At 63.5% G+C, this 57,076-nt stretch carries 53 protein-coding genes and 3 tRNA genes (2 of these 56 only partly in view); 20 read left to right on the top strand and 36 right to left on the bottom strand.

Annotation, left to right across the window (positions count from 1 at the left end):
* Positions 1 to 672 carry the 5' portion of a pyrroline-5-carboxylate reductase gene (gene proC / locus ACMT3I_RS14875; protein ID WP_414805299.1) on the bottom strand. The gene continues 177 nt to the left of window position 1, outside the view, so only the first 672 of its 849 coding nucleotides appear in the window; its start codon is at positions 670 to 672; its stop codon lies off the left edge, out of view.
* A gap of 56 nt (positions 673 to 728) precedes the next feature.
* Here proC and ACMT3I_RS14870 point away from each other — a divergent pair, with 56 nt between their 5' ends.
* Together ACMT3I_RS14870 and ACMT3I_RS14865 are read left to right on the top strand one after the other, a co-directional pair.
* Positions 729 to 1,691, top strand: a complete 963-nt coding sequence (locus ACMT3I_RS14870; protein WP_414805298.1) for a cation diffusion facilitator family transporter — start codon at positions 729 to 731, stop codon at positions 1,689 to 1,691.
* Positions 1,688 to 2,401 carry a glutamine amidotransferase gene (locus tag ACMT3I_RS14865; RefSeq protein WP_414805297.1) on the top strand — a complete coding sequence of 238 codons (714 nt, stop codon included), beginning with the start codon at positions 1,688 to 1,690 and terminating at the stop codon, positions 2,399 to 2,401. The genes ACMT3I_RS14870 and ACMT3I_RS14865 overlap by 4 nt, the downstream gene beginning before the upstream one ends.
* Here ACMT3I_RS14865 and tadA read toward each other — a convergent pair.
* On the bottom strand, positions 2,358 to 2,822 hold the full coding sequence (gene tadA, locus ACMT3I_RS14860; RefSeq protein WP_414805296.1) for a tRNA adenosine(34) deaminase TadA: 465 nt from the start codon (positions 2,820 to 2,822) through the stop codon (positions 2,358 to 2,360). The two genes, ACMT3I_RS14865 and tadA, sit on opposite strands and share 44 nt — an antisense overlap.
* A 38-nt stretch (positions 2,823 to 2,860) precedes the next feature.
* Between tadA and upp the strand changes: the two genes are divergently transcribed.
* Complete coding sequence (gene upp / locus ACMT3I_RS14855; protein ID WP_414805295.1) at positions 2,861 to 3,493, top strand: uracil phosphoribosyltransferase; 633 nt, start codon at positions 2,861 to 2,863, stop codon at positions 3,491 to 3,493.
* Positions 3,494 to 4,101: 608 nt separating this feature from the next.
* Entirely contained in the window at positions 4,102 to 4,821 is a 720-nt protein-coding gene (locus ACMT3I_RS14850) for a winged helix-turn-helix domain-containing protein (protein ID WP_414805294.1), read from the top strand.
* A 45-nt stretch (positions 4,822 to 4,866) separates the two neighbouring features.
* On the opposite strand, the gene ACMT3I_RS14845 is transcribed toward ACMT3I_RS14850, so the two are convergent.
* The gene (locus tag ACMT3I_RS14845) at positions 4,867 to 5,286 is read right to left on the bottom strand and encodes an SRPBCC family protein (protein WP_414805293.1); all 420 of its coding nucleotides are present in this window, start codon (positions 5,284 to 5,286) and stop codon (positions 4,867 to 4,869) included.
* A gap of 333 nt (positions 5,287 to 5,619) precedes the next feature.
* Here ACMT3I_RS14845 and ACMT3I_RS14840 point away from each other — a divergent pair, with 333 nt between their 5' ends.
* Positions 5,620 to 6,060 (top strand): MarR family winged helix-turn-helix transcriptional regulator, encoded by a 441-nt coding sequence (locus ACMT3I_RS14840; protein ID WP_414805292.1) that lies wholly within the window; start codon positions 5,620 to 5,622, stop codon positions 6,058 to 6,060.
* Positions 6,061 to 6,093: 33 nt separating this feature from the next.
* On the opposite strand, the gene ACMT3I_RS14835 is transcribed toward ACMT3I_RS14840, so the two are convergent.
* Positions 6,094 to 6,756: a histidine phosphatase family protein gene (locus tag ACMT3I_RS14835; protein WP_414805291.1), complete on the bottom strand. Its 663-nt coding sequence runs from the start codon at positions 6,754 to 6,756 to the stop codon at positions 6,094 to 6,096.
* Positions 6,757 to 6,859: 103 nt separating this feature from the next.
* On the opposite strand from ACMT3I_RS14835, the gene ACMT3I_RS14830 reads away from it, so the two are divergent.
* On the top strand, positions 6,860 to 7,414 hold the full coding sequence (locus tag ACMT3I_RS14830) for an MOSC domain-containing protein (RefSeq protein ID WP_414805290.1): 555 nt from the start codon (positions 6,860 to 6,862) through the stop codon (positions 7,412 to 7,414).
* 242 nt (positions 7,415 to 7,656) lie between these two features.
* Here ACMT3I_RS14830 and ACMT3I_RS14825 read toward each other — a convergent pair whose 3' ends face one another.
* Genes ACMT3I_RS14825 through ACMT3I_RS14815 form a run of 3 tightly spaced genes read right to left on the bottom strand, consistent with a single transcriptional unit; the run spans position 7,657 to position 10,459 of the window.
* Positions 7,657 to 8,454 carry an ATP-binding cassette domain-containing protein gene (locus ACMT3I_RS14825; RefSeq protein ID WP_414805289.1) on the bottom strand — a complete coding sequence of 266 codons (798 nt, stop codon included), beginning with the start codon at positions 8,452 to 8,454 and terminating at the stop codon, positions 7,657 to 7,659.
* Positions 8,451 to 9,494, bottom strand: a complete 1,044-nt coding sequence (locus ACMT3I_RS14820) for an ABC transporter permease (protein ID WP_414805288.1) — start codon at positions 9,492 to 9,494, stop codon at positions 8,451 to 8,453. Before ACMT3I_RS14820 ends, ACMT3I_RS14825 begins: the two co-directional genes overlap by 4 nt.
* Positions 9,491 to 10,459: a sugar ABC transporter substrate-binding protein gene (locus ACMT3I_RS14815; RefSeq protein ID WP_414805287.1), complete on the bottom strand. Its 969-nt coding sequence runs from the start codon at positions 10,457 to 10,459 to the stop codon at positions 9,491 to 9,493. The genes ACMT3I_RS14820 and ACMT3I_RS14815 overlap by 4 nt, the downstream gene beginning before the upstream one ends.
* A gap of 215 nt (positions 10,460 to 10,674) precedes the next feature.
* Here ACMT3I_RS14815 and ACMT3I_RS14810 point away from each other — a divergent pair, with 215 nt between their 5' ends.
* Positions 10,675 to 11,247, top strand: a complete 573-nt coding sequence (locus ACMT3I_RS14810; protein ID WP_414805286.1) for a DUF6611 family protein — start codon at positions 10,675 to 10,677, stop codon at positions 11,245 to 11,247.
* Positions 11,248 to 11,301: 54 nt separating this feature from the next.
* Here ACMT3I_RS14810 and ACMT3I_RS14805 read toward each other — a convergent pair.
* The 7 genes from ACMT3I_RS14805 to gabT all read right to left on the bottom strand — a co-directional run bounded on the left by ACMT3I_RS14805 (position 11,302) and on the right by gabT (position 20,102).
* Positions 11,302 to 11,374: transfer RNA gene (locus ACMT3I_RS14805), tRNA-Arg, on the bottom strand.
* Positions 11,375 to 11,587: 213 nt separating this feature from the next.
* Positions 11,588 to 12,961, bottom strand: a complete 1,374-nt coding sequence (locus ACMT3I_RS14800; RefSeq protein WP_414805285.1) for an MFS transporter — start codon at positions 12,959 to 12,961, stop codon at positions 11,588 to 11,590.
* 101 nt (positions 12,962 to 13,062) lie between these two features.
* On the bottom strand, positions 13,063 to 14,616 hold the full coding sequence (locus ACMT3I_RS14795) for an APC family permease (protein WP_414805284.1): 1,554 nt from the start codon (positions 14,614 to 14,616) through the stop codon (positions 13,063 to 13,065).
* A gap of 4 nt (positions 14,617 to 14,620) precedes the next feature.
* Positions 14,621 to 15,499: a universal stress protein gene (locus ACMT3I_RS14790; protein WP_414805283.1), complete on the bottom strand. Its 879-nt coding sequence runs from the start codon at positions 15,497 to 15,499 to the stop codon at positions 14,621 to 14,623.
* Positions 15,500 to 15,625: 126 nt separating this feature from the next.
* Complete coding sequence (locus tag ACMT3I_RS14785) at positions 15,626 to 16,996, bottom strand: flavin monoamine oxidase family protein (RefSeq protein WP_414805282.1); 1,371 nt, start codon at positions 16,994 to 16,996, stop codon at positions 15,626 to 15,628.
* A gap of 69 nt (positions 16,997 to 17,065) precedes the next feature.
* On the bottom strand, positions 17,066 to 18,529 hold the full coding sequence (locus ACMT3I_RS14780; RefSeq protein ID WP_414805281.1) for an NAD-dependent succinate-semialdehyde dehydrogenase: 1,464 nt from the start codon (positions 18,527 to 18,529) through the stop codon (positions 17,066 to 17,068).
* A 193-nt stretch (positions 18,530 to 18,722) separates the two neighbouring features.
* A complete protein-coding gene (gabT, locus tag ACMT3I_RS14775) occupies positions 18,723 to 20,102 on the bottom strand; it encodes a 4-aminobutyrate--2-oxoglutarate transaminase (protein ID WP_414805280.1) in 1,380 nt (459 codons plus the stop codon).
* Between the two features lie 206 nt (positions 20,103 to 20,308).
* On the opposite strand from gabT, the gene ACMT3I_RS14770 reads away from it, so the two are divergent.
* From ACMT3I_RS14770 to ACMT3I_RS14760, 3 genes are all read left to right on the top strand, one after another.
* Positions 20,309 to 21,895, top strand: a complete 1,587-nt coding sequence (locus tag ACMT3I_RS14770) for a PucR family transcriptional regulator (RefSeq protein WP_414805279.1) — start codon at positions 20,309 to 20,311, stop codon at positions 21,893 to 21,895.
* A 43-nt stretch (positions 21,896 to 21,938) separates the two neighbouring features.
* Positions 21,939 to 22,406: a hypothetical protein gene (locus ACMT3I_RS14765; RefSeq protein WP_414805278.1), complete on the top strand. Its 468-nt coding sequence runs from the start codon at positions 21,939 to 21,941 to the stop codon at positions 22,404 to 22,406.
* A gap of 185 nt (positions 22,407 to 22,591) precedes the next feature.
* Positions 22,592 to 24,217 (top strand): carboxylesterase/lipase family protein, encoded by a 1,626-nt coding sequence (locus tag ACMT3I_RS14760; RefSeq protein WP_414805277.1) that lies wholly within the window; start codon positions 22,592 to 22,594, stop codon positions 24,215 to 24,217.
* A gap of 28 nt (positions 24,218 to 24,245) precedes the next feature.
* Here ACMT3I_RS14760 and ACMT3I_RS14755 read toward each other — a convergent pair whose 3' ends face one another.
* Positions 24,246 to 24,659, bottom strand: coding sequence for an acyl-CoA thioesterase (locus ACMT3I_RS14755; RefSeq protein WP_414805276.1), 414 nt, complete (start codon positions 24,657 to 24,659; stop codon positions 24,246 to 24,248).
* A 114-nt stretch (positions 24,660 to 24,773) separates the two neighbouring features.
* Positions 24,774 to 25,787 carry a zinc-dependent alcohol dehydrogenase gene (locus tag ACMT3I_RS14750; protein WP_414805275.1) on the bottom strand — a complete coding sequence of 338 codons (1,014 nt, stop codon included), beginning with the start codon at positions 25,785 to 25,787 and terminating at the stop codon, positions 24,774 to 24,776.
* A gap of 91 nt (positions 25,788 to 25,878) precedes the next feature.
* On the opposite strand from ACMT3I_RS14750, the gene ACMT3I_RS14745 reads away from it, so the two are divergent.
* Positions 25,879 to 26,808: a LacI family DNA-binding transcriptional regulator gene (locus tag ACMT3I_RS14745; protein WP_414805274.1), complete on the top strand. Its 930-nt coding sequence runs from the start codon at positions 25,879 to 25,881 to the stop codon at positions 26,806 to 26,808.
* Positions 26,809 to 27,023: 215 nt separating this feature from the next.
* Here the strand turns inward: ACMT3I_RS14745 and ACMT3I_RS14740 are convergent.
* The 10 genes from ACMT3I_RS14740 to serS form a co-directional block, all read right to left on the bottom strand.
* A tRNA-Ser gene (locus ACMT3I_RS14740) sits at positions 27,024 to 27,114 on the bottom strand.
* Positions 27,115 to 27,205: 91 nt separating this feature from the next.
* On the bottom strand, positions 27,206 to 28,489 hold the full coding sequence (locus ACMT3I_RS14735) for an LCP family protein (RefSeq protein WP_414805273.1): 1,284 nt from the start codon (positions 28,487 to 28,489) through the stop codon (positions 27,206 to 27,208).
* Positions 28,490 to 28,529: 40 nt separating this feature from the next.
* Positions 28,530 to 28,614: transfer RNA gene (locus tag ACMT3I_RS14730), tRNA-Ser, on the bottom strand.
* A 134-nt stretch (positions 28,615 to 28,748) separates the two neighbouring features.
* Positions 28,749 to 30,059, bottom strand: coding sequence for an LCP family protein (locus ACMT3I_RS14725; protein WP_414805272.1), 1,311 nt, complete (start codon positions 30,057 to 30,059; stop codon positions 28,749 to 28,751).
* On the bottom strand, positions 30,052 to 31,152 hold the full coding sequence (locus tag ACMT3I_RS14720) for an ABC transporter ATP-binding protein (RefSeq protein ID WP_414805271.1): 1,101 nt from the start codon (positions 31,150 to 31,152) through the stop codon (positions 30,052 to 30,054). The genes ACMT3I_RS14725 and ACMT3I_RS14720 overlap by 8 nt, the downstream gene beginning before the upstream one ends.
* Positions 31,152 to 32,078, bottom strand: coding sequence for an ABC transporter permease (locus tag ACMT3I_RS14715; protein ID WP_414805270.1), 927 nt, complete (start codon positions 32,076 to 32,078; stop codon positions 31,152 to 31,154). The genes ACMT3I_RS14720 and ACMT3I_RS14715 overlap by 1 nt, the downstream gene beginning before the upstream one ends.
* A complete protein-coding gene (locus ACMT3I_RS14710; RefSeq protein ID WP_414805339.1) occupies positions 32,075 to 32,920 on the bottom strand; it encodes an ABC transporter permease in 846 nt (281 codons plus the stop codon). The genes ACMT3I_RS14715 and ACMT3I_RS14710 overlap by 4 nt, the downstream gene beginning before the upstream one ends.
* A 94-nt stretch (positions 32,921 to 33,014) precedes the next feature.
* Positions 33,015 to 34,139 (bottom strand): ABC transporter substrate-binding protein, encoded by a 1,125-nt coding sequence (locus tag ACMT3I_RS14705; protein ID WP_414805269.1) that lies wholly within the window; start codon positions 34,137 to 34,139, stop codon positions 33,015 to 33,017.
* 178 nt (positions 34,140 to 34,317) lie between these two features.
* Positions 34,318 to 35,166: an HAD family hydrolase gene (locus tag ACMT3I_RS14700; RefSeq protein ID WP_414805268.1), complete on the bottom strand. Its 849-nt coding sequence runs from the start codon at positions 35,164 to 35,166 to the stop codon at positions 34,318 to 34,320.
* Complete coding sequence (serS, locus tag ACMT3I_RS14695; RefSeq protein WP_414805267.1) at positions 35,163 to 36,428, bottom strand: serine--tRNA ligase; 1,266 nt, start codon at positions 36,426 to 36,428, stop codon at positions 35,163 to 35,165. Before serS ends, ACMT3I_RS14700 begins: the two co-directional genes overlap by 4 nt.
* Before the next feature lie 49 nt (positions 36,429 to 36,477).
* Here serS and ACMT3I_RS14690 point away from each other — a divergent pair, with 49 nt between their 5' ends.
* Positions 36,478 to 37,479 (top strand): diacylglycerol/lipid kinase family protein, encoded by a 1,002-nt coding sequence (locus ACMT3I_RS14690; protein WP_414805266.1) that lies wholly within the window; start codon positions 36,478 to 36,480, stop codon positions 37,477 to 37,479.
* A gap of 71 nt (positions 37,480 to 37,550) precedes the next feature.
* On the opposite strand, the gene ACMT3I_RS14685 is transcribed toward ACMT3I_RS14690, so the two are convergent.
* From ACMT3I_RS14685 to pheA, 3 genes are all read right to left on the bottom strand, one after another.
* Positions 37,551 to 37,853, bottom strand: a complete 303-nt coding sequence (locus ACMT3I_RS14685) for a hypothetical protein (protein ID WP_414805265.1) — start codon at positions 37,851 to 37,853, stop codon at positions 37,551 to 37,553.
* On the bottom strand, positions 37,850 to 38,479 hold the full coding sequence (locus ACMT3I_RS14680; protein ID WP_414805264.1) for a hypothetical protein: 630 nt from the start codon (positions 38,477 to 38,479) through the stop codon (positions 37,850 to 37,852). Before ACMT3I_RS14680 ends, ACMT3I_RS14685 begins: the two co-directional genes overlap by 4 nt.
* Positions 38,480 to 38,545: 66 nt before the next feature.
* A complete protein-coding gene (pheA, locus tag ACMT3I_RS14675) occupies positions 38,546 to 39,529 on the bottom strand; it encodes a prephenate dehydratase (RefSeq protein ID WP_414805263.1) in 984 nt (327 codons plus the stop codon).
* Positions 39,530 to 39,564: 35 nt separating this feature from the next.
* On the opposite strand from pheA, the gene pgm reads away from it, so the two are divergent.
* Entirely contained in the window at positions 39,565 to 41,181 is a 1,617-nt protein-coding gene (gene pgm, locus ACMT3I_RS14670) for a phosphoglucomutase (alpha-D-glucose-1,6-bisphosphate-dependent) (protein WP_414805262.1), read from the top strand.
* A 91-nt stretch (positions 41,182 to 41,272) separates the two neighbouring features.
* On the opposite strand, the gene ACMT3I_RS14665 is transcribed toward pgm, so the two are convergent.
* From ACMT3I_RS14665 to ACMT3I_RS14655, 3 genes are all read right to left on the bottom strand, one after another.
* Positions 41,273 to 41,989 carry an amidase domain-containing protein gene (locus ACMT3I_RS14665; RefSeq protein ID WP_414805261.1) on the bottom strand — a complete coding sequence of 239 codons (717 nt, stop codon included), beginning with the start codon at positions 41,987 to 41,989 and terminating at the stop codon, positions 41,273 to 41,275.
* Positions 41,989 to 42,372, bottom strand: coding sequence for an amidase domain-containing protein (locus ACMT3I_RS14660; protein ID WP_414805260.1), 384 nt, complete (start codon positions 42,370 to 42,372; stop codon positions 41,989 to 41,991). The genes ACMT3I_RS14665 and ACMT3I_RS14660 overlap by 1 nt, the downstream gene beginning before the upstream one ends.
* 167 nt (positions 42,373 to 42,539) lie before the next feature.
* Entirely contained in the window at positions 42,540 to 43,391 is an 852-nt protein-coding gene (locus ACMT3I_RS14655; RefSeq protein WP_414805259.1) for a D-alanyl-D-alanine carboxypeptidase family protein, read from the bottom strand.
* A 101-nt stretch (positions 43,392 to 43,492) separates the two neighbouring features.
* On the opposite strand from ACMT3I_RS14655, the gene ACMT3I_RS14650 reads away from it, so the two are divergent.
* The 6 genes from ACMT3I_RS14650 (at position 43,493) to ACMT3I_RS14625 (ending at position 51,743) form a co-directional block, all read left to right on the top strand.
* Positions 43,493 to 45,475, top strand: a complete 1,983-nt coding sequence (locus tag ACMT3I_RS14650; protein ID WP_414805258.1) for an MDR family MFS transporter — start codon at positions 43,493 to 43,495, stop codon at positions 45,473 to 45,475.
* Positions 45,476 to 45,744: 269 nt separating this feature from the next.
* On the top strand, positions 45,745 to 47,073 hold the full coding sequence (locus ACMT3I_RS14645; RefSeq protein WP_414805257.1) for an ABC transporter substrate-binding protein: 1,329 nt from the start codon (positions 45,745 to 45,747) through the stop codon (positions 47,071 to 47,073).
* Positions 47,074 to 47,159: 86 nt separating this feature from the next.
* Positions 47,160 to 48,281, top strand: a complete 1,122-nt coding sequence (locus ACMT3I_RS14640) for a carbohydrate ABC transporter permease (RefSeq protein WP_414805256.1) — start codon at positions 47,160 to 47,162, stop codon at positions 48,279 to 48,281.
* Between the two features lie 119 nt (positions 48,282 to 48,400).
* Positions 48,401 to 49,225 carry a carbohydrate ABC transporter permease gene (locus tag ACMT3I_RS14635; protein ID WP_414805338.1) on the top strand — a complete coding sequence of 275 codons (825 nt, stop codon included), beginning with the start codon at positions 48,401 to 48,403 and terminating at the stop codon, positions 49,223 to 49,225.
* Entirely contained in the window at positions 49,225 to 50,655 is a 1,431-nt protein-coding gene (locus ACMT3I_RS14630) for a GH1 family beta-glucosidase (protein ID WP_414805255.1), read from the top strand. The genes ACMT3I_RS14635 and ACMT3I_RS14630 overlap by 1 nt, the downstream gene beginning before the upstream one ends.
* A 65-nt stretch (positions 50,656 to 50,720) precedes the next feature.
* A complete protein-coding gene (locus ACMT3I_RS14625) occupies positions 50,721 to 51,743 on the top strand; it encodes a LacI family DNA-binding transcriptional regulator (RefSeq protein ID WP_414805254.1) in 1,023 nt (340 codons plus the stop codon).
* A gap of 121 nt (positions 51,744 to 51,864) precedes the next feature.
* Here ACMT3I_RS14625 and ACMT3I_RS14620 read toward each other — a convergent pair whose 3' ends face one another.
* Together ACMT3I_RS14620 and ACMT3I_RS14615 are read right to left on the bottom strand one after the other, a co-directional pair.
* Positions 51,865 to 52,785, bottom strand: a complete 921-nt coding sequence (locus tag ACMT3I_RS14620) for an LLM class F420-dependent oxidoreductase (RefSeq protein WP_414805253.1) — start codon at positions 52,783 to 52,785, stop codon at positions 51,865 to 51,867.
* 363 nt (positions 52,786 to 53,148) lie between these two features.
* A complete protein-coding gene (locus ACMT3I_RS14615) occupies positions 53,149 to 54,033 on the bottom strand; it encodes a DNA-methyltransferase (RefSeq protein WP_414805252.1) in 885 nt (294 codons plus the stop codon).
* A 34-nt stretch (positions 54,034 to 54,067) separates the two neighbouring features.
* On the opposite strand from ACMT3I_RS14615, the gene ACMT3I_RS14610 reads away from it, so the two are divergent.
* Positions 54,068 to 54,409: a GNAT family N-acetyltransferase gene (locus ACMT3I_RS14610; RefSeq protein WP_414805251.1), complete on the top strand. Its 342-nt coding sequence runs from the start codon at positions 54,068 to 54,070 to the stop codon at positions 54,407 to 54,409.
* Between the two features lie 85 nt (positions 54,410 to 54,494).
* Here the strand turns inward: ACMT3I_RS14610 and ACMT3I_RS14605 are convergent, their stop codons facing one another.
* Complete coding sequence (locus tag ACMT3I_RS14605) at positions 54,495 to 55,538, bottom strand: NAD-dependent epimerase/dehydratase family protein (RefSeq protein WP_414805250.1); 1,044 nt, start codon at positions 55,536 to 55,538, stop codon at positions 54,495 to 54,497.
* Positions 55,535 to 57,076, bottom strand: partial view of an alpha/beta fold hydrolase gene (locus tag ACMT3I_RS14600; RefSeq protein WP_414805249.1) — the 3' portion only. Its footprint extends 1,266 nt past the window's final position; 1,542 of the gene's 2,808 nt are visible here — the last part of the coding sequence; its start codon lies beyond the right edge, outside the window; the stop codon is at positions 55,535 to 55,537. Before ACMT3I_RS14600 ends, ACMT3I_RS14605 begins: the two co-directional genes overlap by 4 nt.

The following is a 57,076-nucleotide window of genomic DNA, read 5'->3' as shown; positions in this document are numbered from 1 at the left end:
GGCCCCGAGGAACGTTCCGTTGACCATCGTCGCGGCCTCCTCCGGGGTGAAACCCTTGTCAATTGCCGTGGCAGTGAGCTGCTCGATCAGGTAGAAGACGTAGGCGGGACCGGATCCCGAGATTGTACTGAGGGCATCGAGCTTGTCCTCGGGAACCACGAGAACGTCGCCGACGGTGTCGAAGAGTGCGCGAGCCAGCTCCAGGTCGGCGTCGCTCGATCGGGTTCCGGCCGACAGCCCTGTCACGGCCTTGCCGACGACGGCCGGCGTGTTCGGCATCGAACGGATGACAGCAACCGATTCAGGCAGGCGGCTCTCGAACGTGGCGATCGTCACGCCAGCGGCAACGCTGATGACGAGTGCATCGGGCTCGAGACTGTCTGCGATCTCGGTGAGGAGGTCTGGCACCATAGCCGGCTTGACCGCGACGACAACGATGCGAGCGCCGGTAACCGCCGTGCGGTTGGCGTCTGGATAGTTCTCGGTGGCCATAGCGGTGACCCCGGCGAGCTCCGTCAGCTCTGCGGCCTTGCTTGCTGAACGGTTGGTGGCCCTGATGCCACCGTCAACCGTGACGTGGGGCGCAAGAAGGCCGCTCAGCACGGCTCTCGCCATGGAACCGGCCCCGAGGAAGGCGATGGTCGGCAGAGTCACGGGGGCAGCAGATGTCATGCGCCCAGTGTACTTTCTGGCCGATTTTCACGAACACCCGGCCCTAGAATTGCACCATGAGTGCATCGGGTGGCAACAAGGCAATCCTGGCTGCTTTTGCAGCCAACATGGGAATCGCGATCACCAAGTTGATCGCCTGGGCCGTGTCTGGATCTGCCTCGATGCTCGCAGAATCAGTGCATTCCCTCGCCGATTCCGGCAACCAGCTGCTCCTGCTGCTCGGCGGTCGCAAGTCGCGCCGTAAGGCAGACCAGGAGCATCCGTTCGGCTACGGTCGCGAGCGCTATGTGTACGCGTTCGTCGTCTCGATCATCCTGTTCTCGGTCGGTGGTGTCTTCTCGATCTACGAGGGCATCGACAAGCTGCAGCACCCGCACGAACTCACAATGGCCTGGCTGCCCATTACGGTGCTTCTCATCGCGATCGGCCTCGAGAGCTTCTCGCTACGCACGGCGATGAGGGAGTCGAACCTGCTGCGAAATGGCCAAAGCTGGGTGAAGTTCGTCCGTCACGCCAAGGCACCCGAGCTGCCCGTCGTACTGCTCGAGGATGTCGCAGCACTCATCGGTCTGGTCTTCGCCCTGCTCGGTGTCGGCCTGACCGTGATCACGGGCAACTCGGTCTGGGACGCGATCGGAACCCTGGCCATCGGTACCCTGCTCGTTGCCGTGGCCATCATCCTGGGCATCGAGACCAAGAGCCTGCTGGTCGGCGAGGGCGCAAACGATGAAGACGTTGTTGCCATCGAGAAGGCGGTCATGGCCGGCCCTGAAACCAAGCGCATCATCCACATGAAGACGCTCTACCTCGGCCCTGACGAGCTGCTCGTCGCTGCCAAGCTCGCCTTCGATTCAAACAGCCGGTTCGCTGATGTCGCCCACTCGATCGATGAGGTCGAAGCCCGCATCAGGGCAGCGGTCCCTGCCGCCAGGACCATCTACATCGAACCTGACGTCTGGATTGACCCGTCGCTGGCCAGCCCGCCCACCGACACCATCTTCATCAAGGGTCGTGAGTGACCCGCACCGCACTCGTGCTTCGGCACGAAGCGAAGATCCACCTCGGCAACCTTGAGCCCGTGTTGGTTGAGCACGGGTACAGCATCCGCTACATCGACACCGTCAGCGACGGTGTCTCAGCGACGGATGCCGACGAGGCCGACCTCGTCGTCGTGCTCGGCGGCGAGATGGGCGTGTACGACGACGACGAGTTTCCCGTCATCCGTGACGAGGTCGTACTGATCAAGCGTCGGATCGCCTCGGAGCAGCCCGTTTTCGGCGTGTGCCTTGGCGCCCAGCTGATGGCCAGCGCTCTCGGAGCTGCTGTGTACCGGGGCGAAACCACCGAGATCGGCTACCGCAGCGTCGAACCCACTCCCGAGGGCGCAGACTCTCCCGTACGCCACGTTTCAGGCGTGCCGATGATGCAGTGGCACGGCGACACGTTCGATCTGCCGCAGGGCGTCACCCGGCTCGCCGGCTCTCCCCAGTACGGCAATGAGGCATTCGGTATCGGGAATTGGGCACTTGCCGTGCAGTTCCACCCCGAGATCACCAGCCAGATGCATGAGGAGTGGCTTCAGGATGCCCCTGACGAGCTGGCAGCCGTCGGATTGGACGCCGCGACCATGCGCGACGACCGCGCTCGGTATTCAGAGCCGATGCAGACGGCATCCGCCCGGATGTTCAGCGAGTGGCTCGACGGGCTGGATCCTCGAAGAACTGCGTGAGCAGCAGGGCGCATTCCTGCCCGAGCACGCCAGTGAACACTTCGGAGCGATGATTCATCCGGCGGTCGCGCAGCACGTCGTAGACCGACCCGGAAGCGCCGGCCTTGTCGTCCCAGGCGCCGAACACCACAGTCGGCACCCTGGCCGCCAGAATTGCGCCCGCACACATGACACAGGGCTCGAGCGTGACGACCAGCGTGCATCCGGTCAGATGCCAGTCGTCCAGCGCCGCCGCGGCCTCGCGTATGGCGACGATCTCGGCGTGAGCTGTCGGATCCCTGTGCAGCTCACGTTCGTTCCGTCCGCGGCCGATAACGGCTCCTGAGGCGTCCAACACGATCGCTCCGACGGGAACATCGTCGCTCAACAGGGCCGCGCGAGCCTCGGCGAGGGCAAGTCGCATCCATTCTTCGTGCTTCACAGCGACCACGCATCCTCCCAAACCGTATTATTAAGCCTATGCGAGTCCACGTTGCCGACCACCCGCTCATCACTCACAAGCTCACGGTGCTCCGCGACAAAGAGACTTCGTCTCCGATGTTCCGCTCGCTCGTCGAAGAACTCATGACCCTCCTTGCCTACGAGGGCACCCGCGGCGTCCGCGTCGAGGACGTTACGGTGCAGACCCCTGTCGCCGTTGCCCACGGAGTGAAGATCAGCGATCCCAAGCCGCTGATCGTGCCGATCCTGCGTGCAGGCCTCGGAATGCTCGAGGGCATGGTCAAGTTGTTGCCGTCTGCCGAGGTCGGATTCCTCGGTATGGCCCGCAATGAAGAGACGCTTGAGCCGACGACATACGCCGAGCGTCTGCCGGACGATCTGTCAGACCGCCAGTGCTTCGTGCTCGACCCGATGCTCGCCACCGGCGGATCACTGATCGCCGCAATCGACTTCCTGTTCGCCCGCGGCGCCGTCGACGTGACGGCCATCTGCATCCTGGCCGCCCCCGAGGGCCTGGCCGCCGTCGAGAAGGCGCTGGAGGGCCGTGAGGTCACTATCGTGCTCGGCGCCGTCGACGACAAGCTTGACGAGAACGGCTACATCGTTCCTGGCCTGGGCGACGCCGGTGACCGCCTCTACGGTCTGGTCTAATCGGGGTCTCCCCCGCGTCTTATCCGAATTGAACTGAGCTGCCCAGGGCGCGTCGAGTCAATGCGCCCTGGGCAGCTCTTGTGTTACCCGGCGTGACCAGATGCGCAGTTTCTGCGACCAGAGACACGCCGTGGCGAGATTCTTTCAATAAACTTTGACGAAATTCATTTCAATCAAAGAATCCTTTTTCAATCCACGCTTGGTCGAGGAATCTCCCAAATGCTATCGGCGCCAGTGAACGTGGTTCGCGTCACAGGGCGTCATTGACCGTCATGGAATTGACACCTGCCGTAACAGTGGGCTTTACTCGCTGCTATGACAACCACTGCACGCCCCCTGACCTCCCTCGAGGCCCCTGGGAATGCCGGCATGATGATGCCAGGCATGCGCGTTGCCATGTGTTGCCGAATGTGTCGCTAACACAGCAAGCACTCTCGCCGAGTTCCCGCCGCTGAATCCAGCAGGCAGGTAGAGCTCTCGAAGCGTCGCATTGCGATCGCTTTGCTTCACGGTCACCCGCTCTTCTTAGTCGGGGACCAGCGTCTTGCCGAACCCATTTCACGCTCGATCGAGCCGGGTTCCCCCTACACATCCAAAGGATTACTCCCATGTCACTCGCACACATCGACACCGCCCGCCAGGTCCGCAACTTCCGCCCGGAGCTCTCTCTCGCCCAGGCCCCCACCGTCGCACCGACGGCGGCACCCCGCATCCGCGCAGTCCCAGACGGCACAGAGGCGCGCGGTTTTGTGCTCTACGTCGGAATCGACGAGGCCAAGGCGGCCGCAGCAGGCACAAGCCTGCACCGCCTGGTCGAAGCCCTGAAGAGCCTCGCGGCCGAGGTAGCACCGTCAGCTGAAACCTACGCTGCCGTCGCCCTCGCTCCCGAAGGCGCGGGCGGACGCGACGTCGACGTCGTGCGCCTCGCCCTGCAGGACCCGGCAGCACTGGCCAGGCACCGCAGTGCCGGTGACGAACTCGACAGCGCTCCGGGCGGCGTCGTCGTCGACATCTCACGCAAGCGCGTGATCCTCGACAACGAGCCGGCTGCACTCACCTACAAGGAGTTCGAGCTGCTGCAGTACCTCGTACTGCGCGAGGGCCGCACGATCGACCGCGCGGAGCTCATCTCGTCACTGTGGAACGCAGCTGACGAAGAGGATGCCCCGAACGAGCGCACCATCGACGTTCACGTTCGCCGCCTGCGCGCCAAGCTCGGCCGCTACGAAGACATCGTGCGCACCGTACGCGGAATCGGCTACCGCTTCGACCGTCACGCAGACGTGTCGATCCACCAGGCAACCACGCCGAGCCCCGACCTGTTCTAGGCTGCGGTTGATCCAGGCCGCCGAGGCGGCCTGGACACGAATAAGTTACGCGCGGTCGAGTGCGTGGGCGAGATCGTCCACGACGTTCTTCCAGTGCCCGAGCATCATTCGACGTTCGTCGCGATCGGCCAGCTGTTCGTGGTGGATGCCAATGGTTGTTCCACCCGGTGCTTCTTTGACCGTCACCTGCAGGATGGTGTCGTGCGGCCAATCGTCCGGACGCCAGCTCACCCTGAGCTTCGAGCCGGGAGTGAGTGAGCGGATGGCGCCCTTGACGCCGTCTTCGGTCGCGTAAGCAGCACCCTTTTCGGTGGGAAGCTCGGTCTTGCCGAGCCACAATGCAAGCCCGTCGCCGAGCAGGAAGTCCCACACGACCGAGGGGGATGCCGCAACAGTCTTGCGTACGCCGACCTCCCAGCCGGCATCCTTGGTCAATCCAGTGGTGTTCTTCGGGTCTACAGCCATAGCTTCACTCTATTCGAGGTACCTGACCGCGATTGCAGCCACGGGGTTAACGTGATTGAGGGCCGATCGTAGAGGCTAACGACCGACCCTCTTCCCTTGCACCAAGAGTGTCCTGCAATCACATTTCACGTCTTCCGCCACAGCAAACGGTTGACGCACTACGAATATATAACGAACCGGTAACGGGCGCTAGTTATCTATTCGTTATTTTTCTATGAGTTTTCAATGGGGTGTTTCCGAGTGCTGCACCACACCCGTCTCTGGAGTGCCTATTGTTGGAGTTCAGGGGTGGATCGACCGCATTTCAGCAGGTCGCACTGGGGAGGCAGAAGCGTGGCAGATCGAGCAGTGGTAGTTGCTGCGTGGGAATCGCTCTTCCGCGCGCAGGTCGCAATCATGCGCAGCCTGGCAGCGGATTTCCCATCCAAGGAGATTTCACTCAACGAGTACGACGTGATGTTCAACCTGTCGAGGCAGCCGGGCTGGCGCATCCGCTTGAGGGATCTCAATAAACACGTCTTGCTGTCCCAGCCGAGCGTGAGTCGTCTCGTCGACCGGTTGGTGTCGCGCGGCTACCTCGAAAAGGAGATCGATCCGGCCGACGGACGCGGGGCAATCATCGGCCTGACCCAGTCAGGCTACGACCTCTTCCGACGCGTGGCACGTGACCACATGGTCACGATTACCAATCACATGTCCGGTTCACTGGATGAGGCAGAGCTGAAGCAGCTCACAGCCCTCTGCGATCGCCTGCGTGAGGGCGCAGAGAGCTAGCCGCCCCGAGAACGTTCAGAGCGCCCAGGGTGCTCAGACGGGGTCGGCCTGACCGCCGGGACCGGTGGCGCCGTCGTCATCGAGCTGGCGCCCGCCGAGGGCAACGCCCATCCAGCTGAGCGCGGTCCAGCCGACATCCGGCTCGCCCTCAAGCACGATGACTCCGGTGTTGTGCAGGTTGTGGTGCGACGCGAAATCCACGTCGACGTTGTCGGTCATGGCCGCCACCCAGGTGCGGATCACCTGTCCGTGCGCGACTGCTGCGACCGTGCCGTGACCGGTGCCTGCCAGCTCGTCGACGACCGCACCGAAGCGGCCGAAGACCTCATGACCATTCTCGGCTCCTGGCATTCGTCGATCGAGGTCGCCGGCAGCCCACCCGAATGAGACGTCGTGGTACAGCTCGATGGCCTCGCGGTCGCGGCGCATTTCGAGATCGCCTGCGCCAATCTCACGGATGCCATCACGCACGCTGACTGGCAGGTCGAGCCTGGCCGCCAGCGGGGCGGCAGTGAGCTGTGCGCGGGTCTGAACCGAGGCGTACAGAGCACCGATGTCTTCGGTGGCCAGCGCGTCGGGGATAGCAGCAGCCTGCTCTAAGCCGAGCTCGGTCAGGCCGGGTCCTGGAACCAGGGTGTCGAGCGCGCCGAGCACGTTGGATGGCGTCTGTCCGTGTCTGATCAGCAATAACCGCATAGTTCTCCTCGTTGAAGCGTCTCTTCACTCTGCCAGACGCTGCTGAACGATTTGGCGTGGGTCTTCTAGCCACGGAGACCACACGTCTGGGAGGATCGGTCACATGAATGTCATCGCTCCTGAAGCTGTCGTCATCTCAGTGAACCGCGATGGCGCGCACCGTTTCTCCAAGCAGCCTCATGGGCAGGTCACGCTTCTGGCCGGCATTGGAATCGAAGGCGACGCGCATAGCGGCGTGACGGTGCAGCACATGTCGCGGCTCGGCGATCCCGACCGGCCGAACCTGCGCCAGGTGCACCTGATTCATAGCGAGCTCTTCGACGAAGTGGCTGAAGCGGGCTTCTCGGTCATGCCCGGCGACATGGGCGAGAACATCACCACGACGGGCATCGACCTGCTGGCACTCCCCCAGGGCACGATCCTGCGACTCGGCGCCGACGCCGCGGTCCAGGTGACCGGGCTACGCAACCCCTGCGCACAGATCAACACGTTTCAGCCCGGGCTCATGAAGGCCGTCCTCGGTCGAGACGAGAACGGCGACGTGGTGCGGAAAGCCGGCGTGATGAGCATCGTGCTCGCCGGCGGCATTGTCGAGCCCGGCGACAGCGTCACTGTGGAGTTGCCGGCAGAGCCACACCTGCCGCTGGCACCGGTCTAGACGATCGGGCGCAGCTGCGACGGCATCCGACACCGTGCCTGTCGCGACATGCCGAACCAGACTCAGCTCACGTGCGTATACGACGAATATCTGGCCGCAGTCACCGAGTCGTCCGCAGAGTGCACCCGGTCGTGAGGTCGGTGACACTCCGGGCGTGGGGTTTGGCGTTTCGCGCGCCCAGCGTTCTTGTGCGCCAGCGCAGCGGGATGAGCTTCGGACGCAGGTCATGCAGCTCGGTACAGCTAGTCGCGCTCCAGCTCATGCGCGAGCGCTTCAAGCTCCGCGCCGCCGGCCATCAGCATGGTCAGCTCGTCGATCGTGATCTCACTCTTGGCGAAGTTGCCCACGCTCGCTCCACGGTTGAGCACCAGGAACCGATCACCGACCGGATAGGCGTGGTGCGGGTTGTGGGTGATGAAGACAACGCCCAGGCCGCGATCGCGCGCCTGTGCGATGTACCTGAGCACAACGCCGGCCTGCTTGACGCCCAGCGCAGAGGTCGGCTCGTCAAGGATGACGACCTTGGCCCCGAAATAAACGGCCCGGGCGATGGCGACCGATTGACGTTCACCGCCAGACAACGTGCCGATGGGCTGGTCGACGTCGCGCAGGTCGATCCCCATCCTGGCCAGTTCTTCCTTGGTGATCGCGCGCATGGCCTTCACGTCGAGACGACGGAAGGGGCCGACGCCGCGGGTCAGCTCAGAGCCGAGAAAAAAGTTGCGCCAGACCGGCATGAGCGGCACGACAGCGAGGTCCTGGTACACAGTCGCGATGCCGACATCCAGTGCATCACGCGGACTGGAAAACGTGCGCTCCTGACCGAAGGCGAGCAGCGTTCCCTCTGACGGCCGGTGCACGCCGGAGAGGATCTTGATGAACGTCGACTTACCTGCGCCATTGTCGCCAAGCACGCACAGCACTTCTCCCGCGCCGACGCTGGCATTGACGTTGTGCAACGCGATGATCGAGCCGTAGCTCTTGCCGATGCCCCGAACCTCGAGCACCTGGCCGGTAGCGGATGGGTTGACCTGGGTCATGTGCGCACTCCTGCCTGTCGGCGCACCGAGAGGTTGACCAGCACCGCGAGCAGCAGCATCCCGCCGAGGAACGCCTTCAGCCAGTTATTGTCCCACTGCGCGAAAACGATGCCCTGCAGCGTCATGCCGTAAATCAGTGCGCCGAGCGCTGCACCGAATGCTGAGCCGTAGCCACCGGTGAGCAGGCACCCGCCGACGACTGCGCAGATGATGTAGATGAATTCCTGACCGATTCCGGTCGTGGCCTGCACCGTCGAGACGTCGAAGAGCTGGAGCATACCGACGATCCAACCGGCGCCGGCGGTCGTCATGAACAGACCCATCTTGGTCTTCATGACCGGCACGCCGGCCTGGCGGGCGCTCGTGACCTGACCGCCAACCGCGAAGATCCAGTTGCCGGCTTTTGTGCGAAGCAGTATCCAGCTGGCCACGGCGACGACAATGATCCACCAGACGACCGAGACTTTCAGGTCCATGCCAAGGAACGGAAATGATGAGCCGAAGAACGTCTTGACCTGGGTGAAACCGGGCACCTCGCTCATGCCCTGGATGGCGACAGTGCCGGTGATGAGCTTGGTCACGGCCAGGTTGAGGCCCTGCAGGATGAAGAACGTCGCCAGCGTGACGATGAAGCTTGGCAGGCCCGTTTTCATCACCATGAAGGCGTTGCCTGCGCCGATGGAGAGTGCGATGACGAGGGCGAGGACCAGCGCCAGCCAGATGTTCAGGCCCCACTGGGTTGTCACTACGCCCACGATCAGGCCCGTGGTTCCGGTCATTGCGCCGGCGGAGAGGTCGAACTCGCCGCCGATCATCAGCATCGCGACAGCGACCGCCATGATGCCGAACAGCGACGATGAGTACAGCCAGGTCGAGATGCCGGCCGGTGTCAGGAATGCCTGGGTCGTGACGGAGAAGAAGGCAAAGATGGCAAGTGCAGCGACTGCTGCACCAACCTCTGGACGGCGAAGCAGCGTGACGAACGGGCTGGTCTGCCTGACTCGCTCATCCGTCACTGCTGTGGTGCTGGTTACGCTCATCGGGTTCCATTCGTCGCGAACTTCGCGACCTGCTCTGCGTTCTCTTTGGTAACGAAGCCAGGGCCGGAGTAGACCGGCTGCCCGCCGCCGACGACATCGCCGTTGCGCTTCTGCAGGGTGAGGAACATGACGGGCAGGTAGCCCTGTGAGTATGGCTGCTGGTCGACGGCGAAGAGGATCTTGTCGTCCATGATCAACTTCGTGACGTCTTCGGACACGTCAAACGTTGCGAGCTTTGCCGTGCTGTTCGCCTCGCTGATCGCCTGATTCGCTGCAACGGCGATCGCCGGCTGCAGGGTGAGCACGCCGTCGATCGATGGATCGGACAGCAGTGTGCTCTTGATCGTGTTCTGCGCGTCTGCGACGTTGGCGATGTCGACCTGCACGTTCTTCACTGTGCCACCGAGAGTGTCAGCTGCCCCCTTGCATCGGTCTTCGAGTCCGGAGTTGCCAGCCTCGTGGATGACGCAGATGACGTTCGAGACACCGGCGTCCGCGAGCTGCTCCCCCGCACCCTGGCCGGCGATGAATTCGCTCTGGCCGACGTGGGTAACGGCACCGAACTCCTTCGACTTCTCCAGGCCGGAGTTGATGGTGATCACCGGGATACCGGCCGCAACGGCCTTCTCGACTGCATCCCTGACCCCGTCGGGGTTGGCCATCGATACAACGAGGCCATCAGGATGCGTCGCAACCGCCGCGTCGATGAGCTGGCTCTGCTTGACCGGGTCGCCGTCGCCCTGGTAGGTGACGGTGACGCCGAGGTCGGAGCCCGCCTGCTGCGCGCCACTCTTGACAACATCCCAGAAGGTATCGCCCGGTGTGCCGTGGGTGACGACGGCGATGGTTGTCGCGTCGCCCGAACCGGAGGCCGAGTTGGCATCCGCCCCGTTTGTGGCTGTGCAACCTGCAAGCGCGAGCGGCACAACAACCAGTGCGGCCAGCCAGCGTGATCTGTGCTTCACTGCGATTACTCCAATGGATACGGTGTTTGGGGGCAACCGGGCCAGCCGGTACAACTCCTGAAACAAGAAAAAGCCCTGCAATCGCACTGATTGCCGGGCTTTCATTCTCTCTCACTCTGTGCGTTGCGTTCGATTCGCATGAGGAATCGTGTGTCAAGCGCATGGATTTCGTATAGTTGCCTGCTGCCGACCTGAGCGCGGCAGACCATGAAGAGGTGAACGAAAAATCTACAGTGGGCACGAGAGTGCACTCATGGACCCGCCGACAGCTGACGCTCTTTCTTGACGGTCCGCAGAGGTGGGGTGATTTTCAGACATCTGTGGGCAGATACGGCACAATCCGCCATGTGCTGGTGCTGTATCCACCTGGCACAAATACTGAGCAACGCCGCCTCCTCCGATCCTGTGAGCGATGGCGGGCGCTGGGACCCCTGGTCGCATGTGCAGCGTTTCTGGCGCTCGCACTCGCAAACGCGCCCTGGATTCTCGCCGTTCTGGCTGCTGTCGCGTCTTATGCGCTGGGCATTGCCATCACTGATCTGCGTGCAGGACCGCCTCACCGGGCACACGTTGTGCGTCTCACTGCAGCTGAATCAACGCTTTCTCCCGACCCGGACAACACTGAAGAATGCGCTTACCTCATCCGTCTGGCAGCAATACTTACCGCTGCTGACGAGGCCCTCGACGGCGGTGTCACTTCTGCTGTCGTGCATGAACGGATCTGGGGTGCCGTCTACGACGAAGCGAAGGAGCACCTCGATCAACGCGTGCCATCCCGGCAGCGTTGAAACAGAAAAGGCCCCGTCCGAAGACGGGGCCTTTTACTTTTATTCTTTTATCTGTGCGCCCGAAGGGATTCGAACCCCCAACCTTCTGATCCGTAGTCAGATGCTCTATCCGTTGAGCTACGGGCGCAGGTGCCTGATCGAACTAACCGCTCGAAGGCAACTTGAAAACTATATCAGCTATCTGAGGCTCACTGGTTCACCTGTGGGCTGCGAGCCGCGTGTCATCTGCATGACTACGCGGAAGATTGGCTCACTGACCAGCAGTTTAAAGTCGTTGAATTTGATCAAACTGGGCTTGGTCTGGGCGCCCTTCGACCTGTTCATCCTCGATCCCCAGCCGCTAGCGCCCTGTGCCCGCGACCGCAGCGGGGGTGACCGGCTTGCGAATTCCGATCCACGAGACCACCCCACCCGCGAACATCAGCGCCGCCACGACGATCAGTGTGCGCTGGTATCCGGCAACATCGAGAGTCGCTCCAACGATCGTGCCCGTCATCGCGATGGCGATCAGCCCGGCGACGCGAGCAACGGCGTTGTTGATTGCCGAGCCGATGCCGGCCTGTTCTGGATGGATTGAGCCGAGCACCGCGGCGGTCAGAGGCGCAACCGTGATCGACAGCCCTAGTCCGACGAGCAGGATCCCGGGCAGGATATGCAGCCAGAAGTTGATCGGCGGTACGGCAGTCATCAGCAGGAGAAAACCGCATCCGGCGATCAATGGTCCCACCGTCATGAAGAACCGTGGCCCATACTTGCCGGCCAGCGTGCCGAAGACTGTCGAGAACACAAGCATCACCAGCGTCGCCGGGATACCGGCCAGGCCAGCCGCGATGGCCGAGAAATTGCCCACTTCCTGCAGATACACCGCGAAGATGAAGAAGCCGAGGGTGAGCGCCGCATAGATGCCGACGGTGGCGACGTTACCCACAGAGAAGTTGCGGATCCTAAACAGTGAGAGCGGCATCATCGGGTACTGCGCCCTGCCCTCCCACCAGATGAATGCGGCGAGAGAGACCAGCCCGATGATGAACGGTAAATAGATGGCGGGGCTCCCCCAGCCGTATCGCCCCTGCTCGATGAGGGCGTACACCGGGCCGCCCAGACCGATCACCGCCAGCACGGCTCCCCGCACATCGACGCGAGATGCCGGCGTCGTTCGCGCCGGTTCTACGACCCGCATCAGGATGATCAGCGTGATTGTGATGGGGATGAGGTTGACCGCGAAGATGTATCGCCAGCTCAGAGCATCGACGAGGATGCCACCGAGCAGCGGACCTGCGATACCGGCGATACCTGTCGAGGCCGTCCAGATGCCGATGGCCTTGCCCTGGACGGCGCCAGTGAAGTTCGAGGTAATCAGTGCCAGCGAGCTGGGCACCAGCAGGGCAGCCGCCATGCCCTGCAGAATGCGGGCCACCACCAGGGCTACTCCCCCAGGAGCCAGGGCGCAGGCCATCGACGTGATGCCGAACCAGATCAGGCCGATCCGAAGGACCCTCACCCGACCGAAGGTGTCAGACAGTGAACCAGCGACGAGGATGAGTGCCCCGAGCGACAAGAGGTAGCCGTCGACCACCCATTGCTGCAGAGCCAACCCGCCTCCGAGCTCACGCGTGATTGCAGGCAGAGCCACATTGACAATCGAGCCATCAAGGAAGGCGACGAACGACGAGAGGATGGCGACAACGAGCACGCGGCGCTGACTGGGGGTCACCGGGCCAGTTAACACCTGAGCGGCCGTGAGAGTAAGCCCCACGGCCGCAGAGTGCGTGTGAGCACCGAAGTGCAGGTGCGCTATTTCGTGATGACGGGCGTTCAGTCCTTGATGTCTTCGAGCTCGCTGGCCGGTGCAGCATCGATGCTCAGCATCTCGCCACGGAAGAACGCCGGCTGTCGCTTGGCCGTGATCAGCATCACGACGACCCCGGAGCCCAGAATCACCATGCCGAGCACGAAGACCAGCCCGACGCCGCCGACGGATGATCCGCTGCCGTATGCGGGATCCATGCTGTCGATGAGCGTTGTGACGAACAGCACTGCGAGGATCAGCCCACCGACGAGCGGGAACAGGAAGGTGAAGAAGAAGTTGCGGGCCCTGGTGAACCACCGACGCCTGAAGTACCAGACACAGGCGAAGGCCGTCAGACCGTAGTAGAAGCAGATCATCATGCCGAGGGTGGTGATGGTGTCCCACAACACGTCTTCACTGACGAATCGCATCACCGTGTAGAAACCGGCGGCGACGATTGCAGAGACGATTGTCGCGTAACCGGGGGTGAAGAAGCGCGGGCTGACGCGAGCGAACTTCTCGGGCAGTGCGCCGTAGTGGCCCATGGCCAGCAGCGTGCGTGCTGGACCGACGAAGGTCGACTGCAGCGATGCCGCCGAGCTCGAGAGCACAGCGATCGACATCAGGATGGCGAGCGGCCCGAGCACAGGGCCAGCCAGAGCGAAGAACACATTCTCCTGGATGTCGGGGTTGCCGAGTCCGATGCCGTCTTCGCCGAGCCCGGCGAACGAGATCGCGGTGATCGCGACGAACAGGTAGATGATCACGATCAGGATGACGGTGAGCGTCGCAGCGCGGCCCGGCGTCTTGCGGGACCCCTTGGTCTCCTCAGACATCGTGAGCGTGACATCCCAGCCCCAGAAGATGAAGATCGACAGCGACAGTCCTGCAGCAAATGCCGAGAACGACGTGACGGCGAACGGGTTGAACCAGTCGAGCGTGACAGGTGTCGGGTCGGGGGCGGAGCCGTTGCTGATGTGCACAATGGCAGCGATACCGAAGGCGACGAGCACCAGCAGTTGGAAGCCGACAAGCCAGTACTGCACCTTCTGCGTCGTCTGCATGTCACGGTACGAGATCCACGTCGCAATCAGGATGAAGATCAGACAGGTGGCAACGTTGATGAACGGATTCGACGCCAGGGCGGCGATATCCGAATTGTTGCCGAAGATCTGCGACAGCATCAGGTAGAGGAAGTCGACGGCGATGCCCGCGAGATTGCTGAGCACTACGATCGTTGCCGCGATCAACCCCCAACCGGCCATCCAGCCAACCCAGGGGCCGAACGCCCGCGTCGCCCACGTGAACGACGTGCCACTGTCAGGCATTGCATTGTTGAGCTCGCGGTAGCCGAAAGCGACCAGGAGCATCGGAATGAAACCGACGAGGAAGATGGCGGGCAGCTGCACGCCGACTTCGGCGACAGTCGGGCCGAGGGCGCCGGTGAGCGTGTACGCGGGGGCGATGCAGGAGATGCCGATGACGATCGCGCCGAGGAGACCGACGGAGCCGGCGCTCAGTCCCTTCGACGAGATGCCCTTTTTCGATTCCGCGCCGATGGCGGTGTCAGTTGAAGTCATGGATCTAGCTCTCTACGGTGAGGGTTGATTCGCGCGGGACCACGATCATGGGCACAGGAAGGGCGCGCAGCATCTTGGCTGCGGTCGAACCGATGAACAGGTGGCGGGGCTGGGCGAGGCGGCTGGAACCGACGAGCACAATCTCGTCAGGATCCCAGTCGAGGGAGGTAATGGCCTTTTCGACACTGTCGCCGAAAACGACCTCTGCCTCGGCGCTGACGCCGGTCGGCAGGTGCGCAGTGGCGTAGTCGAGCACTTCCTGGGCATGCACAGCCCCGTGTCGGCTGGCGAGGCTGTCGCCGGCGTTTCCGGGCAGGTCGATGGCGACAAGCGAAACCAGGCGTAGCGGAACACCGGTTCCGCCGGAGAGCTGGATGGCGGCGGCCAGCAGGGCGTCGGCGCCCGACTTCGTTCCGATGGTGCAGGTGACGCGACTGAGGTCGGTCGTGGTGACGACATCCGCTGTACCCGTCGGCGCAAGGGCAACCGGAACCTCGCTGCTGTGAAGCAGGTCGCTGGCGACGCTGCCGAGGGTGAATCTGCCGAGGATTCCGTCGTGTGCCGCACCGATCACGATCAGCTCGGCGCCGAGTGCTTCTGCGGTGTCCATCAGGCCGCTGGAGAATGAATCTGCGTAAACCAGATGGGTCTCTACTGCCGAGCCGACAGGAAGGGTCGCGACGGCATCGGTCAGCCAGGTCTCAGCCTGCTCGGCCAGAAACCGCTCGTAGCCGGGGTCGCTCGGCACCAGCGTCGGCCGGTGCTCACTGTGCAACACCAGCACGATGTCGAGCGTCGCGCCGCGACTGCGCGCCAAACGGATGCCGAGAGCCAGCGCATCAGCGCCTGCCGGTGTGGCCGTATAGCCGACGATGTAACGCATGCATCCTCCTTGATGCGCCATAAGACGTGCGCTCCAAGGAGCGTGCCGACAGTGGCGTACGGGTCGTAAAGAAAAGTAAATGGAGCGGGACGCGCCAAGTGGCGCGTCCCGCGAGTGAGAAAAAGCCTAGCGTGCGGCCTCGACGATGGCCGCTGCAGTCTCACGACCGACGCGGATGGCACCGTCGACGTGCTGGTAGCCCTTGCCCGCCATGTCGCTGCACGAGAACGAGATCGGGCCAACGGGAGCACGCAGGTCAGAGCCGTACCTGGCCAAACCGCCCATGTCGAAGCTGGCCGCGTATGCACCGCGGGTCCATTCCTCCGAACCCCAGTCGCTTTCGTAGTAGACGACAGGGTTCAGCGCCTGCTCGCCGTAGTAGTGCGAGAGCGACGTGAGGATGCGCAGCTTCCGCTCTTCGGCAGAAAGCCGGAACATGGCATCCGCTTCTTCGTCGGCGACGAAGCCGACAAGGGTGCCACGCGGGTCGATGTGGTTGGTGTTGTCGTAGGCCTCGTGCACGAGCTCGTATGGGCTGAACGCGGTGCCCGACAGGCCGTTGTCGCGCCAGAACGGGGTCTCGTAGACGGCGTGCACCTTGATGACCAGGCCCATCGACAGGTGCTGGTGCAGCTGCTGCTGGCGACGCGGAAGCGGCGGCTCGTACTCGACGTGCGATATGAGGATCGGCGGCACGGCAAGGATCGCGAAGCGGGCGTTCACTTCGAGCTCGTCGGTGAGCGCGGTGACGCTGTTTTCGGTCCAGCGCAGCGTGCGCACGGCCTGGCCGAGGTGCACATCATCGCCGAGGTGCTCGGCAAGCAGCAGAGGAACCTGCTGCAGGCCGCCGATGACGCGCTCATCGAGGATGAAGTCGGCGTCGACGAGGTTGGAGAAGCTACCCGCGCTGGCCGCCATCAACAGCGCCTGCAGCGCCGAGAAGGCGTGGGCAGGCTTGGTGAGCATTGCACCGGCGATGAACATGCCGATGTTGTCGCGGGCTTCCTGGTCCTCGGTCTGCGTCTCGAGCCAGCGGCTGAACGAGACCTCGTCGAGCTCCTTCGCCCGCGGGTGTGCCCAGGGGCGGTCTGGATCGATCTCGGCGACGAGGGAATCAAGCTTCTCGATGAGCGACACGATCTCGTGCTCGGTCTTCGGCGGTACCGGGAAGATCTCGCCCTCGAAACGGCTGAGGTCGCCTGCAGCGTTGATGTACACGTTCTCGCCGTCGCGGTAGCGCGGGTAGGTCTTCAATCCGAGCTCAGCAAGCGTCTCCTTCAACGCATCCTGGTCGGGTGAGACCCACTGACCGCCGATTTCAAGCATTGCGCCGTCGATGTCGTTGGTCCAGAGACGCCCGCCGACCCGATCGCGCGCTTCGAGCACGGCGACGGTGAGTCCGGCCTTCTTCAGTTCGGTGGCTGCGGTGAGGCCGGAGGCTCCGGCGCCGATGATGACGACATCACGAGTGATGACCTCGCGGTTGGGCTGATTCATGGTGTTACTCCTGTGGTTCACAAACGGTTTAACTCTGGCTCAGGTGAGCGGATGCCCGTGGGCGGAGGCCTAGGAAACGGGGATGAGGGTGTACTTCGTCGACAGGTACTCGTGGATGCCTTCGAGGCCACCCTCGCGACCGAGGCCTGACTGCTTCACGCCGCCGAAGGGTGCAGCGGCGTTGGAGACGAGCCCGGTGTTCAGGCCCATCATGCCGGTGTCGATGCTGTCGATCATCCGCTGGCCCCGTGCCAGGTCTGTCGTGAAGACATAGCCGATCAGGCCGTATTCGGTGGAGTTGGCCAGGCGTACTGCCTCGGCCTCATCACTGAACGTTGTGACGCCGACGAGCGGGCCGAAGATTTCCTCGGAGAGCAGGCGGCTGCCGGCCGGGACACCGCTGAGTACCGTGGGCTCGTAGAACGAGCCGGGTCCCTCTGGACGAGTGCCGCCGATGAGCAGCGTTGCGCCGCGGTCGATGGCATCCTGCACCATGGCATCCGTTGACTCGACTGCTGCTTCATTGACAAGCGGGCCGATGGTGACGCCCTCTTCAGTGCCGCGACCGATCTTCAGTGCCGCAACGCGCTCGGCGACGCGGCGGGCGAACTCCGGCGCAATCGACTCGTGCACGATGAAGCGGTTGGCCGCGGTGCAGGCCTGGCCGATGTTGCGGAACTTCGCCAACATCGCGCCTTCGACGGCCTTGTCGAGATCGGCGTCTTCGAAGACCACGAACGGAGCGTTGCCACCGAGCTCCATGCTCGTGCGCAGCACGCCGGTGGCCGACTGGGCGATCAGGCGCTGGCCGACACCCGTCGAGCCGGTGAAGCTGAGCTTGCGCAGGCGCGGGTCGGCGATGATCGGGGCAGACACGGTTGACGATTCGGATGTCGTGATCACGTTGACGACACCGGCCGGCAAACCGACCTCCTCAAGCAGCTTGACGAAATAGAGCGTGGTGAGCGGGGTGAGCTCGGCCGGCTTCACGACGAGGGTGCAGCCTGCGGCGAGCGCCGGTGCGATCTTGCGCGTGGCCATCGCCAGCGGGAAGTTCCACGGGGTGATCAGGAAGCACGGGCCGACGGGACGCTGCGATACCACCATGTGGCCGGTGCCTTCTGGCGTGAGTCCGTAGCGGCCGCTGATGCGCACAGCTTCCTCGCTGAACCAGCGCAGGAACTCTCCGCCGTATGCGACTTCACCGTAGGCCTCGGCCAGCGGCTTGCCCATCTCGATGGTCATCAGCAGGGCGAACTCGTCCTTGCGCTCCTGCAGCAGGTCGAACGCGCGACGGAGCAATTCGCCGCGCTGACGGGGCGGAGTCTTGGCCCAGCTGTCCTGGGCGGCCACGGCGGCGTCGAGCGCTGCGGCGCCGTCTTCGACACCGGCATCCGCAATGCGTGTCAGTTCAAGGCCGGTTGCCGGGTCGAACACGGGCAGGGTCTTGCGGGAGACTGCCATTCGCCATTCGCCATTGATGTAGAGGCCGGTGGGAACCTTGGCCAGCAGCGCGGTTTCTTTCTCTGACACGAGACTTCTCCTTTGCTCGCGGGCCTGGCCCGCGATTCAGATCGTTGGTTCGTCGTGCCCAGGTTCGCAGGCACAGGACGGAAAATTTATGGGGTCGAGCCCGGCGGGACCCGCGTTTCAACGATACGCGGGTGCCAGCCGGGCCCGGCCTGCCCCACCAGACGCTGGGGTCGGGTGAGGCTGGGTTGAGCGGTCAGCCTGCGGCGAGCGCCTCGGCGATGACGCCAATGCCCTCGATCAGGAGTTCGTCGGAGATCGACAGCGGCGGCAGGAACCGGATGACATTGCCATACGTACCGCAGGTGAGCACGAGGACGCCGGCAGCGTGCGCGAAGGCGGCGACGCGATTGGTGAGCGCGGCATCCGGCTCACCCGTTGCCGGGTCGACAAGCTCGATCGCGATCAGGGCACCACGGCCGCGGACATCGCCGATGCGCGGGTCGTTGACGCGGAGTGCGTTGAGGCGCCCAGTGAGCAGGGTGCCGATGTCGGCGGCGCGCTGCACCAGATTGTCTTCTTCGTAGCTCTCAATGGTGGCCAGTGCCGCGACGCAGGCCAGCGGGTTTCCGCCGTACGTGCCACCGAGGCCGCCGGCGTGCGACGAATCCATGATCTCGGCGCGACCGGTGACCGCAGACAGCGGCAGTCCGCCTGCGATCCCCTTGGCCGTGACAATCAGGTCGGGAACGATGCCCTCGTGATCCGACGCGAACATGGCGCCGGTGCGGGCGAAGCCGGTCTGCACCTCGTCGGCGATGAAAACGACGTTGTTCGCCTGGGCCCACGCAAGCAGGGTGGGCAGGAAGCCTTCGGCGGGAACGATGAAGCCCCCCTCGCCCTGGATCGGCTCGATAATCATGGCGGCCAGGTTGGCTGCACCGATCTGCTTCTCGATCATGGTGATGGCGTTCTTGGCCGCAGTCACGCCGTCGAGGCCGCCGTCACGGTACGGGTAAGACAGTGGAGCGCGGTAGACCTCGGGGGCGAACGGGCCGAATCCGCTCTTGTACGGCATGTTCTTCGCGGTGAGCGCCATGGTGAGGTTGGTGCGGCCGTGGTACGCGTGGTCGAAGGCGACGACGGCCTGCTTGCCGGTGTAGTGGCGGGCAATCTTCACCGCGTTCTCGACGGCCTCTGCGCCTGAGGTGAACAGCGCGCTGCGCTTCTCGTGGTCACCAGGGGTGAGACGGTTGAGGGCTTCGGCGACCTCGACGTAGGAGTCGTACGGCGCAACGGTGAAGCAGGTGTGGGTGAACTGGGCCAGCTGAGCAGTGACGGCCGCGACGACGCGCGGGTTACTGTTGCCGACACCGGTCACCGCGATACCGGAGCCGAGGTCGATCAGGGAGTTGCCGTCGGCATCAACGATGACGCCGCCGCCCGCTGCAACCGTGAACACCGGGATGGTGGTGCCGACACCGGCCGCGACCGCTGAAGACTTGCGTGCAAGGAGCGCCTGCGATTTCGGACCCGGAATCGACGTGACCAGTCGGCGCACCTGAGGCAGTGACGGTCCGCCGAGCGGAATTCCGCTGTCGTTCGAGGTGGTGGAGGCGGTGTCGAGGAGGGTCATGGGACTCCAATTCAGGGGGGTGTTTCAGCCGCCGGGGGCGTCGGAGGCGTACCGGCAGTCGGCTCGATGCGGATGCTTCAGCGTATGGAGCGCCATCGTCGGTCGGTATCGCCACACCGTATAGTGAGGGCAGGTGATTTCGCCATCGCGTCTATCCCCGCACTCGTATCAGTCAGTTCGCCCCCGCGCCATCCCCAAGGAAGTCGATGCCCCCGCCTCTTCGCCGCCTGCTTGGCCAGTCAGACCTGCACCTCACCCTGCTCACGCCGGAATCCGCGCTACCGACGGATGCCCTCGATCGCCAGGTGCAGTGGGTGCATGCCTCCGACCTCCGCGACCCCACCCCGTTCATCTCTGAGGGCCAGGTGCTGCTGACCACCGGCACCCAGTTCGATACGGATGCCGATGGGACGCACGCCGCAGCATCCGAGGCGGAGTTCTACAACGACTATGTGGCCAGGCTCGTCACCCTCGGCATCGCAGGACTCGGCTTCGGTACCGAGGTGATCAGGGACGGCACCCCCGACCCACTGATCACCGCCTGCCTCAGCAATGGGTTGCCCCTGTTCGAAGTGCCGTATCGAACGCCGTTCATCGCCATTGCACGACTGGCCGCCGACCTCGTCGCTGAAGAGAATTACGCGAGGCACACCTGGGCGGTGCGGGCCCAGCGCGCCATTTCACTAGCCGCACTTCGCCCCGATGGCCTGCGAGCCACGCTCGGCGAGCTCTCAAAGCAGCTCGATCACTGGGTGGCACTCTTCGACGCCGGCGGCAACCTCGACCGGGTATACCCAGCCGACGCCCTCACCGGCGATGCGCTCGATACAGTGCGCTCTGAAGCGATCAAACTGCTTCGCCGCGGGCAGCGCGCGAGCAGTTCAGTCGTCACGGGCGGCGAAACCCTCACCCTGCAGACCCTCGGCGGCAGCGACAAACTACGCGGGGTGCTTGCCCTCGGCGGCACGTCCCCCCTCGACCATGCCAGCCAGGAGCTGGTGACCTCTGTCATCGCGTTAGCAGGACTCGCCCTAGAGCAGAATCACGCGTTTGACCGGGCGCGCAGCCACCTGCGCTCAGGCCTGCTGCACGCGCTACTCGGTGGCAGCATCGAGCTGGTCTCCACCATCTCCGCAGAAATGTGGGGCGGCCTGCCTGTCGAACCTGTCCGGATGGCGGTGACCACGGCTCCGCACGATTTGATCGACGCCATCACCGAATACCTTGAGCTGCGCGTCGATGCGCAGCCAGGCACGATCTTCTATGCAGTGCGTGGCGACAGCATCGTGCTGTGCCTGGCGGCCGACTCGATCGACCTGGTCAACGACCTCTGCCTGGCATTTGAACTGCATGCCGGGTCATCCGACCCCTCAACATACGCCGCGCTCAGGCACGCGCTCGGCCAGGCCGAACAGGGGCTCCAGCGCGCGCTCGAAGGGGCGCCAGGTCTCGTCGAGTTCGACACGATCTCGCGCCAGGGCGTGCTTGCGTTCCTCGCCAGAACCGATGCCAGGGAAGTGGGACGCGCCACCCTCGCCCCCCTGACCGCGCACGACCAGACCGCTGGCACGAACCTGCTCGAGTCGGTGCGCGTCTGGCTTGAGAACAACGGCCAGTTCGATGCGGCCGCTCAGGTTCTTGGCATCCACCGACACACCCTGCGGTCGCGGATCCAGCAGGCCGAGCGACTGCTCACCCGCGATTTGGCGACCTTCCATGCCCGCGCCGATCTCTGGGCAGCCATCCTCTCAGTGGATGAGACGGATTCACGTCCGACAATCGACGCCCGCTGATCGTTCCTGTACGCGGGACGACCGCGAGCGTAGGATGAGCCGCGTGAGCCAGGAAACCGTAGTCACCCAGACCCCGTCCGCCGCGCCACACGAGGCCGAGCACCCGCATCACGCCTGGGTGCCCCTCGATGAGGAGCCGCTCGTCAAGAGCCTGAGCACCGAACTGCCCACGCCCGTCGGCAACGGCCTCGCGACGATCGTCGTGCTGGTGTCTCTCGTGCTTTTCGTCTGGTCACTTGTCCAAACCTGGCAGTACAACCCGAATGTGCCGCTGCCGCTATTCCAGGTGAGCGTCGCCGGGTTCATCGTGTCGAGCATCGCCGTCTTCGCCAGGAGCACCTTCAGCTACGTCATCGCACTCATCGGGGCCATCGCCTGGATCTGGGTATCGGTCTCGCCGCTCGATCCCGTGTTCATGTGTGTGCTGCAGGGGCTGACCTTCACGCTGATGATCGTCGGCGTCGTGTTCGCACAGGCTGCGATCGCTTACAACAAGAAGCCACGCTTCTAGGGGACAGCCCGTTTCAGGCCTGCTGACCTTCGGGCGTGCTGGACGTTTGGTGTGACTGGACGTTTGGTGTGACTGGACGTTTGGTGTGACTGGACGTTTGGTGTGACTGGACGTTTGGTGTGACTGGGCCGCTCGTGGCATTGGTTATCTAGCCGACCTCGAACCCCGGTGCTTGACTGGTGCAGATGAACGCCAGTGCTGAAGATCCAGCTACGGCGGTCTCGGTAGCTGTACCGAACCGGCGCCATCTCGATGTGCGAGTAACCGGCGGACTTGTCCGCGGGGTACGGGAGGGCAGCATTTTTGCCTGGCGGGGCATACCGTATGCGGCGCCGCCGATCAACGAACTGCGATTTAGGGCCCCACGCCCCGTGGTTCCCTGGCACGACGTGCGCGATGCCTCCCGCTACAGCAAAGTCGCGCCGCAAATCTACCGCGGGCAGTTCAAAGGCACCTCGCCGAAGGTACCGTCCGGAGAGGACTGCCTGAGCATCAACGTGATTGCGGCTGCCATCTCAGGAGGAAAACGCATCGGCAAAAAACCGGTGATGGTCTTCATCCACGGCGGCGGTTACAGCGTGGGGTCATCGCAGGACTTCTCCGGCCAGGGCACGGGCCTCGTTTCGAGCGGCCGTGTCGTTTACGTCAGCTTCAACTATCGTCTCGGCGCCCTCGGTTATCTCGATTTCAGTCGATACTCGACGCCTGATCGCCCAATCGAGAGCAACCTCGGCTTGCGTGATCAGGTCGCTGCGCTCGAGTGGGTGAGAGACAACATCCGCGCGTTCGGCGGCGATCCGGGCAACGTGACTCTCTTCGGTGAATCGGCGGGTGGCAACGCGGTCACCACGCTGATGACCACTCCCGCAGCTGCGGGCCTCTTCGCACGGGCTATCGCTCAAAGCGCGCCGCCGAACGCCGTCTATTCGAAGGAACTCTCGGCACGCTGGGCAGAGGAGTTCGTCGGCCTGCTGCAGGCCGGCGGTGGTTCGCGGAGCCTGACACCGGCCGCGGCGGTGAACGCAGCACCGCCGGTCCTGTCGGTGCAGGAGGCCAGCGATCTGTTGATGGGAGCGGATGTCGGCCACCTGAACGCCACGGCACTCGAACTGCAAATGCGTGTGCCCGACGAGTATCCGGGCACCTTCTGCCTGGCTCCTGTCGTCGATGGCGACTTCCTGCCAGAGCGACCCATCGATGCCTTTCGCTTTGGTCGAGCCCATCGCGTGCCGCTGATCCTCGGAACGAACGATCGAGAGGGCTCGGCATTTCGCGGGCGGGTCGAGATCCTGCCGTCATCACTTCCCCGTATCGACGCCCTGTTCGATCAGGCTCCGGAGTCGTCACACGCGAATATGCACCAGGCGTATCCCGGGCTTCCCTCGCCGCGCCCGGCCGCCGACTTCGCCGGAGACTCCGCGTTCTGGTTTCCGAGCGTCAAGGTCGCCGACCTCCACTCACGGTTCGCTCCCGTTCACATGTATCGCTTCGACGTGGCGCCCAGACTGATGCGCATGCTCGGCTACGACGCTACGCACGGCATCGAGATGCTCGCACTGTTCGACCGGTCGAATACGAGCGCAGGTCGCACCATGACAGTGCTCGGCGGCCGCACGCCATTCATGCGTGCGGGTGAGCGGATGCGCGGCCACTGGCTGCAGTTCGTCTCAGAGGGCGCCACGGAAGCGACCTGGCCCGACTATGACGAAGCCACCCGCCTCACCCTCGTCATCAGCGAGACCGATCGGGTCGAATCAGATCCGCGGGGCAATCGCCGTCGGGCCTGGGAGGCATTTCTGCCCGGATTTTAGGAGTGTCGAGCTTCGCGGGCGGCCGCGCTTAGACCGGCGGTTCGACCGGGATGCGGTCGCGATCGAGCGTGATGTTGGTGTAGCCGTGCGGCATCGGGTTTCCCTCGTCGTCGAGTGCGACGAAGACGATCCGATCGATCGTCAAGATGCTCTGACGGGTGATGATGTTTCGCACTTCGGCCCGCATGGTCAGCGACGTGCGCCCGAAATGGGTAGCGAGCAGTCCGATTTCGATGATGTCACCGAGGCGAGCCGAGCTGACGAAATTGATCTCGGAAATGTACTTCGTCACCACGCTGCGAGTCCCGAGTTGGATCACGGCGTATACGACAGCTTCATCGTCGATCCAGCGCAACAGGCTACCGCCGAAGAGTGTGCCATGAGCGTTCATATCCTCGGGGCGAACCCATTTGCGTGTGTAGAAGTTCATCGTGGTGCTCATGGTTTAACGATATTCCTCATTCGTGAGAGGTATATGGGGGCCAAGCAACCGCGAGAAGATGCCCAGCCGCGCAGACCCTCAATACGGGATGCGCGACTGGGCGTCACGGTTCTTCTAGAACAGAATCGTCACCTTGTCGGCAGCACCGGGGGTCGCGGCGAGCGTGAAGGCTTCCAGCGCCTTCTCGTACGGCATCGTGTGACTGATGATCTTGGCGTACTTCTCCCAGTTCTCAATAATGTCGTCCGTCACCTCAAAGATCTCGGTCGGATAGCCCATCGACCAGACGACGGTGAGCTCGGTCATCAGGATGCCACCGAAGTCCAGCTCAACCGGGCGCTTGTGCACGGCGACGATGCCGAGCGTTGCGCCGTGCTTCGCCATGCCGGCGACGCTCTGGGGCACGCTCGACACACCGGCGGCATCCAGGTAGATGTCGGTACCCGGACGGACACCGCGCAGCATCTGCGTAGAGGCATCGCCATGCAGTTCGACGAGGCGAGCCGCGACATCCTCTTCTGCCGAGTTGATGACGGCGTCTGCGCCGATCTCGAGCGCCTTCTCCAGACGGCTCGGGACGATGTCAACAACAACGATGTGGGATGCACCGCGACGGCGGTACCCGAGCAGCGCTCCGAGACCGATGGGTCCCGCACCGAAAATTACGACCTTGTCGCCATCCTTCGGCTGGGTGCGATTGACCGCGTGGTATGCGACGGCCATCGGTTCATTGAGGGCTGCGACCTCCCACGGGATGTGAGACGGTACGACCCTGAGCTGGCGCCCGAGCTCGGCATCCTTGATGACGACAAATTCGTTCAAACCGCCCTGCGCGCCACCGGAACCCAGCAGGCCATCAGTGAGCGCCATCGTGTCGATGACGACGTGGTCGCCGACCTGGATACCCTCGACGTCTGCGCCGACTTCGACGACCTCTGCAGCCGGCTCGTGCCCGAGCGGAGTCGCTCCCTGGCGCGGCGGGATGCCTCCGACGTGCGCGTACATCGCGTCGGAGCCGCAGATGCCACTCGCCTTCATCTTGAGCAGCACATCACTCGGCCCCGCTGTCGGCTTGTCAATGTCGACCCACTCGATTGTGTCGGCTCCAGTAACGTAAACGGCCTTCATGAGTACTCCTTATTGTTGGCCCGGGCATCCCTTGAGGATGGGATTAAGACGTTAGTCACTAAATCGAATTAGTGCACGCTATGCTCACGGAATGGCCTCTCCACGCGTGACGATCAAGGATGTCGCACGAGCCAGCGCCGTCTCCCCCGCGACAGTCAGCTTCGTGCTCAACGACACCGCAGGACAAACGATCCCCCCTGCTACCCGTGCCCGCGTTCAGGATGCCGCTCGCTCGCTCGGATATGTGGCACACGGGATCGGGCGCGCACTACGGGAGGGAACCTCTCGAGTAGTGCTGCTGGATGTCGGCACCCTGCGCGGTGGGGGCATCCTCGAGGACTTCATTTTGGGCATGAGCGACGAGTTGATGCTGCACGGACATAGCCTCCTGGTGCAGCATGGCGCTCACGACAACGCTCTCCAGACCGCGATCGCGGCCATCTCCCCCCGCGCGGTGGTCAACATCGATGAGCCGTTTTCGGCCGTCGACCCTGCCAATCCGGAGGGCGGGTGGACGTATGGCCTGGCATCCCATTCAATGACCCAGTTGACCTACCTGGCCGAACAAGGGCACCGCAGGATCGCGTTCGGAGTTCAGGCCGATGATCAGTCTCCTCACCTGTCCGCGACACGCTTTCGTCATGCGCTGGAGGCCGCCACAACTGCCGGAATCGAGTCGGTCATCCCGCTCACCACGACGATAGATCGCGCGAGCACCGCCCAGAATGTGGCCGAACTTCTCCGAGCCCATCCAGAGATCACGGCTGTCGCAGCTGCGACCGACGAGGTAGCACTGCGTGTGCTCGCGGCGATGCACACTCTCGGCCTGCATGCTCGATCGGCCCTTGCCGTGATCGGCTTCGGCGACACGGGCCTGGGCGAACTGTGGGTTCCAGCGCTCACCAGCGTTCACATCGACGCCGCGGGTCTCGGTCGCCGGGCGGCCCAGGTGGCCCTGGGCTTCGATGAGCTGTCTCAGCCGATCAGTCGATCGCACGTTGTCGTGCGGGAGTCAGCGTAGAGGGCGTGCGCCAAAAAAGTGACGCCCGTCGCATCCCCGTGGAATGGATCGGGCATCGCGCCTGCGAACTAAGCCATCGGTACGCTGACGGGTAAGTAGTCGTGTCGCGATCATCACGGCCCGATCGCGGGGATAAAACACGAAAGGCCCGCACAAACTGTGCGGGCCAAAGAATTTCGTGAACTCAGCTGCTGAAAAAGCTGAACTACTCTCTGCGGAACCGGTGGGATTTGAACCCACGGTACCCTGTAAAGGGTACTCCACCTTAGCAGGGTGGTGCACTAGGCCGAACTATGCGACGGTTCCTGGGTGCTCACTAACGCAAACACACGACAGTAATCATAACCGTATTCGCGGCATCGTTTCGACCACTGCCGAACGGATGCCGCGAAATCGGCTACTGATCGTCGAGCGTACGACCGACTGAGCAGGTGTACTGACCGGCGGTCTGGCCGGTGGCAGAACTGGGCAGCACTGTCGTTGTCGGGGCCGTCGTCGCGCTCGGGTCGACAGGAGCGGCGGGGTCTACCGCAGCGTCCGTCGTCGTATCGGTGGCGGGAGCGTCGGTGACCGGCGCATTGGGGTCGATCGTCGACCCATTGCCTGTCGTTCCGCCGAGGGCGATCGGCTGGTCGGCAGCGATGGCCGCGAACATCTCATCGAAGTCATCCTGCAGGGGAACCACGCCACCCTCCGTGCTACCGGTCGGCACCTGCACGAAAACCACGTCATTCAGATCGATGTTCTTGAGGGCCAGCGCGATCGATACGATCCGGTCAACGTTGTTAAGGCTGTCTGAGAGCACCATGTTGCCGGTCACCGCCTTGGCGAGCGAGTACACCTTCAACGGGTCTGACAGGGTGTCTGCGCTTTTGATCGTGCGCACGAGCGACGACATGAAGACCTGCTGGTTGTTGATGCGCGTCAGGTCGCTACCGTCGCCGATACCGTGCCGGGTGCGCAGGAACTGCAGGGCGTCAACGCCAGCAAGCAGGTGCTCACCGGCATCGAGGAACATTCCGGTGTACTCGTCTTCGATGGGCTCTGCCACACAGACAGGCACGCCGCCCACGGCGGTCGACATTGCGATAACACCGCTGAACTGCACCTCGGCAGCAAACGGAATGCTGAGGCCGGTGAGCTGCTCGACGGTTGCCACTGTGCAGGAAAGCCCGCCGTAGCTGAGCGTTGTATTGATCTTCTGGCGGCTCATCGCACTAGACGTGTAGCCCGTCTCCGGGTCGGTACATTCGGGGATCGGTACGTACATGTCGCGCGGGAAGCTGATCACAGACGCGTTCGAGTGGTCCTGCGAAATGTGCAGCAGCATCGTGACGTCATTGAGGTCACCGGTGTCGTCTTCATTGCCGAACGCGGGATCCTGACCTGCACGGCTGTCGCTGCCGACGAGCAACAGGTTGACGCCACCATCGATGGCACCGATCTGCGGCACAGGGCCCTCGGTCTCGTTGGCGAGATGCACGCCTTCTTGCACGCTGGCGGCTACGTCATACGCGGCGATGCCGGCGACGGAGACCGTGCTGATGAGAACGACGGCGAGCGTGGATGCCAGAATTCGCACGACGGCGGCCCAGGGATTCGACTTCTTCAACCGGCCGTGACGGGCAACGGTGTTCTGCTTGCTAGATCTATTCGAGCGGGGGCGCAGTGTGTCGCTCACTCAGATCCCTTCATGTCATGTGCATGCCAGGCACCTGGTGCGGAGGGCGTGGGATTCGAACCCACGAGACATTTCTGTCCACCAGTTTTCAAGACTGGCTCCATCGGCCGCTCGGACAGCCCTCCTCGCTCGGCTAACGCTGCGTCAGGTTCAACGCAACGTAATCAGACGAACAACGAACGATTCTAGCCGATAGCAGACTACCCACACTGACAGCGGTTCCTGAAAAGGTGCTGGGGAGGGGCATAATTCGTGATCGCTAGCCGCTGGCCGTCTGTCCGACTGTGCACGTTTCTTCTGCTGCGCTCTGCCCCGAAATGCTCGGCGGAAGCACCAGGGGCCCCGTGGCAGTCGGCGAAGGAGTCGGCGGTATCGCCGGCAGAGCGGATGCCGCATCTGTCGCATCCGGCGCCGCTATCGCGTCTGGATCGATGGTCTCGACCGGAGCCGGTAGCGTCGGCGTTTCGGTTGGAGTCGCCTGATTTGCCTGGCCGAGCGTACCGCTCAGCGAGATCGGCTTGTCGTTCTTGAGCGCGTCGAACAGCACAGTGGCATCCTCGGTCAGCGGCTCGATATTACCGTCGACTTCGACAACCGGGTACTGCACGAAACTCACACTTGTCAGGTCAATGTCTTTCAGCGCCACCGCAATCGAAACCATGGTGTCGAGTTTCTGCAGGCTTGACGACAGCACCATATTGTCGGCTGCGGCTTTGGCAATGCTGTAGAGCTTGACCGGGTCGTTCAGGGTGCCATCGCTCTTGATCGTGCGCACGAGCGACGCCAGGAATGCCTGCTGATTACCGATCCTGGCCAGGTCGCTTCCCGAGACGAGGCCATGGCGAGTGCGCAGAAATTGCAGGGCCTGCGTGCCCTGCAGTACGTGGGTTCCTGGCTCAAGCACCAGCCCGGTGTATGCATCGTCGATCCGCTCGGACACGCAGACGGGCACACCACCCACCGCATTCGACATCTCAATGACTCCGTTGAACTCGATTTCTGCGGCGAATGGAATTGTCACTCCGGTGAGCTCCTGCACGGCCTTCACGGTGCACGCCAGCCCGCCATACGACAACGTGGTGTTGATCTTGTCGGTGAAGCCGCCATCCGTGCCTGATGCCGTTCCGTCGGACGAAGGCGGGCACTCCGGGATTTCGACGAGCATGTCGCGGGGAAAGCTCACGACTGTCGCAGAGCTGTGATCCTGCGCAATGTGCATCAACATCGTCACGTCGTTGAGGTTTTCACCCCGTTCGCCATATGCCGGGTCTCCGCCCCCGCTGTCGCTGCCCACCAGCAACAGGTTGACCCCACCGTCGATGGCATCGATCGCCGGCACCGGGCCTGCGGTGTCGTTCGGTAAGGACACCCCCGGCCCCAAGCCAGATGTGACGTTCCAGATGGCGAACCCGACGACCGCCGTTGCGCTGACCAGCAGCACGACAAGGGCGACTCCCGCTATCCGCAACAGTTCGACGACAGCGGAAGGCGCCGGCAAACGTCCGTGTCGCGCCAATGGTGTCGCCGACGGTGCGGCGACATCCTCGTGTGGTGCGTCTGCGTCAGCCATTCTCAGAAACGTCGACCGGCTGTGCCGCAGCGCCGCCCGCGGGCACGTCGTCTCCGGGGACCATCGCTTCGACGGCGACAGGCGCCCCTGTCAGCTCGATGTGAACGGGATCGCCGATTGCCGGACGTTCCCTGGCGCTGTGTTGGATGGAGAGGGTCGTTCCGTCCTGCAGTTCGACCCTGGTGCGACGCAGCGAACCCAGAAAGCTGGAGAGCACAACTGTTGCACTGATGCCGCTCGTCGCAAGACGCAGGTCTTCTGGACGCAGGAACACCTTCACCGGACCGTTCGGGGTGTCTGCGTTCGAGATGGGCAGCGTCTGTCCGAGCACGCGCACCGTGCCGGCATCCGCTACACCGTCGATGCGGTTGCTGAGGCCGACGAATTCGGCGACGAACGGCGTGGCCGGGCGACCGTAGAGCTCTTCGGGTGTGCCGATCTGTTCGATGCCGCCCGCCCGCATCACGGCGACTCGGTCAGCGACGGCGAGCGCCTCTTCTTGATCGTGGGTCACGAAGAGTGTGGTGATGCCGAGTTCGGTCTGTATGCGCTTGATTTCGTCGCGCAGTTGCAGCCGCACCTTGGCATCGAGCGCAGACAGTGGCTCGTCGAGCAGCAGTACGCGCGGGCGTGTCACCAACGCCCTGGCCAGCGCCACGCGTTGCTGCTGACCACCGCTCAACTCATGGGCGAATCGATCTCCGTAGTCGGAGAGCCCCACCATCTCGAGAGCTTCGGCCGCTCGACTCTGTCGTTCTGCGGGGGCGACTTTGCGCATCTGCAGTCCGAACTCAACATTCTGACCCGCCGTCATGTGCGGAAAGAGTGAGTAGGACTGGAACACCATGCCGAGGTCACGCCGACTCGTCGGCTGCCAGGTGACGTCGACGCCGTCGATGATGATCGATCCGCTGTCGATCGCTTCCAGTCCGGCCACAGACCGGAGTGCCGTCGTCTTTCCGCAGCCTGACGGCCCGAGCAGCGCCACAAACTCGCCCGGACGCACGTCGAGACTGAAGTTATGCAGCGCAGGTAGCCCGCCGAACGACTTAGCGATGTTGGCGAGAACGACTCCGGCTCCGGAAGGGCTCATCAATTTGTCCTTTTCTTGCCGCGGGTTCGGTATCCGGCGGTGCCCACCTTGCCGATGATCAGCAGGAGCACAAACACGAAGATGAGGGAGAGCAGGGCGAAGGCCACCGCGCCGTACGGGTCGCTTTGCGAGATACCGAGCAGAGCGGTCTGCAGGTTCTGTCTGCTCAGCAGCGAGGCGATGGTGAACTCACCGAGAACCACGGCGACCGAGATGAATGACGCGGCGAGGATGCCCCGGCGCAGGTTCGGCAGCAGCACTCGCCAGAGCACGGTGAACCAGCCAGCACCGAGTGATCTGGCCGCTTCGCTGAGCGTGTTGACGTCGACCGCGCCCAGGTTCGACTGCAGTGTGCGATAGGCGTACGGCAGCACAGTGATTCCGTATGCGAATGAGAGCGTCCATACCGAACTGCCGAAGATGGAGGCGACCACTGAGTACACCGGCGCCAACCCGACAACCAAAACGATGGCCGGCACGGTGATGGGAATGATGCAGATGAACTCGAGTACGCGGCGCAGCCGGGGAAAGCTGAGCTGCACCAGAATCATCGTCGGCAACAGGATCACCAGCACGATTGCCACGGTGATGACGGCGAGAATCAGCGAGTTGGTGACACCGGTGAACAGCGTTGAATAGGCGCTGGCCTGCGCCGGGTCGAAAATCGCGATCCAGTGGTTGAACGTGTAGCCACCGGCCAGCCCTGCCCTGAGCGTGAACTCCACCATTGAGACGATCGGGATTGCGAACAGCACTCCGACGACACCGAGGATCAGCCAGCGGATGCCCCGCCTCGGTGCAATACCGCCGCTACCGGTCGTGCGCGGCAGACGTTGCGGCCGCCGCTCGCCCCTCTGGACCGGCTGGGCGAGCTGGCCCAACTGACTTGACTGGCCTGACTGACCTGACTGACTCGCCGCATTCATCGCTGCCACCTCGTCGTTCGCGCCTGAAGCAGGGAGTATGCGGTCATGACGACAACCATCACGATGATCATTCCGAGCGCCAGCGCTCCGGCCAGGTTCTCCCGGCCGAGCAGCGTCTCGCTCACCAATGCCGCGCGGATCTGCAGCGGCACGATCTGCGAGCCCTGACTGATCAGCGCGGCTGCCGTGGCGTATGCAGAGAAGGCGTTGGCGAACAGCAGAAGCAGGCTGCCGAAGAATGCCGGCGCGAGCACAGGGGCACCAATCTTGCGCCAGTAGGTGAAGGTGCTGCCGCCCAGCGTGGCGTTGGCCTCAGCCCACTGCGGCTTCAACCCGTCGAGCGCCGGCATGAAGGTGATGATCATCAACGGAATCTGAAAGTAGATGTACGGCAGGATCAGCCCGGGTAGTTGGTACAGCCAGACGCCATCGGCATAGATGTTGATTCCGAGGTTGGTCTGCAGGAACACCGTGACGAGCCCCTGCACACCGATCGTGGCGATGAACGCGAAGGCGAGCATCACACCACCGAACTGCGCAAGCACGCTTGACGCCGACTCGATGATGAGTCGAAGTCGCCCACCGGCACGGGTGTCGATCAGCGCGTAACAGACAAGCGCACCCACCACCGCGCCAACCACGGCAGTGAGTGCGGAGATCCAGAACGAACTGAAGAAGGTGTTCAGGATGACTGGGTCACCGAGAGCCGCCACATTGTCGAGGGTGAAGCTGCCGTCCTTGTTGAAGAATCCACTGCCGAGCGCCAGGATCGTCGGCACTGCAAGGAAGAGCAGCACGTAGAAGGCGAACGGGGCCAGCCCGAGGTACGGAAGCACGCGCAGGCGGCGACCCGGCGCTGTGGACCCGACCGGCTGGCGCGGAGGCTGCTCCCCCGCGCCAGCGATCGGTGTGGCCGACGCTGCTGCGTCAGCCTGGTTAGCCAACTGCAGAGGCCCAGTTCTGGGCGAGAAGCGCATTCGCCGCATCGGATTGTTCGGTGGTCGGCGTGACACGGTCTGCCGGCAGCTCGCCGACGGCATCCAGAGCAGTCTGATCGACGGTCTTCGCCGCGATCATGGCGTCGAGGGTGACCGGGTACGCACCAGCAGCCAGATAGAGGTTCTGTGCCTCGGGGCTGAAAATGAACTCCTGCCAGAGACGAGCGGCTGCCGGGTGCGGGGCATCCTTGTTGATTGCCTGGTTGTAGTAGCTGGTGTACGCGACACCGGGAAGCGTCGTCACCTTCCAGCCGTCAACGGTGGCAGCTGCCGCAAGGTTGGTGTAGCTCCAGTCGAAGACGACTCCCGTCTCACCGGATGCGATTGTCGCGGGTGTCGGGTTGACCGTCAGGAAGTTGCCTGCCTTGTTCAGCTTCTGGAAGTAGTCAATGCCGGGCTGGAAGTCGTCGAGCGTTCCGCCGCTCTGCACCGTGGCCAGACCCACCGCAGCGAATGCGGCTCCCGACTGTGTCGGGTCACCGTTGATTGCAACAGCGCCCTTGAAGTCAGCGCTCAGCAGGTCGTCGAGCGAGGTTGGTTCCGGGTACTTCGCCGAGTTGTAGCCGACCGACATGCTGCCGGTGTAGTCGTTGACCCACAGGCCGCTGGCTTCTTTGTTGTCTGCGGGGATGTCATCCCAGTTCTCGACCTTGTACGGGGCAAAATTTGTGGTGCTGGCCAGCGCGACGGCTGTGCCGAGGTCGAAGACATCTGGCGCGGTGTCCTGGCCCTTGTTGTCTTCTGCCGCCTTGATCTCGTCGGCGCTTGAGCCCTCTGGGTTGGCCGAGTTCACCGTGAGACCGTACTTGTCCTTGAATGCGGCAATGATCTTGCCGTAGTTCGCCCAGTTGTCAGGCAGGGCGATGACGTTGAGTGTGCCCTCCTTCTTGGCCGCATCGACCAAGGCGTCGAGCCCGCCGAAGCCCGCAGCACTCGTCGCTGTCGCGGCGTCCGTCCCTGAGGATGATGTCGAACTGGAGCTTCCGGAACTGGTGCACGCCGTGAGCGTCAGGGCTAAAGCCGCAATCGCCAGAACGGCAGTCGGCTTGCGTCGTAGGAACACTATGCCTCCAAAAGACCAGCCGATGGTCGCTCGCGCCGGTGCAAGCAGTTGGGTGCCGGGGGGCCGATCACTGCGAGTGTATCCAAGGAAGCCTCGGCACGGGAGAGGCGAACAGTCTCAATGCGGCACCAATTTCAGCGCTCCAAATACCGCCTATCTGGCTGACGGAGGCTGCAGGTCAGAGGGTGCTGAGCGTCTGAGCGAGTCCGTCTTCGTGCACGGCGCCCGTCGTCTCGTTCGCAGCCTCGATAACCTCGGCCGGCGACGAACCCATCGCAACGCCACGGCCCTCGACGCTGGCCCACTCGAGCATGTCGATGTCGTTACGGCCGTCTCCGACAGCCAGCACGCGACTGCGAGGAACGTCGAGCTCGGCCCGCACTCGTTCAAGCGCTGTTGCCTTGTTGACTCCGTCGGGGGCGATGTCGAGCCAGGCGGTCCAGCCGATCGCGTAGCTGACCTTGTGCAGGCCCATCCGCTCGACGACGCCGAGGAAATCTTCCATGTCGTGGTCGGGTGAGATCACGACCACACGGGTGGCCTTGTGGCGCAGCAGCTCTTCGAAGTCGACCCGCTCACTGTCGAGGCCGATCGTCGCGTCGGGGAACGGCTCTGTGTAGCGGTAGTAACCCTCTTCGTCTTCGACGGCATAGCGGGCACCCACGAGGTGAGAGCGGATGGAGCTGAGCACATCGGTCGGGTCGAATGATTCGATCCAGCCGCGACGGTATCCCGTCGGGGCATCGGGGTCCCTGTGCAACGTAATCGCACCGTTCGAGCACACCACGTAGCGCGGGGTGATGCCAAGACGGTCGAGCACGGGCAGGGTGGCCGACTCTGAGCGCCCGGTAGCGAGCATGACCTGGTGGCCTGCAGCTTCCAGCCGAGTGATCTCGGCGTGCACTGCAGGACTGATCGAACCGTCCTCATGCATCGTGGTGCCATCGATGTCGAGCGCGACCAGCCACTGGCCGTCGGTCGCGGCGGCTGACTCACTGCTGGTCATGACGCGCTCAGGACCGCTCATTTGATCGGCTCGAGGACTTCCAGGCCGCCGAGGTACGGGCGAAGCGCTTCGGGAACAACAACCGAGCCATCCGCGCGCTGGTGAGTTTCGAGGATTGCGACGATCCAGCGGGTGGTGGCCAGCGTGCCGTTCAGCGTGGCGACCGGTGAGGTCTTGCCCGATTCGGTGCGGTAGCGGATGTCGAGACGGCGCGCCTGGTACGTGGTGCAGTTACTCGTGCTGGTGAGCTCTCGGTAGGCATCCTGGGTCGGAACCCACGCTTCGATGTCGAACTTGCGCGCGGCGCTTGACCCGAGGTCGCCTGCCGCCACGTCGATCACGCGGTAGCTCAAGCCGAGGGCCTGCAGCATCTGCTCCTGCAGGGCGACGAGGCGGTCGTGCTCTGCCTCGGCGTTTTCCGGCAGCACGTATGTGAACATCTCGAGCTTGTTGAACTGGTGAACGCGGATGATGCCGCGGGTGTCTTTTCCGCCTGAACCGGCCTCGCGGCGGTAGCAGGTCGACCAGCCGGCGTAGCGCAGCGGCTCGTCTGACAGGTCGAGGATTTCGTCTTTGTGGTAGCCGGCGAGTGCGACCTCGCTGGTTCCGGTGAGGTAGAGGTCGTCGGCAGGCAGGTAGTAAATCTCGTCTGCGTGCTCGCCGAGAAAGCCGGTTCCGTCCATGATCTCTGGACGCACGAGCGTCGGGGTGATCAGCGGCGTGAAGCCGGCGTCGAGCGCGCGGTCGAGCGCCATGTTCATCAGGGCGATCTCGAGGCGAGCGCCGATGCCGCGCAGGAAGTAGAAGCGTGAGCCAGACACCTTGGCGCCGCGGCTCATGTCGATCGCACCGAGCAGCTCACCGATTTCGAGGTGGTCGCGTGGTTCAAAGTCGAAGGTCGGGGTCTGCCCGTGAGTACGAAGGGTGATGAAGTTGTCTTCGCCACCGGCAGGTACGCCATCGATGATGGGGTTCTGGATCGTGCGCACGATCGTGGTGAAACGCTCGTCGGCATCCGTCGCTGCAGCGCTGGCAGCTTTCACCTGTGCGGCGAGGGTCTGGGCCTCGGCGACGAGCGCCTTCTTCTCCTCCTTGGGAGCCGCGGCGACCTTCTTGCCAAACAGGTTCTGCTCTGCGCGCAGCGACTCGAACGTCGCCAGAGCGGCTCGACGCTCGGCGTCGGCCGCGAGCGCGGCATCTACAGCCTCGACAGAAGACCCTCTGGCCTCCTGCGAACGCTTGATGAGGTCAGGATTTTCGCGTAGCAGCACCGGATCAATCACGCTCGCCAGTCTACAAGCGCCGCCCGCGCCCGCTTGCTAGCCTTGGCGCGTGCCCGCCTCCGGTAAGTCAAAGTCCTCCCAGTACGCAGCAGTCGTCTACAACCCCATCAAGGTTGACCTGCAGAAGCTTCGCGCAAGCGTCACTGCTGCACAGATACGCGCCAGATGGGGAGACACCCTGTGGTTCGCGACGACCGAGAAAGATGCCGGGCAGCACGTCACTCGGCTCGCGGTGCGCCAAGGTGCTTCAGTGGTGATCGCTGCGGGAGGCGATGGCACTGTGCGCGCTGTCGCGGAAGCGCTGCGTGACACAGAGGTCGGCTTGGCGGTCGTTCCGGCCGGCACCGGAAACCTGTTGGCGCGCAACCTGCAGTTGCCTCTGTCGAACCTCGATGACTCTGTCGCCCTTGCTTTCAGCGGTGTCGATCGGGAGATCGACCTCGGTGTCGCCACCGTCACGACCGAGGCTGGAGACACCAATGACCACGTCTTCCTCGTGATGGCCGGAGTCGGGGTCGATGCCCAGATGCTTGCCGCGACCAGGACAGACCTCAAGAAGCAGGTGGGCTGGTTGGCATACGTCGACGCCGGCGTCCGGGTGCTTCCGAAGTCCAAGCCGTTCCGCATCCGCTACAGCCTTGACGGACGACCGGACAGGTCGACTCACATCAGTACGATCCTGATCGCCAACTGCGGACTGCTCCCCGGCAACCTGCAGCTGTTGCCCGAAGCTCAGCTCGATGACGGCATCCTGGACATCGCGATCCTCCGGCCCAAGGGCGTGCTCGGCTGGCTGAAGCTGTGGCGCAAGGTGAGCTGGGAGAACGGATTCCTGCGCCGCTCAGAGGTGGGGCGCAGCATCATCCGGCTGACGGAGACCAGCGACGAGAGAGACATGCTCACGCTGCGGGGTGGGAGCATTCGTCTCGTTCCTGACGAACCGCGTGAATTCGAGCTCGACGGTGACGAGTTCGGCCTGGTGAAGTCTGTCTACCTGCGCGCCGACCGGCGTGCCCTGATCGTGCGGGTGCCTGCACCGCCTGCCGCCTGACCTGTCACCCTTCCGCGAGATTGCGCTGGATGCCGGGATTGCGCGGCGCGGATGCGCGGATGCGCGGACAGCTAGCGAGCGTGCGCGCGCTGCCAGCGGAGAGCGCCGACGAAGATCAAGGCGACTATGCATCCCAGGAAGAGCATCACTGACTGCGGAACGAGAGATCCGAGCACCGACATGATTTGGTCTGCTGTCGTCGAGCTGAAGCCAAGTTCTCGCCAAAAGTCGTACCTTGAAGGCAGCCAACGGGCGAAGTACGCCTGAACGCTCGCCACCCCCAACATCACGGCGAAGACAGCGAACAGCCCCAGAACGATGGCCGGAAAGTTGAAGCGGGAGCTGGTGGCCCTCCCGCGCGGAAGGTCGCTCACGATCTCGCCTCGGCGTCGTGAACGTCAGCGGCCGAACCGTGCGACGTCCAGTTCGCCGCCCGCCAGGCGATCAGGATGACCAGTGTCAGCCCACCCACCGTTGACACCGCAGGAGCACCCGTCCAGGCAATCTGCTGAAGAATTACCTCAATCGGAATCTGGTCCTCTTCGCCTGAGTAATTGGGCGACAACGAGGCCGCCCACCACTGGAAGGCGATGCCGCCGACGATGAGGCCGATCCCGACGATCCAGAGCGCGACGATGAACGGGTTGCGCCGCTGCTGAGTCGGCTGGTCGGGATCCCACGCCTCCGTCTGATACTCCTGCGCCGCCTCGCGCTGCACCGTCTCGTCGCGGGCTGCCTCGCGCTGCACGACCTCACCCGAATGATCGGGATCATCCTGCATCACGTAGCCGGCTGCAGCATCCGTCGTCTCCGGCCGCCGGAACCGCAGATCTGACCGCCCGCTCGACTGCCCACTCGGCTGCGGCTGCCGCGCCGCTGGATCATGACTCGGGAAGACCGGCGCGGATGCCCGTCGCGCACGCCACGACCGCGACGGCGTAGTGGAGTCGGCGGCACCCGCAGCGGCATCCGCTTCTGGGTCATAACCACGCTGAAACATCGGAGGATGTCGGGGGTCAAACCGTGTCCCGACATCCGACGACTCGTGTTCAAGCGCGGTCATTGCTCATGCGGTGTCCTTGTCTCCCTCGACAATCTCCCTCAGCCAGCTGCGCGCCTCGATGAAGATCTCGTCATCGTAGCGGGGCGTGAACTGGATCTGCTGCTTATCCGCGCGGGGATAGGAACCGAGAAAGATCACGTTCGGGCTGAAGCGGCGGAGGCCAAGCAGGGCATCGGCCATCCGCTCGTCGATGATGTGTCCGTCAGCGTCGATCACGAAGCGATAGCGGCCGAGGGCATCACCGATCGGTCGAGACTGGATGAGGCTGAGGTTCACTCCCCTGGTCGCGAACTGCTCGAGCATTTCGAGCAGGGCGCCAGAGCGGTCGTCAGGCAACTCGACGATCAGGCTGGTCTTGTCTGCACCCGTCGGGGCAGGCAGAGCACTCGTGCGGCTGACCAAGACAAACCGCGTGACGGCGTTGGGGTTGTCGCCGATGTTCTCTGCCAGCACGACCAGATCGTGGTGCTTGTGGATGCCGGGAGGCGCGATGGCGGCATCCGCCTGGCTGTTTTCGAAGAGGGAGGCAGCGGCCTGCACGTTGCTCGACGCCGGGATGTGACCATGGCTGGGCACCTTGGCCTCAAGCCAGGCCCTGCACTGCGCGTAGGCGACCGGATGCGCGTTGACGACACGCACATCCGCCAGTGTCGTGCCTGGCCTGGCTACCAGGACAAAGTTCACCGGAACGAGGTACTCGCCGATGATGCGCAGGTTCGGCACGCTGGCCAGGGCGTCCTGCGTCGCAGACACTCCCCCGTCGACCGAGTTTTCGATGGCGATCATCGCGGCGACGCTGCGGCCGCTGACGACGTCGGCGAGGGCTTCGCCCACGTTGTTCACCGAACGCCAGGGCTTACCTGCAGCCTCTGGCACCTGAGCGAGGGCTGCTTCGGTAAACGTACCTGCCGGCCCGAGGAAGCTATATGTGTCAACCGGTGTAGCGGTGTCAACAGGTGCTTCAGCGGGAATCGCGGTGTCTGGCATGGCTCACAGCCTAGTTGCAGTGCCAAACTGGATTCATGAATCAACGTGCGGGAACACCGGCCCAAGAATCAGATCTGATCGACGTCAAAGCGCTGGTACGCGCCTATTACGACGTGAAACCGGATGTCGCCATCCCCTCACAGCGTGTTGTTTTCGGCACGTCAGGACATCGTGGCAGCTCGCTGAACGGTTCTTTCAACGAGGACCACATCATCGCGACCACCCAGGCAATCGTTGAATATCGCGCAGCCCAGGGCATCACGGGACCCCTGTTCATCGGGGCAGACACGCACGCGCTGAGCGCTCCTGCGTACACGACTGCACTCGAGGTGCTCGTGGCCAATGGCGTACGGGTACTCGTCGATGAGTTTGACGACTACGTGCCGACCCCTGCCCTGTCGCACGCCATCATCCGCTACAACAGCGACGGCAACGACGATCAGGCCGACGGCATCGTCGTGACGCCGAGCCACAACCCTCCCTCTGACGGCGGCTTCAAGTACAACCCGCCGCACGGCGGCCCCGCCGACAGCGATGCGACGGCCTGGATTGCTGCACGTGCGAACGAGCTGATCGTCGATGGCCTGCCAGACAAGAAGATGAGCGAACCGAGCGCGGTGGAGACGTACGACTTCCGCGGTACATACGTCAACGACCTCGAAAACATCATCGACATTGCGGCGATCAAGGAGAGCGGCATCCGCATCGGTGCTGACCCGCTGGGTGGCGCGAGCGTCGGCTACTGGGGCGCGATTCGCGACCGCTACGAACTCAACCTGACCGTGGTCAACCCACACGTCGACCCGACCTGGCGCTTCATGACGCTCGACTGGGACGGCAAGATTCGGATGGATCCGTCAAGCCCGAACGCCATGGCATCCGTGCTCGCCCACAAGGACGACTACGACATCCTCACCGGTAACGATGCGGATGCCGACAGGCACGGCATCGTTACGCCGGATGCCGGCTTGATGAACCCCAACCACTTCCTGGCCGTGGCGATCGACTACCTCTACAGCCACCGCGGTGACTGGCGAGCAGACGCCAAGATCGGTAAGACACTCGTCTCGTCGACCATGATCGACCGCGTCGCCGGCTTCCTCGGTCGTGAACTGTGGGAGGTGCCGGTCGGATTCAAGTGGTTCGTTCCTGGCCTCATTGACGGTTCGGTCGCGTTCGGCGGCGAAGAGAGCGCCGGAGCCAGCTTCGTGCGGTTCGACGGCACGGTGTGGACGACCGACAAGGACGGCATTCTGCTCGCGTTGCTGGCCGCAGAGATCCTGGCCGTCACGGGCAAGACCCCGAGCCAGCGATACGCCGAGCTCGCTGAGAAGTTCGGTGCACCGGCGTACGCCCGAGTGGATGCCGCGGCCACGCCGGAGCAGAAAGCCAAGCTGGGCAAGCTCGACGGCGACGCCATCCACGCCACCGAACTGGCCGGCGAGAAGATCATCGCGAAGCTCAGCCATGCGCCCGGCAACGACGCTGCCATCGGTGGCGTCAAGGTTGTCACCGACAATGCCTGGTTCGCTGCGCGCCCGAGTGGCACCGAAGACGTCTACAAGATCTATGCAGAGTCGTTCCTCGGCGAAGATCACCTGCGAGAGGTACAGGCGGAGGCCAAGGCCATCGTCGACGCCGCGATCGCATAGCGCGCGACTGGACAGCTGAAGGCCGGAGCGTCCACCACAACGGTGGATGCTCCGGCCTTCGGCATTCTCCGGGATGTTCAGTCCGGGATGCTTATTCCGGGATGCTCCAGTAGTACGCGGTAGCACCCGGGTGGTTCTCGGTGATCGCCCAATCGACTGAACGGAAGTCGGTGTTGTCGGTGTGGCCGCCGTAGTAGATCGAAATCGTGTCGCCGGAGCGCTCAATCCGAGTGACGACTGCCGTGTGATCACGGTCACCTGAGTTGTCCCAGTCGAACTGCACGACATCGCCCAGCTTCACCTGGTCTCGCTGGTCATCGGTCAGTGCGGTCGCGCGACCCGACTCGTCGATGTAGTCCCTGAACGCCGTCGAACTCACCCACGGGCTTGAGTATTCGAAGGCGTCGCTCGGGCCATCAGACCACCACTCGTCATCCATGTTCCAACCTCGCTGCAGGAGCGACTGGCTGGTGAAGTTGACGCAGTCATTTCCGGTGATGACGCCGTAATCGTCGTTGTAGTCCTGCCAGTACGTGTTCACGTAGTCGAGCTGCGCCAGAATCTGCGGGTTGTCGGTCGTTGCCCTCTCCACGACGGGCGCCTGGCTATCGGCGCCTGAGCTGCCGGACGACTCCTGCAGAGCAGTTGTGGGCTGCGCGGCACCCTTCGCATCCGAATTAGAATTCTTGTTCACTGTGACGATGGCAATGATCACACCCACCACGACGACGAGTGCGAGTATGACGACGGTGAGGCGACGGCGCGCCTTCTTCGACCTGCGTTCGTTCTTACGTGCGTTTGTTGACATTACTTGACGCTCCAATATGAAACCGTGCCACCCGTGTTGGCGAGAGTTTCGTCTACAGACTTGTAGCTTCCGTTGTTGGTATGTCCGGCGAAGTCAATGGCCACCCCGGATTCTGATTTGTCGACCCGAGTGACGATTCCAGTATGATCACGGTCACCTGAAGAATCCCAGTCAAATTGCACAACGTCATATGGGACGACAGTCGCCGGAGCGGCAAGGGCTGCTGAGGCATCCGCTTTGCCGCCCACAGAGAATCCGACGGCCGGTGCGGCAACCGTGCACGCTACCCCCACGCTTTCAACGGCAAGGATGAGTCGATCCTTAGACGACTTTTCGTTGCGGTGACGGGGCGTGCGGAGGGAACTCAGTAAAGCAGGGCGCACGGAATCGATTCTCATGTAGCTAAAAGGGGGATGTACAAGCGAACCATGCGTTCGTGTAAGAACCCTGTGCGAAGCGTATGAAATCCATGCATGAGCATAAAAAGCGCTCAGTGGTCAGGCGCAGGCCATGACGACCGGAACGGGCTTTCGGTGGTTCGTTTCGCTGCCTATCCGTAGTTCGGTGCAGCGGGCAGCCCGAAGAATTCTTCAAGGGTTGTCACGCCCGTATTGTGCATCTCGGTGCTGAGGTCCAGGCCGATGTAGCGGAAGTGCCACGGCTCGAAGGCGTAGCCGGTGATCTCGGTCTTATCCGCCGGATAGCGCAGCAGAAAGCCGAACCGTGAGGCGTTTGCGGCGAGCCATTGTCCTTCGGCGGTGTCAGCAAAACAGGTGCTCAGCGAGCAATTCCCTGAACCTGCGCCGATGTCGATGGTGAGTCCGGTCTGATGCTCGCTGGTACCCGGTCGAGCAGTGCTGGTATCGGCGAACGCCTGCCCGTTGGCTGCCACGTCCTGGTTGTAGACACTGACTTGGGAGTCGTAGCTGCGATAGGCGCTGTTCGAGGCCAGCGTCAATCCAGCCTCGGTCGATGCTGCAGCGAACATCGAAATGACGGCATCGGACGCTTCCTGCCGAAGCCGCGGATTCCAGGTGTGCGGGATGGGAACATCGACCAGATCGGCCGGTTCAAAGTTCTCAGGGTTGAGTGGCCGCATTTTGTTGACCACGAGCCAGATGCTGTTCGGATCGTCAATCGAGCGGGCTGTCTTGTCGAAGGTCGGCACGACCGCGGGCTCAGGTGAGCCGGTTGGACTCGGTCGCTCCGGTGCGGGAGGGGTCGGTGTCGGCGAGTGAGCAGCGCTGTCCGTCGGCGATACGGCATCCGACGGCTCCTGCCCTGATGCGATGCCTGCGAAGACTGCGACGAGTGCCAGCACGATGAAGCCGCCAGTCGCAACGAGGGTTCGACGGCGTCGAACATCCTTCGAAGCGCTCGGGCGCTGGCCAGATTCAGACACGTTTTCGAGCATAGTCGCGCACTGCTGCCGCCCCGTACGACGACCCGGCCAGGGGCCCGTTTCTCTTGTCGATCGCAGAGGCGAGGCGTAGCTTGCGCTCTATGCAGACCACGGCTCCTTCCGGCGCACCTGCCCCGCTGATGACGCACCGGCAGATCCTGTTCGTGATCTTCGGGCTGATGGCCGGCATGTTTCTGTCGTCTCTCGACCAAACAGTCGTCGGAACGTCAATGCGCACGATCGCGGATGACCTCGATGGCCTGGCATTGCAGGCCTGGGTGACGACTGCCTATCTGATCGTCTCAACGATCAGCACCCCGATCTACGGCAAGTTGAGCGACCTGTACGGACGGCGTCCGCTGTTCATCATCGCCATCACGATCTTCCTGCTCGGCTCGCTGCTGTCTGGCATGGCGACCTCCATGTACGGACTCGCTCTCTCCCGCGCAGTGCAGGGTCTCGGGGCCGGCGGCCTGATGGCGCTGCCGCTCACGATCATGGGTGACATCCTGGCGCCCCGTGAGCGCGCGAAGTACCAGGGGTATTTCTTGGCCGTGTTCGGCGTTTCAAGCGTGATCGGCCCGCTTCTCGGCGGGCTGTTCGCCGGAGCCTCGGAGATTCTGGGCATCGCCGGATGGCGCTGGGTGTTCCTGATCAACATCCCGATCGGCCTCATCGCGTTGATCATCGTGTTGCGGTTTCTGCACATTCCCCGCTTCAAGCGGGAGGTGCGAATCGACTGGTGGGGTGCGGCAACGGTCATTGTCGCGACGGTCCCGCTGCTGCTTGTCGCAGAACAGGGGCGCAACTGGGGCTGGACGTCCACTGCCGCGTTCACCTGTTACATCGTCGGAGCGCTCGGAGTCCTGGCGTTCATGCTCGCTGAACGGTTCATGGGTGACGACGCGCTGATCCCGCTCAAGCTGTTTCGGTCACCGACGTTCTCTGTGGCCACCATCCTGGCCGTGCTCGTTGGATTCGGGATGTTCGGTGCCATGATGACGCTGCCGCTGTATCTGCAGTTGGTCAACGGGGCGACGCCGACAGAGAGTGGCCTGCTCCTGCTGCCGATGATCCTCGGCCTGATGATCTCGTCGATTGTGAGCGGCCAACTGATCGCGCGTACCGGTCGATACAAGAAGTTTCCCGTCATCGGGACTGCATTCATGGCTGCCGGGTTCCTCTGGATGACATTCGCGACAGCCGATCGACCAGTCACATTCATGATGGTGGGGATGCTGCTCGTCGGCCTCGGCCTCGGCCAGCTGATGCAGACGCTCACCATCGCAAGCCAAAACGCTGTCGGGGCTAAAGACATCGGGGTGGCAACGGCCGCATCGACATTCTTCAGACAGATCGGCGGCACGCTCGGCACCGCCGTGCTGTTCTCGGTGCTCTTCACCCGCATCCCGATCACCGTGAAGGCCGTGTTCAGCGATCCGGCGACTATCGAGAGCCTGAAGGCCGCCGCCGAAGACCCGGCGATTCGGGATAATCCGAACAATGCCGAGATCCTGAAGTTGCTGCAGGACCCCGGCGCGCTGGGGTCTGCGCTCGATGGGGATACTGCATTTCTGAACTCGGCCAGTCCGGTTCTCTCGCATCCGTTCCTGGAGGCCTTCAACGATGCGGCCGTGACGGTGTTCTGGGTGAGCTTCGTCGTGGTGTTCATCGCGTTCGTCGTCAGCTGGTTCCTGAAAGCACCCGCATTGCGGAAGACGTCTGCCCTGCAGGAAACCGTCAGGGAGGCGGCAGAACAGGCCGCAGCGGAAGCTGCTGAGGCAGAGGATGCCGACGCGCCGATGCTGGAACCCGACGAAGGAACTGGTGCGGGAGTCGGAGTTGGAGCAGGTGGAGGAGCGGCGGGCACGGGAGTCGGTGCCGGAGTTAGTGCTGGAGCAGGAGCAGCCCGTGGACCGGGCGTCGGGCGACCCGTTGGCTCCGATCAGAAAATCACCAAGCTCTCCGGCCACGCCAGAAAGGCGGCAGACCAGATGGGCGCGCTGGTTGAACCTGGGACGCATGCCATCGACGTACACGTTCCAGATGGCGAATCGAACGCAGCCGACACTCGCACCCCGTAGCGCCTCCCCGCCCCGACTACCTCCTCTTCCCGCTCGTGGGCCTGTACGCGAGATCGGAGTCGTGGCGATTATGGAGCGCTTTTAGCGACCACGACTCCGATCTCGCGTGAGGGAGATGAGCGAGATAGTGCGGGCGACTTCGTGAGAGCGCTCTCTTGACAAGCGGATGCTCAACACCCTAGGTTGAATCCTTGCAACCGTGAGAGCGCTCTCACAGCCGATGAGAGAGCGCTCTCACTCTCCCATCACGCACCAACACACACAAAGGAGTGACCGTGAAGCTTTCACGACGCACCACCGCTGTCGCCGCCGTTGCAGGCGCCGCAGCATTCGCGCTCGTCGCGACCGGCTGTTCAGCGTCCACCGACGACGCACCGGCGTCAAGCGACAACCCGATCGAACTCAGCGTCACGACGTTCGGCACGTTCGGCTACGACGACCTCTACAAGGAATACGAAGCCGCCAACCCGGGCATCACCATCAAGGCCACGAACATCGACACCGGCGGAAATGCACGCACCGACCTGTTCACGAAGCTCGCAGCCGGCACCGGCCTCGCCGACGTCGTCGCCCTCGAAGAAGGCTGGCTCGGTTCGGTCATGGAGGTCTCTGACCAGTTCACCGACCTCAACGAGTACGGCGCAGGCGACATCAGCAGCCGCTGGGTCGACTGGAAGCTGGCTCAGGGCACGGATGCCGACGGCCGCGTCATCGGATACGGCACCGACATCGGACCGCAGGGCCTCTGCTACAACGGCGCACTGTTCGAAGCTGCAGGACTGCCGAGCGACCGCGAGTCGGTTGCCGCGCTCTTCGGTGGCGACGACGCAACGTGGGACCAGTACTTCAAGCTTGGAAACCAGTACAAGGCTGCAACCGGCAAGGCCTGGTTCGACCAGTCGAGCTTCGTCTGGAACTCGATGGTCAACCAGCTCGACGAGGGTTACTACACCTCTGACGGCAAGCTCAACATCGACGGCAACGCTGAGCTCGAAGAGCGTTGGGGCTGGATCACTCAGGGCATCGCTGATGGCCTCTCGGGCAAGCAGGCACGTTGGGACTGGGGCGGCGGAAAGGGCTTCGTCGACGGTAGCTTCGCAACCTTCGTCTGCCCGGGCTGGATGCTCGGCGTCGTACAGGGCAACACCGAGTCCGGCGGCGGCGACGCCAGCACCGGCTGGGACTTTGCCGATGTCTTCCCCGGTGGAGCGTCTAACTGGGGCGGATCATTCCTCTCGGTTCCGACCACGTCGAAGCACCCGGCTGAGGCCGCAGCACTGGCCGCATGGCTGACCGAGCCTGCTCAGCAGGTCGCGCAGTTCGATGCAGCAGGCACCTTCCCGAGCTCCGTCGAAGCGCAGGAGACCCTCGCGTCCGATGCCACTCCGAACGAGTTCTTCCAGGGCGCCCCGACTGGTGCGATCCTCGCGAAGCGCTCTCAGGGCGTTGTCGCTCAGTTCAAGGGACCGGACGACTCAGTCATCCAGGAGAACGTCTTCCAGGCAGTCCTCGACCGCGTTGAAACCGGAGAGCTGAACGCCAAGACCGGATGGGCTGAGGCCCTCACGCTGACCGACGAACTCGTCGGCAGCAACTAGTCAGAACCGATCGCGCCAGGCCAGAGACGGGGGGTCTCGGGCCTGGCGCGATCACATCCGCGTACGCACTCGAAGAAAGCAACACCATGTCTCTCACCATCAGCCCGCCGGAGGTGGACGGAGCGCACGCGCCGACAACGGCCCCCGTGCGTCGGCGTGAACGCTCGCCGCTCCGCCAACGTTTCAGTCGCCTGGACGTCAAGGCGTCTCCGTACCTCTATATAGCGCCGTTCTTCATCCTGTTCGGGCTGATCGGGCTGTTCCCGCTGATCTACACATTCGTCGTCTCGCTCTTCGACTGGCACCTACTGAAGGGGCAAGGCGATTTCGTCGGGCTCGCCAACTTCGTTGCAGTGCTCAACGACAGGTTCTTCTGGAACTCGCTGTTCAACACCTTCAGCATCTTCCTGCTCTCCAGCATTCCGCAGCTCGTCATCGCCATCGCCATCGCCGCGGTGCTCGACCAGAACATTCGCGCCAAGACCTTCTGGCGCATGAGCGTGCTGCTGCCCTACATCGTCACCCCCGTCGCCGTCTCGCTCATTTTCACGAACATGTTCAACGAGCAGTACGGGTTGATCAACAACATCCTCACCTCATTCGGGCTTGATCCGGTGATGTGGAAGACCGAAACGCTCCCCAGCCACATCGCGATCGCCACCATGGTCAACTGGCGCTGGACCGGCTACAACGCCCTCATCCTGCTCGCCGCCATGCAGTCGGTTCCCCGCGACATCCACGAGTCGGCAGCGATCGACGGCGCAGGCGCCATCCGTCGATTCTTCAGCATGACGATTCCGAGCATCCGCCCCACCCTGATCTTCGTGATCATCACCGCAACCATCGGCGGGCTGCAGATCTTCACAGAGCCGCGCCTGTTCGACCCGGTGACCGCAGGCGGCTCGGCTCGCCAGTTCCAGACCACCGTGCTCTATCTGTGGGAGATGGCCTTCTTCAGGCAGAACTTCGGTGCGGCTTCAGCCATCGCCTGGCTGCTGTTCCTGATCATCGTCGCGTTCGGCGTCTTGAACTTCCTGATCTCGAAGCGGATCGCGACTACCGAGGCCCGAGTCGCCACGCGCCGAACCAAGCGAAAGATCGCCAACCTCAAGGCACAAGACACGAACGCCGCAGCAACGCTGGCTCCCGGCGCCAGCACGCCCGAAGCCAGCACGCCTGAAGCCAGCACAGAGGAGTCACGGCTGTGAGCCAGACAACCACAACACCCGCACACGCCGACTCAGCCGCGCCCGCATCCGCCACTGACACCCGGTCCGCGTCGACTCCCCGCATCCGCGCACCGAGGCTCCCCAAGCGCCGCAAGCAAATGGGCATTGATGCCAGGCCAGGCTTTTTGGTCTACGGCCTGCTGACGGCGTTCCTTCTCGCCTCCGCGTATCCGCTGTGGTGGTCGTTCGTCATGGGCTCGAGCGAGAACTCGGCCAGAGGTGAGACCTGGCCTCCCCTGCTGCCAGGCGGCAGGTTCTGGATCAATGTCGGCGAGGTCATGGACAGCATCCCGTTCTGGCAGGCCCTCGCAAACAGCCTGCTGATTTCGAGCATCATCACGATCTCAGTCGTGTTTTTCTCGACGCTCGCCGGCTACTCGTTTGCAAAACTGCGCTTCAAGGGAAACAACGTCCTGATGGTCTTCGTCGTTGGAACGATGGCGATCCCCACCCAGCTCGGCATCATTCCGCTCTTCATGCTCATGCGCCAGTGGGGCTGGACCGGCGAGATCGGCGCGGTCATCGTGCCCACCCTCGTCACGGCGTTCGGCGTCTTCTTCATGCGCCAGTATCTGGTTGACGTCATCCCGGATGAGCTGATCGAGGCGGCCAGAGTCGACGGCGCAAGCATGATCAGCACGTTCTGGCATGTTGCCCTGCCGGCGGCTCGGCCCGCGATGGCCATTCTCGGCCTGTTCACGTTCATGATGGCCTGGACAGACTTCCTCTGGCCACTGCTCGTGCTCAACTCATCGAACCCGACTCTGCAGACAGCACTGTCGCAATTGCAGTCGGCGCGATACGTTGACTATCCGGTCGTTCTGACCGGCGCAATCCTCTCAACCATCCCGCTGCTCGTCCTCTTCATCATCGCGGGCAAGCAGCTTATTTCAGGAATCATGCAAGGAGCGGTGAAGGGCTAATGCCACAGCAAGAACTCGCACGGGCCACGTGGCCAGACGGCTTTATCTGGGGATCGGCAACCGCCGCCGCCCAGATCGAGGGGGCGGCACATGAAGACGGTAAAGAGGATTCCATCTGGGATGCTTTTGCCCGCGTTCCTGGTGCCATCGCCAATGGTGAGAATCTTGACGTCGCCGTCGACCACTACCACCGCATGCCCGCCGACGTCAGGTTGATGAAAGAACTCGGTCTCGACTCGTACCGCTTCTCGACAAGTTGGGCGCGCGTGCGCCCCGGCGATCGTGCAGTAAACCCGGCAGGTCTCGACTTCTACTCCCGCCTGGTCGACGAACTGCTCGAGGCAGGCATCCTGCCCTGGCTCACCCTCTACCACTGGGATCTGCCGCAGGCACTCGAAGAGAAGGGCGGCTGGGCCAATCGCGACACCGCGTACCGCTTCGTCGAGTACGCAACGGATGTCTACGCCGCGTTGGGCGACAGGGTCAGCCACTGGACGACATTCAACGAGCCGTTCTGCTCGTCGCTGATCGGATACGCATCCGGTGTTCACGCGCCAGGCCGCATGGAGCCGCGCGCCGCGATCGCCGCAGTCCACCACCAACACCTCGCGCACGGCCTGGCCATCAATGCCCTCCGTGAACTCGGCGCAGAGAAGCTGGGTATCACGCTCAACCTGAGCAACGCCATCCCGCTCGATGCGAACGACCCGGTCGACCTCGAGGCCGCCCGCCGGTTCGATTCACTGCAGAACCGGATCTTCATCGAGCCGATCCTGCGCGGGGCATACCCGGAAGACACGCTGCACGACCTCGAGCCGTTCGGCCTCGGCGAGGTCATCAAGCCCGGCGACCTGGAGATCATCTCGGCTCCGATCGATTTCCTCGGCGTCAATCACTATCACGACGACGTCATCAGCGGACACCCGGACGACTCCGGAAGCGACGGCCACTCGGGCGGAGCAACGCGCGAAGGGGCCTCGCCGTGGGTCGGGTCGGAGTACATCACCTTCCCAAGCCGCGGACTCCCCCGCACCGCAATGAACTGGGAAGTGAATCCCGGGGGGCTTCGCACCCTGCTGGTGCGCCTGACCGCCGAGTACGACAATCTCCCGCCGCTGTACATCACCGAAAACGGTGCAGCGTACTACGATGTCATCAGTGAAGACGGTCACGTGCACGACGCCGAGCGCACTCAATACGTCATGGATCACATCGCTGCGGTGAAAGAGGCGATTGACGCCGGTGCCGACGTGCGTGGTTACTTTGTCTGGTCGTTGCTCGACAACTTCGAGTGGTCATGGGGCTACGGCAAGCGATTCGGAATCGTCAGGGTCGACTACGACACCCTCGTGCGGACAGTCAAAGACAGCGGACTGGCCTACTCGAAGCTGATCACCTCGATTAACTCAGAAGCGCTGCCTCTACACTGAACCCAGCAGGCGACTCGGATGCAGGCCGCCGCAGTCAGACGCTTGTGCAGGCTCTCGGAGACCCAGTGACTACAGACTCATCTACACCTCGGCCAGTACCGACACTTGAAATGGTGGCGGCGCTGGCCGGGGTGTCCAGAGCCACGGCATCCAGAGTCGTCAACGAGTCACCCAAGGTCAATCCCGATGTGACCAAGCTCGTGCAAGAGGCGATCAAGACCCTCAACTATGTGCCCAATCGAGCAGCGCGCTCACTGGCAAGCCGACGCACGCAGGCCATCGCGCTTGTCGTTCCCGAATCAACGGCGAAGCTGTTCACCGACCCGTTCTTCGCGTCAATCGTTCAGGGCATTGCCCTGAACCTGGCCGAGACCGACTACACGCTCACCATGCTCATCTCATCGGAAAGCCGGCCTGAAAAGACCAGGCGCTATCTGATGGGCGGCAACGTCGATGGCGCGATCATCGTTTCGCACCACAGCGGCGACCACTCGTACGCCCACCTCGGACGAGCGTTGCCCACCGTCTTCGCCGGGCGCCCGCTAGCACTTGACGCCACTGACATCCACTACGTCGATGTCGATAACGCTGCAGGGGCATCCGCTGCGACCGAGCATTTGATCGCGCGCGGATGCCGCACAATCGCGACGATCGCAGGCCCGCAGGACATGCCACCCGGAGTCGACCGCCTCGAGGGCTGGCGCTCCGCAGTTACCTCGGCCGGACTTGATGACTCACTCGTGGAAGTCGGTGACTTCACCCCGGCCGGCGGTGCGGAGGCCATGCGCCGACTCCTCGATCGTGGCGTGGCCATCGACGGACTCTTTGCCGCCAATGACCAGATGGCCGCCGGTGCGTACACTGCGCTGCACGAGCGCGGCCTGTCGGTTCCTCACGACGTGGCCGTCGTGGGCTTCGACGACGACTATTTCGGGGCTGGCGCGTCACCCGCGCTCACCACCGTGCACCAGCCCGCCGTTGAGATGGGCGCGACCATGGCCGAGATCATCGTCAAGCTGATCGATGGCGTGCACGTTGAACACATCACCCGCCTGCCGACATCGCTCGTGGTGCGCGACTCGGCGTAGCGAGGCATCGCGTAGCCCTGTGGCGCGCTGTATCTCGGCGCGCAACCGTGAGTCGCCCACTTTCGCGAGTGCGGGAGCTCCCGGACGAGCAAAAGTGGGCGACCCACTTCGTGACGGCGAGCTAGCCGAGCTGCGGGACGATCTCGCGTGCGATGAAGTCGAGGTGGTCGAGGTCATGCAGATCGAGCATCTGCAGGTAGACGCACTCGACACCGTCATCCTTGAGCTTGCCCAGGCGGTCGACGACCTCTGATGCGGTGCCAGCAAGGCCGTGCTCGCGCAGCTCGGCTGGTTCACGCCCGATGGCGCCAGCTCGACGGGTGAACTCGGCCTCATTTGCACCCGTGGCAACGACGAGTGCTGTCGAGTAGACGAGTTCGTTCGGATCGCGCTCAATGGCCTCGCAGGCCGCCCTGACACCGGCAAACTTGGCCGAGATATCGGCGAACTCGGGGAAGGGCAGGTTGAACTCTGTGGCAAATCGGGCAGCCATTGCCGGGGTGCGCTTCGCTCCGCCCCCGCCGACGATGACCGGGATGCGCTCCTGCACGGGCTTCGGCAGAGCGGGCGAATCGACCAACTCGTAGTGGGCACCGGTGAAGCTGTAGCGCTCGCCCAGCGGCGTGCTCCAGAGTCCCGTCACGATCTCCAGCTGCTCCTCGAGCATGCCGAAGCGCTTGGCGGGGAAAGGGATGCCATATGCAGCGTGTTCCTCGGCGAACCATCCGGTTCCGAGGCCGAGTTCGACGCGTCCGCCAGACATCTGGTCGACCTGGGCGACCTGGATCGCCAGGATTCCCGGCGGGCGGTACGTCACCGAGGAGACGAGGGTGCCGAGACGGATGCGCTCGGTCTCGCGAGCCAGACCGGCCAGCGTTGTCCAGGCATCCGTCGGGCCCGGGAGGCCGTCGCCACCCATGGCCAGGTAGTGGTCAGACCTGAAGAAGGCATCGAAGCCCAGCTTTTCGGTCGCCTGGGCTACCGCGAGCTGGTCGTCGTAGGTGGCACCCTGCTGGGGTTCGGTGAAAACGCGGAATCTCATGACCTCAGTCTTTCAGACCGAGCTGCGATCGTGCCCCTCGATCTGCCGGATGCCACTGGACACCGCTGGACACCGCCTCCACCACCGGCCAGCCCTGCCAGCCCTGCCAGCCCTGCCAGCCCTGCAAGTCGTAGCCAGCCGTAGCCAGCTCCTGTGCCCGGTCAACCTGGTTCGCGTTGCATAACTCCTGCACAACCCGATCGGTCGAGCCCCGCGCCCCCGCAAACTAGCGGCGGCTCGCGTCTGGCTGAACAAATAGCAGGAGTTATGCAATCACAGTCCGGGACACCCGGCCATCACGGTCAACCCGCCCAGAACCAGAACCAGAACCAGAACCAGAACCAGAGACAGAGACAGAACCAGTTACGGCTCGTCGACGAACTCCACATCGGGCAGCAGCGCGAAGCGCTCCTTGATCACGGCGATCGACTCCGGATTCTGATCGACGAGCACGAACCGTCGACCGAGGGCTGCCGCCACCGCACCGGTTGTACCGCTGCCGGCGAAGAAGTCGAGCACCCAGTCCCCTTCGCGGGACGAGGCCTGGATGATCCGGCGCAGAATACCGATCGGCTTCTGCGTGGGGTAACCGGTTTTCTCCTTGCCCGTTGGCGACACGATCGTGTGCCACCAGACATCCGTTGGAAGCTTGCCCTTCGCCACCTTCTCCGGCGTCACGAGGCCCGGAGCCATGTACGGCTCGCGATCGACCGTCGACGAGTCGAAGTAGTACGCGGTCGGGTTCTTCACGTAGACCAGAATCGTGTCGTGCTTCGTTGGCCAGCGGTTCTTCGACTTGGCGCCGTAGTCGTAGGCCCAGATGATCTCGTTGAGGAACGACTCGCGGCCGAACAGTGCGTCGAGAAGCACCTTCGCGTAGTGGGCCTCGCGATAGTCCAGGTGCAGGTACAGGGTGCCATCGTCGGCGAGAAGGCGCCAGGCCTCGATCAGGCGCGGCTCGAGAAATGCCCAATAGTCCTCAAACTGGTCGTCGTATCCGAGCAGATCACCCTTGATGCGCTCGTAAAGCTGACCCTTGAATCCGGTGATCGTACCGACAGCGTGCGCGCCGTCCTTTTTGACAGTTCGCTTGGATGTCGTCGACTGACGCTTCTGCTTGCGGCCGGTGTTGAAGGGCGGGTCAAGATAGATCAATGTAAATGCCTCATCGGGCATAGAGGGCAACACTGAAAGGTTGTCGGCGTGGATTACACGGCTGGGAGACGTCTGTGACCACGCGTTAGGCATTCCTTCATTGTGTCAGGCCGATTAGCATCGTCAGATGACTTCTGAATTGTCAGCGGATGCCCCCATGTCGTCGGAACCGGCGCCCACCAACGTGGAAGTCCATCATGAGCCGGCACTTGCCCGCTACACACTTTGGCTGGACGGTGACATGGTCGGGCTGCTCGACTATGTCGTGTCGAGTCATGAGATCCGCTTCACTCATACCGAGGTCAACCCCGCCAAGCGCCATTCCGGGCTCGCGGCCATTCTCGTTGAGCAAGCGCTTGACGACGTGCGCACCCGCACGACGCTTCCTGTCGTGGCCGAGTGCCCGTACGTCGCATCCTGGATCGACAAGCACGCCGAGTACCAGGACCTGCTCGCTCGCGGGCGCTAGCTACCAGCTGCCGCCCGCCAATCAGTAGCTGCGCAGTGATTCTCGCGAGCCTCCTCGACACTGAGGGGTTAGGGGCGTCTCTGGATCAGAGCGTGTTGCCTTCAGGTGTCGTGGCGTATGAGGCAGCCAGCCGACGAAGTCCCTCGTCGAGCGATACCGCAGGCACCCAGTGCAGATCGGCGCGAGTCTGACGCTGATCGAACCAGTGCGCTGTCGACAGCTGCTCGGCCAGGAACCTCGTCATTGGAGGTTCATCAACACCGGGACGGATGCGCCAGACCGCTTCGATCGCGGATCCGGCGGTTCTGGCCAACCCGGCCGGCACCCGCCAGCCCGGCGCACGCACGCCGGCCGCAGCGCAAATGCCGGCCAAGAGGTCAGCCACAGGGCGCGGCTCTCCGTTGGTGATGACGTATGAATTTCCGTGCACATGTTCGGCCTGCTCGAGAGCTGCCGCAATCCCAGATGCCGCGTTATCGATATAGGTCGAGTCGATCAGCGCTGCGCCGTGGCCGAGCAGAGGGAGTCGGCCCGCGCGTGCGCGTTCGACGACGCGCGCGACCAGCTGGGTGTCACCAGGACCCCAGACCAGGTGAGGGCGCACAGCAACCACCCGCAAGCTCGGCGAATCAGCCGCAAGCGCGAGAAGCTCGGCTTCCGCCTTCGTGCGGGCATAATCTCCCCTGGCCTGTACCGGGTCGGCAGGCATCGCCCCGTCCCCCACGATGGATGCCCCGGAGTGGGCGACAGACGGCGACGAGACGTAGACGAGACGGCGGGCGGCAGCGGCGATGTCAGGAGATGCCGACGGCGTCGCAGCTGTCGGAGCAGCAGCCGGAGCAGCAGTCAGCGCAGCGATCAGGGCACGCGTGCCACCGATGTTGACCGTATCGAACTCGGCAGGGTCCCCAGCCAGCGACACCTTTGCGGCCAGGTGCACGACAGCGTCCATACCGTCGACGGCCCGCGCAATGGCATCGGAATCGGTCACGGAACCCAGCACATCACTGACCCCTGCCACACCGGATGGCCGTCGCTGGAACGTGCGCACCTCATGACCCGCGGCCAGCACGGCTTCGGCAACGGCGCGGCCGAGCAGGCCGCTGGCGCCGGTGACAAGCACTCTCACGGGCGCACCATCCGCCCACCGGTGAGGATGCGGTCGGCCCAGCGCGCCAGGTGGGATCGGTCGATCTTCGAGTTGTGACGGATGTCTGTGGGCAGCTTCGGCACGACAAGCACGGCGGCGACGGGCTGGCCGACCGCTGCTCGAACAGCGGCAGCCAGTTCGGGCGAGGCCAGGCCGACGCGACGCGCTGCAGGTTCGGTTTCAACGACGGCGACGAGCTGCTGCACGCCAGACGGTCCGACGCCGACAACAGCGGCGCGCGCGACACCGGATACGGTCTCGATCAGCTGTTCGGGGCCGACCGGAGTGAGCACGCCGTCAGGCGTGGTGATCACGTGCGGAAGCCGACCCTCGACCCACAGTCGTCCTGCGGCGTCGAGGTGGCCGACATCGCCGGTGCGGTGCCAGCGCTGGTCGGGTGTGGTGCCCAGCACCGATGCCCGGTTGGTCAGCCAGAGCCGGTCGTAGTGGTCTTTGATATGCGGAGCGGAAATGACGATCTCGCCCGTGACACCCGACACTGCTGCGGGCTCCCCCGTCGCAGCTCCACTGTCGTCGAGTGCGCTGATCAGCACCCGGGTCGTGGCAGCGGGCAACCCGACGCAGACGCCGCCGCCAGCGCTTTTCGGAGCGTCGTCTGCGTTCTCGGCGGGCTCTGCATCGCGGGCAGATGCAGAACGGATGCCTTCAAGCGAGATATCCGTCATGAGCAGACCCTCGGTCATGCCATATGGCGTGTGTGCGCTCGCACCGGGCATCAGTCGAGCCGCAGCACTGAGCAGCGGTTCAGACACCGGCGCACCGGCCGACAAGAAGGTCTGCACGCCGTCAAGCGCGCGCCGATCCGCCGGTGTGAGGGCATCGGACGTGGCGACGACGTTGGTCAGGGCGGCCGGAGAGAGGAAGACGACCGTCGCGTCGACAGCAGCTACCGCAGCGGCGACGGCTGTTGCGGTGAGGGTCTTCGGGCTTGTCACGTCCATGTCGGGAGTGACCGACCGTGCTCCGAGTGCCGGGCCAAGCAGCGCGAACGGCGCAAAGCCGGCAACCAGTCCGGTGCCGACACCGACACCGTATTGCGCGGCGAGAGCGTCTCGCACGGCCGAGAGCTGAGCATGGGTGTAGACGACACCCTTCGCCGGACCTGTCGACCCTGAGGTGAACAGGATGGCAGCGGTGTCGCCAGGCGCAGGCGGCGGAGGCAGGATCGGAGCACCGTCGGCCCGCTTGCCGAGCTGGGCGATATCCGCCAGCACGTGCGAAACGCCGAGAGCGCGAGCGGCAGCGGATGGAAGGCGCACAGTTGAGATCTTCTGCCCTGGCCAGCCGAGGGCGCGAGCTGCGGCAAGGCCGGGCAGCGCGCCGATGACGTGGTCGGGTCTGGCACCGCGCACGGCCCTGGTCAGGCCGCGGAGGCCGAGGCCGGCATCGGCGACGACAACGATCGCGCCGATCCGGATGCAGGCGTAGAGCACAGCAGTGAGGTCGGCACCGGGCTGCACGAGCAACGAAACCCTGTCGCCCTTTTTCACGCCAAT

Source organism: Leifsonia sp. A12D58, from assembly GCF_047530025.1.
GTDB lineage: Bacteria > Actinomycetota > Actinomycetes > Actinomycetales > Microbacteriaceae > Cryobacterium.
Note: the sequence above shows the minus strand (reverse complement) of the source record. Positions and strands in the feature narration are given on the sequence as shown.

Coding starts and splice junctions, on each gene's coding strand:
- ACMT3I_RS14870 (WP_414805298.1), top strand. CDS start 729: ATGAGTGCATCGGGTGGCAACAAGGCAATCCTGGCTGCTTTTGCAGCC.
- upp (WP_414805295.1), top strand. CDS start 2,861: ATGCGAGTCCACGTTGCCGACCACCCGCTCATCACTCACAAGCTCACG.
- ACMT3I_RS14850 (WP_414805294.1), top strand. CDS start 4,102: ATGTCACTCGCACACATCGACACCGCCCGCCAGGTCCGCAACTTCCGC.
- ACMT3I_RS14845 (WP_414805293.1), bottom strand. CDS start 5,286: ATGGCTGTAGACCCGAAGAACACCACTGGATTGACCAAGGATGCCGGC.
- ACMT3I_RS14835 (WP_414805291.1), bottom strand. CDS start 6,756: ATGCGGTTATTGCTGATCAGACACGGACAGACGCCATCCAACGTGCTC.
- ACMT3I_RS14830 (WP_414805290.1), top strand. CDS start 6,860: ATGAATGTCATCGCTCCTGAAGCTGTCGTCATCTCAGTGAACCGCGAT.
- ACMT3I_RS14825 (WP_414805289.1), bottom strand. CDS start 8,454: ATGACCCAGGTCAACCCATCCGCTACCGGCCAGGTGCTCGAGGTTCGG.
- ACMT3I_RS14820 (WP_414805288.1), bottom strand. CDS start 9,494: ATGAGCGTAACCAGCACCACAGCAGTGACGGATGAGCGAGTCAGGCAG.
- ACMT3I_RS14795 (WP_414805284.1), bottom strand. CDS start 14,616: ATGACTTCAACTGACACCGCCATCGGCGCGGAATCGAAAAAGGGCATC.
- ACMT3I_RS14790 (WP_414805283.1), bottom strand. CDS start 15,499: ATGCGTTACATCGTCGGCTATACGGCCACACCGGCAGGCGCTGATGCG.
- ACMT3I_RS14785 (WP_414805282.1), bottom strand. CDS start 16,996: ATGAATCAGCCCAACCGCGAGGTCATCACTCGTGATGTCGTCATCATC.
- gabT (WP_414805280.1), bottom strand. CDS start 20,102: ATGACCCTCCTCGACACCGCCTCCACCACCTCGAACGACAGCGGAATT.
- ACMT3I_RS14770 (WP_414805279.1), top strand. CDS start 20,309: ATGCCCCCGCCTCTTCGCCGCCTGCTTGGCCAGTCAGACCTGCACCTC.
- ACMT3I_RS14760 (WP_414805277.1), top strand. CDS start 22,592: ATGAACGCCAGTGCTGAAGATCCAGCTACGGCGGTCTCGGTAGCTGTA.
- ACMT3I_RS14755 (WP_414805276.1), bottom strand. CDS start 24,659: ATGAGCACCACGATGAACTTCTACACACGCAAATGGGTTCGCCCCGAG.
- ACMT3I_RS14750 (WP_414805275.1), bottom strand. CDS start 25,787: ATGAAGGCCGTTTACGTTACTGGAGCCGACACAATCGAGTGGGTCGAC.
- ACMT3I_RS14745 (WP_414805274.1), top strand. CDS start 25,879: ATGGCCTCTCCACGCGTGACGATCAAGGATGTCGCACGAGCCAGCGCC.
- ACMT3I_RS14725 (WP_414805272.1), bottom strand. CDS start 30,059: ATGGCTGACGCAGACGCACCACACGAGGATGTCGCCGCACCGTCGGCG.
- ACMT3I_RS14720 (WP_414805271.1), bottom strand. CDS start 31,152: ATGAGCCCTTCCGGAGCCGGAGTCGTTCTCGCCAACATCGCTAAGTCG.
- ACMT3I_RS14715 (WP_414805270.1), bottom strand. CDS start 32,078: ATGAATGCGGCGAGTCAGTCAGGTCAGTCAGGCCAGTCAAGTCAGTTG.
- ACMT3I_RS14700 (WP_414805268.1), bottom strand. CDS start 35,166: ATGAGCGGTCCTGAGCGCGTCATGACCAGCAGTGAGTCAGCCGCCGCG.
- ACMT3I_RS14680 (WP_414805264.1), bottom strand. CDS start 38,479: ATGTTTCAGCGTGGTTATGACCCAGAAGCGGATGCCGCTGCGGGTGCC.
- pheA (WP_414805263.1), bottom strand. CDS start 39,529: ATGCCAGACACCGCGATTCCCGCTGAAGCACCTGTTGACACCGCTACA.
- pgm (WP_414805262.1), top strand. CDS start 39,565: ATGAATCAACGTGCGGGAACACCGGCCCAAGAATCAGATCTGATCGAC.
- ACMT3I_RS14665 (WP_414805261.1), bottom strand. CDS start 41,989: ATGTCAACAAACGCACGTAAGAACGAACGCAGGTCGAAGAAGGCGCGC.
- ACMT3I_RS14650 (WP_414805258.1), top strand. CDS start 43,493: ATGCAGACCACGGCTCCTTCCGGCGCACCTGCCCCGCTGATGACGCAC.
- ACMT3I_RS14640 (WP_414805256.1), top strand. CDS start 47,160: ATGTCTCTCACCATCAGCCCGCCGGAGGTGGACGGAGCGCACGCGCCG.
- ACMT3I_RS14635 (WP_414805338.1), top strand. CDS start 48,401: ATGGGCATTGATGCCAGGCCAGGCTTTTTGGTCTACGGCCTGCTGACG.
- ACMT3I_RS14630 (WP_414805255.1), top strand. CDS start 49,225: ATGCCACAGCAAGAACTCGCACGGGCCACGTGGCCAGACGGCTTTATC.
- ACMT3I_RS14620 (WP_414805253.1), bottom strand. CDS start 52,785: ATGAGATTCCGCGTTTTCACCGAACCCCAGCAGGGTGCCACCTACGAC.
- ACMT3I_RS14615 (WP_414805252.1), bottom strand. CDS start 54,033: ATGCCTAACGCGTGGTCACAGACGTCTCCCAGCCGTGTAATCCACGCC.
- ACMT3I_RS14610 (WP_414805251.1), top strand. CDS start 54,068: ATGACTTCTGAATTGTCAGCGGATGCCCCCATGTCGTCGGAACCGGCG.